This window comes from Sphaerisporangium sp. NPDC005288, assembly GCF_040607475.1.
GTDB classification, from domain to species: domain Bacteria; phylum Actinomycetota; class Actinomycetes; order Streptosporangiales; family Streptosporangiaceae; genus Sphaerisporangium; species Sphaerisporangium rhizosphaerae.
On record NZ_JBEXGT010000036.1, the window covers coordinates 1 to 57,671 of the forward strand.

48 protein-coding genes are annotated in these 57,671 nt (G+C 71.0%); 14 read left to right on the forward strand and 34 right to left on the reverse strand.

The window, feature by feature from the left end; translation table 11 throughout:
• Positions 1-161: 161 nt before the first annotated feature.
• Together ABZU32_RS28955 and ABZU32_RS28960 are read right to left on the reverse strand one after the other, a co-directional pair.
• Positions 162-365: a zinc ribbon domain-containing protein gene (locus ABZU32_RS28955; protein WP_354850608.1), complete on the reverse strand. Its 204-nt coding sequence runs from the start codon at positions 363-365 to the stop codon at positions 162-164.
• Between the two features lie 298 nt (positions 366-663).
• A complete protein-coding gene (locus ABZU32_RS28960) occupies positions 664-1,173 on the reverse strand; it encodes an HNH endonuclease (protein ID WP_354850605.1) in 510 nt (169 codons plus the stop codon).
• Between the two features lie 369 nt (positions 1,174-1,542).
• On the opposite strand from ABZU32_RS28960, the gene ABZU32_RS28965 reads away from it, so the two are divergent.
• Positions 1,543-3,615 (forward strand): prolyl oligopeptidase family serine peptidase, encoded by a 2,073-nt coding sequence (locus ABZU32_RS28965; RefSeq protein ID WP_354926921.1) that lies wholly within the window; start codon positions 1,543-1,545, stop codon positions 3,613-3,615.
• A gap of 158 nt (positions 3,616-3,773) precedes the next feature.
• Here ABZU32_RS28965 and purU read toward each other — a convergent pair whose 3' ends face one another.
• The gene (gene purU / locus ABZU32_RS28970; RefSeq protein WP_354850747.1) at positions 3,774-4,619 is read right to left on the reverse strand and encodes a formyltetrahydrofolate deformylase; all 846 of its coding nucleotides are present in this window, start codon (positions 4,617-4,619) and stop codon (positions 3,774-3,776) included.
• Positions 4,620-4,877: 258 nt separating this feature from the next.
• Here purU and ABZU32_RS28975 point away from each other — a divergent pair, with 258 nt between their 5' ends.
• The 3 genes from ABZU32_RS28975 (at position 4,878) to ABZU32_RS28985 (ending at position 6,075) form a co-directional block, all read left to right on the forward strand.
• Entirely contained in the window at positions 4,878-5,042 is a 165-nt protein-coding gene (locus ABZU32_RS28975) for a hypothetical protein (protein WP_354850600.1), read from the forward strand.
• Between the two features lie 107 nt (positions 5,043-5,149).
• Positions 5,150-5,602, forward strand: coding sequence for a hypothetical protein (locus ABZU32_RS28980; protein WP_354926923.1), 453 nt, complete (start codon positions 5,150-5,152; stop codon positions 5,600-5,602).
• Positions 5,603-5,613: 11 nt separating this feature from the next.
• Positions 5,614-6,075: an NUDIX domain-containing protein gene (locus ABZU32_RS28985; RefSeq protein WP_354926925.1), complete on the forward strand. Its 462-nt coding sequence runs from the start codon at positions 5,614-5,616 to the stop codon at positions 6,073-6,075.
• Positions 6,076-6,090: 15 nt separating this feature from the next.
• Here the strand turns inward: ABZU32_RS28985 and ABZU32_RS28990 are convergent, their stop codons facing one another.
• The 3 genes from ABZU32_RS28990 to ABZU32_RS29000 all read right to left on the reverse strand — a co-directional run bounded on the left by ABZU32_RS28990 (position 6,091) and on the right by ABZU32_RS29000 (position 10,185).
• Complete coding sequence (locus ABZU32_RS28990; protein ID WP_354926927.1) at positions 6,091-8,067, reverse strand: tetratricopeptide repeat protein; 1,977 nt, start codon at positions 8,065-8,067, stop codon at positions 6,091-6,093.
• 241 nt (positions 8,068-8,308) lie between these two features.
• The gene (locus ABZU32_RS28995) at positions 8,309-8,806 is read right to left on the reverse strand and encodes a GNAT family N-acetyltransferase (RefSeq protein ID WP_354850590.1); all 498 of its coding nucleotides are present in this window, start codon (positions 8,804-8,806) and stop codon (positions 8,309-8,311) included.
• A complete protein-coding gene (locus ABZU32_RS29000) occupies positions 8,803-10,185 on the reverse strand; it encodes an XRE family transcriptional regulator (protein ID WP_354926929.1) in 1,383 nt (460 codons plus the stop codon). The genes ABZU32_RS28995 and ABZU32_RS29000 overlap by 4 nt, the downstream gene beginning before the upstream one ends.
• A gap of 511 nt (positions 10,186-10,696) precedes the next feature.
• Here ABZU32_RS29000 and ABZU32_RS29005 point away from each other — a divergent pair.
• The 4 genes from ABZU32_RS29005 to ABZU32_RS29020 all read left to right on the forward strand — a co-directional run bounded on the left by ABZU32_RS29005 (position 10,697) and on the right by ABZU32_RS29020 (position 14,439).
• A complete protein-coding gene (locus ABZU32_RS29005; RefSeq protein WP_354850584.1) occupies positions 10,697-10,966 on the forward strand; it encodes a hypothetical protein in 270 nt (89 codons plus the stop codon).
• A 507-nt stretch (positions 10,967-11,473) separates the two neighbouring features.
• Positions 11,474-12,463, forward strand: coding sequence for a mechanosensitive ion channel family protein (locus ABZU32_RS29010; RefSeq protein WP_354850744.1), 990 nt, complete (start codon positions 11,474-11,476; stop codon positions 12,461-12,463).
• A gap of 14 nt (positions 12,464-12,477) precedes the next feature.
• Positions 12,478-12,867: a globin gene (locus ABZU32_RS29015; protein ID WP_354926931.1), complete on the forward strand. Its 390-nt coding sequence runs from the start codon at positions 12,478-12,480 to the stop codon at positions 12,865-12,867.
• 30 nt (positions 12,868-12,897) lie between these two features.
• Positions 12,898-14,439: a glycoside hydrolase family 13 protein gene (locus ABZU32_RS29020; RefSeq protein WP_354926933.1), complete on the forward strand. Its 1,542-nt coding sequence runs from the start codon at positions 12,898-12,900 to the stop codon at positions 14,437-14,439.
• Between the two features lie 313 nt (positions 14,440-14,752).
• On the opposite strand, the gene aspS is transcribed toward ABZU32_RS29020, so the two are convergent.
• The 3 genes from aspS to ABZU32_RS29035 form a co-directional block, all read right to left on the reverse strand.
• Positions 14,753-16,057, reverse strand: coding sequence for an aspartate--tRNA(Asn) ligase (gene aspS, locus ABZU32_RS29025; RefSeq protein WP_354926935.1), 1,305 nt, complete (start codon positions 16,055-16,057; stop codon positions 14,753-14,755).
• Between the two features lie 414 nt (positions 16,058-16,471).
• Positions 16,472-16,957 (reverse strand): Clp protease N-terminal domain-containing protein, encoded by a 486-nt coding sequence (locus tag ABZU32_RS29030; RefSeq protein ID WP_354926937.1) that lies wholly within the window; start codon positions 16,955-16,957, stop codon positions 16,472-16,474.
• Between the two features lie 9 nt (positions 16,958-16,966).
• Positions 16,967-17,170 carry a hypothetical protein gene (locus ABZU32_RS29035; protein ID WP_354850570.1) on the reverse strand — a complete coding sequence of 68 codons (204 nt, stop codon included), beginning with the start codon at positions 17,168-17,170 and terminating at the stop codon, positions 16,967-16,969.
• Positions 17,171-17,221: 51 nt separating this feature from the next.
• On the opposite strand from ABZU32_RS29035, the gene ABZU32_RS29040 reads away from it, so the two are divergent.
• Entirely contained in the window at positions 17,222-18,673 is a 1,452-nt protein-coding gene (locus tag ABZU32_RS29040) for an FAD-dependent monooxygenase (RefSeq protein WP_354926939.1), read from the forward strand.
• Between the two features lie 217 nt (positions 18,674-18,890).
• On the opposite strand, the gene ettA is transcribed toward ABZU32_RS29040, so the two are convergent.
• From ettA to ABZU32_RS29125, 17 genes are all read right to left on the reverse strand, one after another.
• A complete protein-coding gene (ettA, locus tag ABZU32_RS29045) occupies positions 18,891-20,555 on the reverse strand; it encodes an energy-dependent translational throttle protein EttA (protein ID WP_354926941.1) in 1,665 nt (554 codons plus the stop codon).
• Between the two features lie 153 nt (positions 20,556-20,708).
• On the reverse strand, positions 20,709-22,013 hold the full coding sequence (locus ABZU32_RS29050) for a GGDEF domain-containing protein (protein WP_354927059.1): 1,305 nt from the start codon (positions 22,011-22,013) through the stop codon (positions 20,709-20,711).
• Positions 22,014-22,757: 744 nt separating this feature from the next.
• Positions 22,758-23,471: a single-stranded DNA-binding protein gene (gene ssb, locus ABZU32_RS29055; RefSeq protein WP_354926943.1), complete on the reverse strand. Its 714-nt coding sequence runs from the start codon at positions 23,469-23,471 to the stop codon at positions 22,758-22,760.
• Positions 23,472-23,876: 405 nt separating this feature from the next.
• Positions 23,877-25,457, reverse strand: a complete 1,581-nt coding sequence (locus ABZU32_RS29060) for a GTP-binding protein (protein ID WP_354926945.1) — start codon at positions 25,455-25,457, stop codon at positions 23,877-23,879.
• A 62-nt stretch (positions 25,458-25,519) separates the two neighbouring features.
• A complete protein-coding gene (locus ABZU32_RS29065) occupies positions 25,520-28,492 on the reverse strand; it encodes a hypothetical protein (protein ID WP_354926947.1) in 2,973 nt (990 codons plus the stop codon).
• Positions 28,489-29,724, reverse strand: a complete 1,236-nt coding sequence (cobA, locus tag ABZU32_RS29070; protein WP_354926949.1) for a uroporphyrinogen-III C-methyltransferase — start codon at positions 29,722-29,724, stop codon at positions 28,489-28,491. The genes ABZU32_RS29065 and cobA overlap by 4 nt, the downstream gene beginning before the upstream one ends.
• A 55-nt stretch (positions 29,725-29,779) precedes the next feature.
• On the reverse strand, positions 29,780-30,805 hold the full coding sequence (gene speB / locus ABZU32_RS29075; protein ID WP_354926951.1) for an agmatinase: 1,026 nt from the start codon (positions 30,803-30,805) through the stop codon (positions 29,780-29,782).
• A 249-nt stretch (positions 30,806-31,054) separates the two neighbouring features.
• On the reverse strand, positions 31,055-32,185 hold the full coding sequence (cobT, locus tag ABZU32_RS29080; RefSeq protein WP_354926953.1) for a nicotinate-nucleotide--dimethylbenzimidazole phosphoribosyltransferase: 1,131 nt from the start codon (positions 32,183-32,185) through the stop codon (positions 31,055-31,057).
• A gap of 378 nt (positions 32,186-32,563) precedes the next feature.
• Positions 32,564-34,000 carry a sirohydrochlorin chelatase gene (locus ABZU32_RS29085; protein WP_354926955.1) on the reverse strand — a complete coding sequence of 479 codons (1,437 nt, stop codon included), beginning with the start codon at positions 33,998-34,000 and terminating at the stop codon, positions 32,564-32,566.
• A 245-nt stretch (positions 34,001-34,245) separates the two neighbouring features.
• Positions 34,246-35,355, reverse strand: a complete 1,110-nt coding sequence (locus tag ABZU32_RS29090; RefSeq protein ID WP_354850540.1) for a GNAT family N-acetyltransferase — start codon at positions 35,353-35,355, stop codon at positions 34,246-34,248.
• Between the two features lie 257 nt (positions 35,356-35,612).
• Positions 35,613-36,785 (reverse strand): ABC transporter permease, encoded by a 1,173-nt coding sequence (locus ABZU32_RS29095; RefSeq protein WP_354926957.1) that lies wholly within the window; start codon positions 36,783-36,785, stop codon positions 35,613-35,615.
• Positions 36,782-37,696, reverse strand: coding sequence for an ATP-binding cassette domain-containing protein (locus ABZU32_RS29100; protein ID WP_354926959.1), 915 nt, complete (start codon positions 37,694-37,696; stop codon positions 36,782-36,784). The genes ABZU32_RS29095 and ABZU32_RS29100 overlap by 4 nt, the downstream gene beginning before the upstream one ends.
• A complete protein-coding gene (locus tag ABZU32_RS29105) occupies positions 37,689-38,006 on the reverse strand; it encodes a transcriptional regulator (protein WP_354850531.1) in 318 nt (105 codons plus the stop codon). The genes ABZU32_RS29100 and ABZU32_RS29105 overlap by 8 nt, the downstream gene beginning before the upstream one ends.
• Positions 38,003-38,476, reverse strand: coding sequence for a hypothetical protein (locus ABZU32_RS29110; protein WP_354926961.1), 474 nt, complete (start codon positions 38,474-38,476; stop codon positions 38,003-38,005). Before ABZU32_RS29110 ends, ABZU32_RS29105 begins: the two co-directional genes overlap by 4 nt.
• 133 nt (positions 38,477-38,609) lie before the next feature.
• The gene (locus ABZU32_RS29115; protein WP_354926963.1) at positions 38,610-39,227 is read right to left on the reverse strand and encodes a lactate utilization protein C; all 618 of its coding nucleotides are present in this window, start codon (positions 39,225-39,227) and stop codon (positions 38,610-38,612) included.
• A gap of 96 nt (positions 39,228-39,323) precedes the next feature.
• Positions 39,324-40,745 carry a lactate utilization protein B gene (locus ABZU32_RS29120; RefSeq protein WP_354850524.1) on the reverse strand — a complete coding sequence of 474 codons (1,422 nt, stop codon included), beginning with the start codon at positions 40,743-40,745 and terminating at the stop codon, positions 39,324-39,326.
• 145 nt (positions 40,746-40,890) lie between these two features.
• Positions 40,891-41,667, reverse strand: coding sequence for a (Fe-S)-binding protein (locus tag ABZU32_RS29125; protein ID WP_354926965.1), 777 nt, complete (start codon positions 41,665-41,667; stop codon positions 40,891-40,893).
• Between the two features lie 108 nt (positions 41,668-41,775).
• Here ABZU32_RS29125 and ABZU32_RS29130 point away from each other — a divergent pair, with 108 nt between their 5' ends.
• The 3 genes from ABZU32_RS29130 (at position 41,776) to ABZU32_RS29140 (ending at position 44,136) form a co-directional block, all read left to right on the forward strand.
• Entirely contained in the window at positions 41,776-42,468 is a 693-nt protein-coding gene (locus ABZU32_RS29130; protein ID WP_354926967.1) for an FCD domain-containing protein, read from the forward strand.
• 140 nt (positions 42,469-42,608) lie between these two features.
• Positions 42,609-43,196, forward strand: a complete 588-nt coding sequence (locus tag ABZU32_RS29135; RefSeq protein WP_354926969.1) for a helix-turn-helix domain-containing protein — start codon at positions 42,609-42,611, stop codon at positions 43,194-43,196.
• Positions 43,180-44,136 (forward strand): MBL fold metallo-hydrolase, encoded by a 957-nt coding sequence (locus ABZU32_RS29140; RefSeq protein WP_354926971.1) that lies wholly within the window; start codon positions 43,180-43,182, stop codon positions 44,134-44,136. Before ABZU32_RS29135 ends, ABZU32_RS29140 begins: the two co-directional genes overlap by 17 nt.
• Before the next feature lie 126 nt (positions 44,137-44,262).
• Here ABZU32_RS29140 and ABZU32_RS29145 read toward each other — a convergent pair whose 3' ends face one another.
• Together ABZU32_RS29145 and ABZU32_RS29150 are read right to left on the reverse strand one after the other, a co-directional pair.
• Positions 44,263-44,760, reverse strand: coding sequence for a pyridoxamine 5'-phosphate oxidase family protein (locus ABZU32_RS29145; protein ID WP_354926973.1), 498 nt, complete (start codon positions 44,758-44,760; stop codon positions 44,263-44,265).
• Positions 44,761-44,773: 13 nt separating this feature from the next.
• A complete protein-coding gene (locus ABZU32_RS29150; RefSeq protein WP_354926975.1) occupies positions 44,774-45,274 on the reverse strand; it encodes a cysteine dioxygenase family protein in 501 nt (166 codons plus the stop codon).
• A 105-nt stretch (positions 45,275-45,379) separates the two neighbouring features.
• Here ABZU32_RS29150 and ABZU32_RS29155 point away from each other — a divergent pair, with 105 nt between their 5' ends.
• Positions 45,380-46,270, forward strand: a complete 891-nt coding sequence (locus ABZU32_RS29155) for a LysR family transcriptional regulator (RefSeq protein WP_354926977.1) — start codon at positions 45,380-45,382, stop codon at positions 46,268-46,270.
• A gap of 96 nt (positions 46,271-46,366) precedes the next feature.
• Positions 46,367-47,386, forward strand: coding sequence for an LLM class F420-dependent oxidoreductase (locus tag ABZU32_RS29160; RefSeq protein ID WP_354926979.1), 1,020 nt, complete (start codon positions 46,367-46,369; stop codon positions 47,384-47,386).
• Positions 47,387-47,495: 109 nt separating this feature from the next.
• On the opposite strand, the gene ABZU32_RS29165 is transcribed toward ABZU32_RS29160, so the two are convergent.
• From ABZU32_RS29165 to ABZU32_RS29190, 6 genes are all read right to left on the reverse strand, one after another.
• Positions 47,496-51,029 (reverse strand): ThuA domain-containing protein, encoded by a 3,534-nt coding sequence (locus tag ABZU32_RS29165; protein ID WP_354926981.1) that lies wholly within the window; start codon positions 51,027-51,029, stop codon positions 47,496-47,498.
• Between the two features lie 79 nt (positions 51,030-51,108).
• Positions 51,109-51,942, reverse strand: coding sequence for a sugar phosphate isomerase/epimerase family protein (locus ABZU32_RS29170; RefSeq protein ID WP_354926983.1), 834 nt, complete (start codon positions 51,940-51,942; stop codon positions 51,109-51,111).
• On the reverse strand, positions 51,939-53,096 hold the full coding sequence (locus ABZU32_RS29175; RefSeq protein ID WP_354927061.1) for a substrate-binding domain-containing protein: 1,158 nt from the start codon (positions 53,094-53,096) through the stop codon (positions 51,939-51,941). The genes ABZU32_RS29170 and ABZU32_RS29175 overlap by 4 nt, the downstream gene beginning before the upstream one ends.
• An 86-nt stretch (positions 53,097-53,182) precedes the next feature.
• Entirely contained in the window at positions 53,183-54,112 is a 930-nt protein-coding gene (locus ABZU32_RS29180) for an ABC transporter permease (protein WP_354926985.1), read from the reverse strand.
• Positions 54,109-55,110, reverse strand: a complete 1,002-nt coding sequence (locus tag ABZU32_RS29185; RefSeq protein WP_354926987.1) for an ABC transporter permease — start codon at positions 55,108-55,110, stop codon at positions 54,109-54,111. Before ABZU32_RS29185 ends, ABZU32_RS29180 begins: the two co-directional genes overlap by 4 nt.
• Entirely contained in the window at positions 55,107-56,531 is a 1,425-nt protein-coding gene (locus tag ABZU32_RS29190) for a sugar ABC transporter ATP-binding protein (protein ID WP_354927063.1), read from the reverse strand. Before ABZU32_RS29190 ends, ABZU32_RS29185 begins: the two co-directional genes overlap by 4 nt.
• Positions 56,532-57,671 lie beyond the last annotated feature (1,140 nt).

Consider the following 57,671-nt stretch of genomic DNA (forward strand, 5'->3'; position numbering starts at 1 on the left):
GCCCCCGCGGCCCCGGGGCCCGGTGCTCGTCCGCACACCCCCCCGGGGCCGACCCGGACACCCGCCCGGGGGTCCCCCCCGGGGCCCACCCCGCGACCGCCATCGTGATCAGTCAAGCGCGCTCGGCCGCGCGCCCTGGCGACCGGCGGGCGGGGTGGGGGTCAGCCGCAGCAGCCGCCCCCGCAGCAACCGCCGCCGCTGGGGCGGGGGGCCGCGGCGCCGCCGGTGACGGCGACCGTGGACAGCAGCTTCACCGTGTCGTCGTGGCCCTGCGGGCAGACGGCGGCGTCCGCCGAGGCGGACATGGGGCGGGACAGCTCGAAGGTCGATCCGCAGGCGCGGCAGCGATAGTCGTAACGCGGCATGGCTCAAGGGTACGACGGCCACCCGCCCGGCGGGCAGAGACCTCCTTTCGCACCGGTCAGGCAGGAGACACCCCTCGTGAAGCGGGGAACACTCCCCCGGTCAGGCGGAAGATGCCTCCCGCCCGTCCGGCGGCGAGATGCCTCCTGTCGCCGGTCAGGCTGACATGACCCCTCTTACCGCCACGACGACCAGGGCACCTCCGCCGGCCGGGCGGGGTTCCCGCTGGTCAGGCGGGCATGACCCTGTTCCCGCCGGGAGGAACGGGGCACCTCCCGGCGGCCGGGCGGGTTCCGCTGGTCAGGCGGCGGTCTCGGTGAGGTAGGGGGCCCACTGGGGGTCGCCGTCGAGTTGGGCGCCGATGAGCCGCCAGTGGACGCCGTGCGGCACCACCGGGGCCACGCGCAACGTCCAGCCGATCTCCTCCAGGAGCCGGTCGGCCTTGCGGTGGTTGCACGACATGCAGGAGGCGACGCAGTTCTCCCAGGTGTGCAGCCCGCCGCGGGAGCGGGGCAGCACGTGGTCGATGGTCTCCGCCCGCAGGCCGCAGTAGGCGCACCGGTAGTCGTCCCTGCGCATGAGCGCGGCCCGGGTCAGCGGGATGCGGGACCGATAAGGAATGCGGACATATCGCCGAAGCCGGATGACCGATGGGACGTCGACCGTGCGCGAGGCCGACCGGAGCACGGCGCCCCGGCCGTCGCGGTGGACGACGTCCGCCTTCTCCCTGATCACGAGCACGACGGCCCGATGCAGGTTGAGGGTGGTGAGCGGTTCGAACGTGGCGTTCAGCAGCAGGACCTGGCGCATCAGCGGGCCTTCCCCGCCGTCAGCGCCTCCATCGGTTGGGATGTGCCACGGCACACCCCGGCTTGCGGCCCGTCGTCTTGGGCTCCGGATGCTTCCGTCACGTGCACCTCCGCCGGACGGCCCAGCGGATGGGTTCCACGGCACCGCCCTTAAGCAAGTGTGGCCTCTCGGTCGACTCTCCCGCCACCCCAATTAACGGTCGTGTCTTCCAGACCCCGCCTCCCGGTTTATGTCCGGTTCACCCCGCTAAGCAAACCTATTGGGGAAAGATCACTCCAGATCAGGCCAACATCCGCTCTGTCCGCCACCAGCGCAACGGAGCGGAAATGTTGGCCCACGTCGGGTAACGGGGTGCCATAGGCTCGCTCCATGACGCGAACGCCGTACCCGAAGGCACGCCGTGACGACGTGGTCGACGATTACCACGGCACGCCCGTGCCCGACCCATATCGTTGGCTGGAAGACTCCGAGCAGCCTGAGGTCAAAGAGTGGCTCGACGCACAAGGCGACCTGTTCGGCGAGGCGATGGCCGCGTCACCCGGGCGGGTCGCCTTCCGCGACCGCCTGACCGACCTGGTGCGCTCGGGCACCGTGGGCGCGCCGGTGTGGCGGGGTGAGCGCGGCTTCTTCATGCGCCGCACCCCCGAGCAGGAGCACGCCGTGCTCTACACGGCCGACCCCGGCGGGCACGAGCGCGTTCTGCTCGACCCCATGGCGCTGGACCCCTCCGGGTTGACCACCGTCGACTCCTGGCAGCCGGACAAGGAGGGCCGGCGGCTGGCGTACCAGATCTCCGTGGGCGGGGACGAGGAGTCGCGGCTGCACGTCGTCGACGTGGTCTCCGGCGAGCGCGTCGACGGGCCGATCGACCGGTGCCGCTACTCCCCCATCGCCTGGCTGCCCGGCGGCGAGGCGTTCTACTACGTGCGCAGGCTCGCGCCCGGCGACGTGCCCGAGGGCGAGGAGCAGTTCCACCGGCGCGTCTACCTGCATCGCCTTGGCACGCCGACCGAGCAGGACGTCATGGTCCTCGGCGAAGGGCTGGAGAAGACCAACTACTACGGCGTGGCGGTCTCCAAGGACGGCCGCTGGCTGACCATCTCGGCCTCCCGGGGCACCGCTCCCCGCAACGACCTGTGGACGGCCGACCTGTCGGCGTCCTCGATCGAGGCGCCGGAGCTGACCGTCGTGCAGCAGGACGTGGACGCGCAGACCAGCCTGCTGTACGGCCGCGACGGGCGCCTGTACGTCTTCACCGACCGCGACGCCCCCCGCTCGCGCGTCTGCGTGACCGAGCCGGGCGAGGCCGGGTACGAGAACTGGCGCGATCTCATCCCCGAGGATCCCGAGGCGGTGATGTCCGACTTCGCGATCTTGGATGACCTGGACCATCCGGTGATGCTCGTCGGCTGGACGCGGCACGCCATCAGCGAGATCACGGTGCACGACCTGGCCACCGGCGCCAAGGTCGGTCAGGTGCCGACGCCCGGCCTCGGCACGATCGGCGGCCTGCACGAGCGGCCCGAGGGCGGCCACGAGGCGTGGTTCGCCTACACCGACCACACCACCCCGACGTGCGTCCTGCGCTACGACGCCCGCACGCGCGAGACGACCCTGTGGGCGGCCTCGCCCGGCGCCGTGGAGATCCCGCAGGTCGACACCGAGGAGGTCGTCTACCGCTCGGCCGACGGCACCGAGGTCCACATGATCGTGGTCTCCAAGCCCGGCGACGGTCCCCGGCCGACCATCCTGTACGGCTACGGCGGGTTCGGCCTGCCGATGACCCCGGGCTTCTCCATCTCGACCCTGGCGTGGGTGGAGGCCGGCGGCGTCTACGCGGTCGCCCAGTTGCGCGGCGGCGGGGAGCAGGGCGAGCAGTGGCACCGCGACGGCATGCTCGGCCACAAGCAGAACGTCTTCGACGACCTGCACGCGGCCGCCGAGCACCTGATCGCCACGGGGGTCACCACCGCCGATCAGCTCGCGATCTCCGGCGGGTCCAACGGCGGCCTGCTGGTCGGCGCCGCGCTGACCCAGCGGCCCGAGCTGTACGCGGCGGTGGCGTGCGCGGCGCCGCTGCTGGACATGGTGCGGTACGAGAAGTTCGGCCTCGGGGCCACGTGGAACGTCGAGTACGGCACGGCCGACGACCCCGAGCAGTTCGGCTGGCTGTGGGGCTACTCCCCCTACCACCACGTCCGCGAGGGGGTGCGCTACCCGGCGACGCTGTTCATGGTCTTCGGCTCCGACACCCGCGTCCATCCGCTGCACGCCTGGAAGATGTGCGCCGCGCTCCAGCACGCCCAGGGAGCCGACGAGCGGCCCGTCCTGCTGCGCAACGAGAACGAGGTCGGGCACGGGGCGCGCGCGGTCAGCCGGTCGGTGGAGCTCATGGCCGATCAGCTCGCCTTCCTCGCCGAGCACACCGGCCTGACCGGCTGAGGTTCTCTCGCGGGACCGCTGAGGCGGGCCGCCGGACGCTCCGGCAGGCCCGCCCGTCCCCCCGTCACAGCCTTGCCCCCTTCACCTTCACCGCCTTGGCCGCCTTGGCGCCGGACCTTCGCCCGCCGGCGGCTCGCCCGGTGCGGGACGGCGCCCGGTCAGCGGGGGAAGACGATGGTCTTGTGCCCGTCGAGCAGAACGCGCTGCTGGGCGTGCCAGCGCACGGCCCGGGCCAGCGCCAGGCACTCCACGTCGCGCCCCATGGCGGCCAGGTCCTCCGGCGAGTGGGTGTGGTTGACCCGCGCGACCTCCTGCTCGATGATCGGGCCCTCGTCCAGGTCGGCCGTCACGTAGTGCGCTGTGGCGCCGATGAGCTTCACGCCCCGCGCGTGGGCCTGGTGGTAGGGCTTGGCGCCCTTGAACGACGGCAGGAACGAGTGGTGGATGTTGATCACCTTCCCCGAGAGCTTGGCGCACAGGTCTTCGGAGAGCACCTGCATGTAGCGGGCCAGCACGACCAGTTCGGCACGGTAGTGCTCGACGAGGGTGAGGACCTCGGCCTCCTGGCGGGGCTTGGTCTCGGCGGTCACCGGCAGGTGGTGGTAGTCGATGCCGTACGACTGGGTGAGCGGGCGCAGGTCGGGATGGTTGGACACGACCGCGACGATCTCGATGTCGAGCAGCCCTGAGCGCACCCGGTAGAGCAGGTCGTTCAGGCAGTGGCCGAGCTTGCTCACCATGACCAGCACGCGCGGCTTGACGGCCAGGTCGTGCAGGCGGAAGTCCATGGCCAGGTCGGGCGCGAGCTCGGCGAAGGCCGCGCGCAGGTCGTCCTCGGGCAGCGAGGAGGTGAACTGGACGCGCATGAAGAAGCGCGCGGCGCCCTGGTCGCCGAACTGCTGGCTCTCGGTGATGTTGCATCCGCGCGCCGCCAGCAGCCCGGAGACGGCCGCGACCACCCCCGGCCGGTCGGGGCAGGACAGGGTCAGGACATACTCGGAGATCACCGGGCACCCACCTCTTCGCTCACGTTGAGGCAGATTACCGCTCCGGGGCGTCGTTGCCCCGGCGACTTCCTGAAGCTTTCCCCGCGACTTGCCCGACGGGCGCGGCGGACGCCGCCGGCCCGCGCGCAGCGGGCCGGACCGATCCCCCGGGTATTAGGGACGTCAAACTCTCTTACGGTCACCCAGCTATAAGGTGGCGTAATCCGACGCGGGCGGTTGCCCGCCGTTGACCTGGGGCTTCATACCCTTTATGACGTGAAATGGGTCGACAGCAGGGGATTTGAGGTCGAGGCGCTGGTGGTGGGCAACCAGCCCTGCCTCCGCGTGAGCAGGGGGCGCCAGTACGTGGCCTACTACCCCGACGTCGCGGAACTGTCCCGGCACCTGGACCTGACCGACCTTGTCGTCACCGCCGAATGATCGCGGCCTGACCCCCCACCGGGCGCCGCCCCGGCGGCGGTGCTGCCGCCGGCCCTCACCGGCGAAGGCGTACAGTGGCGCCCGAAGGAGCGGGAAGGAGCCGGCGGGTGCTGAAGTGGGATGAGTTGTCAGCTGGGGAGAAGCGCGCGGCCGTCGCCCTGGCGGCCATGCTGCCCGGTTACATCAACGCCGTGTTCGTCGCCGAGCATCTGGCCGAGGCCATCGCCTGGCAGCGCGGTGAACTGACCGACGAGCAGCTCATGAAACGCACCGGCTGGACGTTCAACGCCACGCCCGAGCAGTACGCCGACATGGCGATGCGGTCGGCCGAGCGCGCCGGGGTGGACCCGGTGGAGTGGCTCGACGCGATGAAGGGCGCCTACGAGGAGCAGCGCGCCATCGCCGCCGAACTGCAGCGGCAGAGCGCCAGGAAGAGCGCCGACCGGCCCGACGAGTTCTGGGACATCATCAAGGCCAACACCTGGCCGGACGACCTCAACGGCCCCGACGACCTCGCCGGGCCGGACGATCTGCAGGGACCCAAGGACGGCCGGTCCTAGGCGCCGGCCCGATGCAGATCAGCGATCGCCCCGCCGCCCGCGTCCTCTGCCTGGACGGATCCGGCCGCGTGCTGCTGCTGCGCTGGCGTGACCCGGTCGCCGGCGTGATGTTCTGGGAGCCGCCCGGCGGCGGCATCGACCCCGGCGAGACCCCGCTGGAGGCCGCCCGCCGCGAGCTGACCGAGGAGACGGGTCTGCCCGGTGACGCCGTGGCCGACACGTGGGTCCCCGTGGAGCGCGACTACCACTGGCTGGGCGTCCGCTATGTGAAGGTGGAGCGGTTCTACCTGGCGCGCTTCGCCGCCACCACGCCGGAGGTCGTCCCCGCCATGCTGACGGGCGAGGAACGCGACCTCCTCCTCGGGCACGCCTGGTTCGCCCCGGCGGATCTGGCCGCCCCGCCCGACCTGGTCGAGCCCCCGTCCCTGGCCGAGGTGATCACCCTGCTGACCGGCGCGGCCGGCCGGGAGTGACCGCGCCGGCCGGGGTCAGGCCTCGCTGAGGGCCTTCAGGACGTCGGGGTCGTGCGGGTCGAGGTCGCGGGCGCGCCGCAGGTCGTCCACCGCATCCTCCCGCCTGCCGAGCTCCCTGAGCGCGACGGCACGGTTGTAGTAGAGCGCGGCGTCCTCCCCCAGCTCTATGGCCGTGGTCAGGTCGGCCACGGCGCCTTCGTCGTCCCCCGTCTCGTGCCGCAGCACCGCCCGGTTCGCCCAGGCGGAGGCGAGCCCGGGGGCGCCCGAGAGGGCCCGGTCGAAGGCCGCCATGGCCTCATCGTGCCGTCCCACCGCCGCCTCCAACTGCCCGAGGACGCACGACAGGTGCGGGTTGCCCGGGTCCAGGGCCAGCCCTGCCGTCACGTCGGCGCGCGCCTGCTCCTCCAGGCCGAGCTGGACGAGCAGCCCGGCCCGGTTGATGCGGGCGTCCAGGTAGCCGGGGTCGAGCTCCAGAACATGGTCCAGGTCGGCCCGCGCCCCGTCGAGGTCTCCCGTGGCGACGCGGAGCTGGGCGCGGTTGTAGTACCCCTCGGGCAGCGGCGGACTGAGCGCGATCGCCTCCTCGTAGTCGGCCAGCGCCGCCTCCGGGCGGCCCATCCGGTAGAGCAGGTTGCCGCGGTCGAGGTGGTGGTCGGGGTAGGCGGGGTCGATCGCGACCGCGGCGTCCATCTCGGCCAGCGCCTCCACCGGCCGTCCCAGCATGCCGAGGAGCTGCGCCCGGTTGGCGCGCAGGACCATGCGGTGGATCGGGTGCCGTCCCGGCGGCAGGTCGCTCTCGGCCAGCTCGATGGCCTCCTCCACCAGGGCCAGCGACCTGTCGGTGTGGCCGCCGCGCATCTCGATCAGCGCCTTGCCGTTGAGGTCGAAGCCCAGCTTGAACGCCCGCACGGCCCGGTCGGGCAGCAGGCCGGAGATGGCGATGGCCTGGTTGATCCAGCCCCGCGCCCGGCCGAGGTCGCGCCGGGCCGGGTCGGGATGGCGCGCGTCGAGCATGGCCGTGCCGTACGCCACCGCCGAGTGCACCTCCGCGTCCACGCTCTGGCGGCGAGCCTCCTCGTACAGCTCGCGCGCCCGGTCCCTGCGCCCGAGGCCCGCCTGGGCGGTCGCCGTACCCTGCAGCAGTTCCCACCATCGCCGCGTCTCGGGCCCGGCGAGCCGCAGGCCGCGCTCGCCGAGGTCGGCGGCCGCCTCCAGGAACCCCTCGCGCATGCAGTGCTCGTGCGCCGCCCACAGTGCTTTGACGCCGGCGCCGCGCGGGTCGCCGCCGTGTTCGCGGTGGTAGGGGATGGCGCCCAGGGTCCAGGATGGCCGGCCGGTGGCGGCGAGCTCGTCGGCCCGCCGGTCGTGCATGCGGGCGCGCTCGGCCTCGGGCAGCGCCCGGTACGCCGCGAGCGCCCGCGGGTCGTCGAGCACGCCGTCCGAGGCGACGTAACCGGCCGCGGAGCCCTCCGGGCCCGCCGATGCGGATATTTCCGCGTTTATGTCATGACCATAGAAAAATTCCGGCGGAGGTTTACTGGAAAGCACGACAATTGTCAATCGACCGGGGTCCGAACGGCGCATAAGCGTGGCGATGAGTTCGCGGTCGGTGCCGTCCGCATCGTCCACGTTGTCAACGGCGATGACGGGCGGCGCCACCCCGCCGTCCCGTACGAATTCGGCGATTCCGTTCGCAATGCGCAGGCTGCGGCGGGGCGCCGGGACCAGGATGCGCTCCTCGGCGGACAGGCGCGCGTCGAGGGGCTCCCGGCGGGCGACCACCCGATCACGAAGATCGGGCGCCGCCGCCCGGATCTCGGCCCCGTGCCGCGCCACCGCGTCGGAGCAGTGCTCCAACGCGGGCGGCAGCAGCCGGGCGAGCAGGGATCCGCCGAAGGTATAGGGGCCGCACAGGCGGCGATGGGCGTCGAACACCGGAACCCGGCGGGCGTCCATGCCCAGGCCGGCCTGTGCGCCGAGGGCATGGAGCACGCCGCGGCGGTCCCTGGAGCGTCCTCCGTGGATCCAGAGGTGGTGACCGGTGCGGCCGGTCACCCCTTGTGGATCGCGCTGGCGGATCCGGTCAGGTGGACCATACCCGGCTTGCGAACGACGATCTTCTTCATTGGGTGTCCTCCTCGGCTCCCAGGTGCAAAGAACCCATTATCAGGAGGAAAATCGCCAATTTGCAAGCATTGAACATGATTTGTACTAGATAAGTGAATACATGTCGCTAATGAGTTAGTTGGGTGGACGGGCGGGCGGCGAGCGTCTTCTCGCCGTAAACAACCACGAGGCCTCCCCTGTCCTCTCTGCGCACTTCACGCCACCCGTACTTGCGGTACAGCTCGAGCGCCGCGCCCTGCAGCAGGGTCGTGTCGCCGCGGAGCGTGCGGTAGCCCAGCCGGACGGCGGCCTCCTCCAGCGCCTCCAGCATCAGCGTGCCGAACCCGCGCCGCTGGTGGTCGGGATGGACGCGCAGCCGGCACATCTCGGCGGACCGCTCGTCGACGCGTCGCAGCCCGCCCATGGCCACGACCCCGGCGCCTTCGACCTCCCCCACCAGGAACTCGCCGCGGTCGGCCAGGTAGACCTGGTTGATCCGCGGCATGTCGTCCTCGTAGTACACCCCGTCCCCCTCGGTGATGCCCACCTGTGCCAGACAGGTGCGATGGAGCTCCCAGACGGCTTCCCGATCGGACCAGCGATACCGCCTGAGCGAAAGCGTCATACATCGACCTCCGAGGTCGCGGAAGTGGAAGGCGGCGGCGAGGCGAGGATGTCCTTGAAGGTCTGCAGCCCGGCGATGTCACCGCATCTGGCGTGGATGTTGCGCGCGAGCTCGGTGGCACGGCGCAGGATGATGTCGGTGCGAAAGCTCTCGCCGACCTGCCGCACGGCCTCCATGCCCATGCGCAGCGCCTCGTCGCCGTCCCCCTCGAGCAGCCGGCAGTGCGCCTGGTCGAACCGGATCAACGTCTGGTCGAGCAGATCCCCCTCGTACTTCTCCAGCGCCTGCTCCAGGATCAGGTCGGCCTCGATGGTCTGCCCAAGACGCGTCAGCGCGTCGCCCTGGTGGAAGTAGAGCTGGCGCTCGGTGTAGCCGAACACCGTGTCCTCCTGCTGGGCCGGCGTCATCTGGGCGAAGGCCGCCCGGGCCCGCGACAGCGCCCGCTTGGCCTGGTCGACGACGTCCTTCTTGCCCCCGGAGTTCGCCAGCATCGACAGCGCCCGGGCCTCCACGACCGGGGCCATGGCCTTGGCCGCGCACGGCGTCTGCCCGGCCAGGTCGCGGCTCTTCTTGGCCAGGTTGAGCGCCTCGCGGGGGTCCCCCAGGAACAGGGGGACCAGCGCCTCGCGAGCGGTGACCCAGGCGCGCAGCGCGCGGTCGCCGGTCTCGTCGGCGGCCATGCGCGAGGTGCGGAAGAACGACCGGGCCATCCGCTGGTCGCCGAGATCGATCATGATGATGCCGGCCAGGCCGGACAGCCGGGCGGCGAGGGCGCACAGGCGCTCCTGAAGGTCGATGGGCTGGTGGCGCTCCATCGCCTGGCGCACGGTGCTGAACTCCAGCAGCACGTCGCACAGTTGCCGCATCGGCGGCGTGTTCATGTACTGCCGGCCGAAGGAGGTCGCCGCCTCCTCCCAGTGGTCGAGCATGGCCGGCGACACGGTGGTCGACACGAGGGTCTCGTCCATCCGGCGGCGAATGCCGTCGGCGGCGCCGAGCACCGGAGCGCTCAACGTTCCGGCGGCACCCGCGCCGCTCGCGATGATCTGCAGCAGCGTCCTGCGTAACACGTTCTCGTCCTCCTCACCCCCGTCCGACGAGGGATCGCTGAGCGGCTTGATCCACAGCTCGCGCGATTCGGGGGGACTGTCGGATTCGGCCTCCTGCTGACCGCCACGTACGACGCCCGGCATCCGGTGGCCGTGGCCACAGATGCACGGGCCCTCGTATCCGAGGGCGACCGGCTCCACCCGGTAGACCGAGCACAGGTAATGGAGGTACTCCGGACCGGGGCGCTTCAGCCCGCTCTCGTAGGCGCTCAGAAGCGTCTCTCCGATGCCGGGCAGGGCTTTCCCGTCACGTTCGAACAAGGCGCGCACCTGTTCGATGACGTCGGCCAGAGCGATGCCATGGGCGAGACGGTGAGATTTGATTCGACTTGTCCCGAAATGCGGAGCACACTCATCGAAAATCTCCTCGGCGATTCGGGCCGTAGTGCGCCCCACCGCCAGGCCGCGCGCCCGGGTTCGCCGCGCTAACTCCGTTTCCTTGTGCTGTCTGCCGGACATCCCGGCCCCTCTCTCGTGGCCAGTCGCCATCCTGGTCACCGACCCCGACCGGTCCCATCTGCGCGGACGCGGCCTCTTGCCGGTCAACCGCGTCTAACGAGAATGATGGACCAGTAATGACAGGACCTGAAAGGACGCTCGAACCTGCTGGCATAGAATCGTCCCCCGCCGGGGACGTTCTTTCAACCCACTTGAAATATCCCCTTACCCACGACGCCACCGAGCTTCGTTGACCCATCGGGCACGGGTGAGTCAGATTTGGCCAACCAGCCTCGATTCACCGGCTGTGATCGCCGCGAATCGGTCTAGAGGAAGGCTCGAAGTGGACGACAGCTTCCAACACCTGGAACGCCTGGCCGACGAGCTCGACGCTCGGGGGCTGCTCGCCCGGGTGGTGCACACACAGTCGGGGCGGGCGTTCGTCCGCGTGATCAACCCCAACGCCACCAGCCTCGCCGAGAACGTCACCTGCCGGCCGCAGGCGACCCCCGCCTACTACTGGTGGTCGTGGGGAGAGCGCATGCACCAGGTCGACGATCCGGCAGGAGCGGCCACCAAGGTCGCCCGCGTACTGGCCGCGGTGAGCGAGTAGGACACGTGACGGACGCGGTGCAGCGCAGTCACCGCCGTCCGCCGTGGACACCGCGGCTCTTCGGGGTCGGCGGGGTGCCCGGTGCGGAGCGTCCGGCGTCCGTGGAGACACGGCCGCACGGACGCTGGGCATCCCGTCGGCTCCACCTCCCTGGCACGTGCCAGAACCATCGCCCGGCGGCGCCACGCGGCGCGCGCCGGCATCCCAGAGCAGCCATCGGGTCCGAGCCTCCATCCTGGCCCGATGGTGATCGGGGATCTCCCCGATCGGAAACGGAGCGGGGCGCGCTTCCGGGTGCGTGCCCCGTCCCGGGCCGCTCGTCACCGGGGTGCCCGGGCCCGCCCTCCGCGGCCCCGGGTCCGGGCACTCCCGTCTTCCCCGGCGTCACGTGACGGCGGCCGGGCCGGTCGGCGGAGTCAGTCGGTTCAAGTACCGTTCCGTCTAGGTCGAGGACCGATAATTGTCTCCGCCGACCGACCCGATCCGAGAGGTGCCCACCGCGTGTCCATGCTCGCCGTCGACCCCACCGCCCCACCGGCGTCCGACCTGTCTGTTCTGGCCGATATGGGCAAGCAGGTGGCGGGCACCTGTGTCAGCGCCGGCGGGGACGACGTGACGTGCACGTTCCTGCTCAACTGGCTGTCGCCCGGGTGGGCCTCCCCCCTCGCGTGGCTGATCAGCGTCGTCCTCATCGCGGTGTCCGCGCTGGTCGCGCGGGCGATCCTGCACCGGCTGATCGACCGGGTCATCCGGCGCGCGGCCGACGGCGTGCTGCCCGAGCGCCTGCGCCTGAGGGGCGGCACGAGCGTGGACGGCGCCGCGGCCCTGCTCACCGAGCGCCGCCGCCAGCGGGCCGAGACCCTCGGCTCCGTGCTGCGCAGCCTCATCTCCGTGATCGTCTTCGGCACCGCCGCGATGATGATCCTCGGACGGTTCGGCCTCAACCTCACCCCCATCCTCACCAGCGTGGGCATCCTCGGCGTCGCCGTCGGCTTCGGCGCGCAGGAGCTGGTCAAGGACTTCATCGCCGGCATGTTCATGCTGATGGAAGACCAGTACGGCGTCGGCGACATGATCGACACCGGCACGGCCGTCGGCACCGTCGAGGCCGTGACCCTGCGCATCACCCGCCTGCGGGACGCCGACGGGCGCGTCTGGTACGTCCGCAACGGCACGATCAACCGCATCGGCAACGAGTCCCAGGGCTGGTCGCGCGCCCTCGTCGACGTCCCGGTGGCCTACGACGCCGACATCGCCGCCATCCGCGACCTGCTCAAGAACGTCGCCGAGGAGGTCTGGGCCGACCCCGCCTTCCGTGACTCGGCGATCGTCGAGGAACCCGAGGTGTACGGCCTCGAGCAGATCTCCGACAAGGCGATGATCTTCAGGATCACCGTCAAGACGGTTCCCGCCCACCAGGCCGAGGTGGCGCGCGAGCTGCGCATGCGCGTCAAGTGGGCGCTCGACCGCGCGGGCATCACCCTCGCCGGGGTCTGAGTAGGCTGGAAGGCGTGTCCGCTACCCCTGCCGAGTCCATGTCCTTCTACGACGCCGTGGGCGGCTCAGAGGCCTTCGAGCGCCTCGTGCACCGCTTCTACCAGGGCGTGAAGGACGATCCGCTGCTGCGCCCCCTCTACCCCGAGGAAGACCTCACCGGGGCCGAGGAGCGGCTTCGCATGTTCCTCGTCCAATATTGGGGCGGCCCCACCACCTACGGCGAGCAGCGCGGGCACCCGCGGCTGCGCATGCGGCACGCCCCGTTCGTGATCGGCGAGCCCGAGCGCGACGCGTGGCTGCGGCACATGCGCGACGCCGTGGACTCCCTCGAACTGCCCGACGACCTCTCCGCCAAGCTCTGGACCTACCTGCAGTACGCGGCCCACAGCCTCGTGAACGCATAAGTGGCCGCCTCGGGGGGCAGCCAAGGACGTGTGAAGAACTCCCCTTGGTGGCGTGATGCCGTCGTTTACGAGATCTACGTTCGCAGCTTCGCCGACGCCTCGGGAGACGGCGTCGGCGACCTCCAGGGGATCCGTTCCCGCCTGCCCTACCTCGCGGAACTCGGCGTGGACGCGATCTGGCTGACTCCCTTCCAGCCTTCTCCCATGGCCGACGGCGGGTACGACGTGGCCGACTACCGGGGCGTCGACCCGCTGTTCGGCACGCTGGCCGACTTCGACGCCCTGGTCGCCGACGCCCACGCCCACGGCCTGCGGCTCATCGTCGACGTGGTGCCGAACCACAGCTCCTCCGCCCACCCGTGGTTCCAGGCCGCGCTGGCCTCCCCGCCCGGCAGCCCCGAGCGCGACCGCTACATCTTCCGTGACGGCGACGCGCCGCCCAACAACTGGACATCGGTGTTCAGCGGGCCGGCGTGGACCCGCCTGCCCGACGGGCAGTGGTACCTCCACCTGTTCGCTCCCGAGCAGCCCGACTTCAACTGGCGCAACCCCGCCGTCCACGAGGAGTTCCTGGACATCCTGCGGTTCTGGCTCGACCGGGGCGTGGACGGGTTCCGCATCGACGTGGCGATGGGCCTGTACAAGGACGCCGACCTGGCCGACGTGCCGCCCTCGGAGGAGGGGTTCCAGTCGCGTTCGCCCATCTGGAGCCAGCCCGAGGTGCACGAGGTGTACCGCGAGTGGCGCAAGGTGCTCGACTCCTACCCCGGCGACCGCGCCGCCGTCGGCGAGGTGTGGACCGACACCGCCGAGGACCTCGCGCTCTATGTCCGGCCCGACGAGCTGCACCAGAGCTTCAACTTCGCCTGGCTCGAGGCCCCCTGGTCGGCCACCGCCTTCCGGAAGATCATCGACGACACGCTGGCCGCCGTCACCGCGCCCACCTGGGTGCTGTCCAACCACGACGTGGTGCGCCACATCACCCGTTACGGCGAGGGCTCGCTGGACCCCTCGGCCGGCCTCGCCCGCGGGCGTGCCGCTCTGCTCGCCATGCTCGCCCTGCCCGGGTCGGCGTATCTGTACCAAGGGGAGGAACTGGGCCTCCCGGAGGTGAAGGACCTTCCTCCGGAGTCGCGCCAGGACCCGATCTTCGCCCGCTCCAAGGGCGAGCTGCTCGGCCGGGACGGCTGCCGGGTGCCGATCCCGTGGTCCGGCGACGCGCAGCCGTACGGGTTCTCACCCGGCGGCGCCGGCCCGTGGCTGCCCCAGCCGGCCTCATGGGCGGCTCTCACCGCCGAGCGCCAGGCCGGCGACCCCGCCTCCACGCTGGCGTTCTACCGCCGCGTCCTTGAGCTGCGCCGGTCGCTGCGGGGCACGCTGCCCGACGCCATCGCCTGGCTGGAGGCTCCCGGCGACGCGCTCATGTTCACGCGGGGCGAGCTGATCTGCGCCATCAACTGCGGCGAGGAGGCCGTCCCCCTGCCGCCGCACCGGGAGGTCCTGGTGTCCAGCGGCAACGGCGAGGGGACCTCCCTGCCCCCCAACACCGCCGTGTGGCTCCGCTCCGCCTGAACCGAGGGGAGGCCGGGGGCGGCATCAGACCCTCTCGGAGGTAAGCACGTCCACCTGGGTGGTAAAGAATCCAACCCAGGCAGGACGACCGGCCGGTGTGTGCCACCGGGGAGGAGATATCTCCACCACAGTACGACGAAACCGCACCACACCCCGGCCGAGTGCTACAGATCTCCACCCACCGCCCGCCCCCGGTTCACCCCACCCCCACCCGGTGGAACGATTCCCACCCCGGTCTCGCTCACCCCGCCTCCTTCACCCGGCCTCGCTCACCCGGCGTTCGCTCACTCGGCGTTCGCTCACCGGGCGTCGCTCACGGAGCGAGCCGGTGCAGGTCACGGGGGAACAGCGCGACCTGGCGGACGTTCGGCACGTCGAGCAGGCGTGCCATGAACCGTTCGAGCCCGAATGCGAAGCCACCGTGTGGCGGCATGCCGTAGCGCATCGCGTCGAGGTAGCCCGAGTATGCCGACAGGTCGGTCTCGCCGCGCGCGGTCAGCGCTCGCACGTAGTCGGCGTACCGGTGCATCCGCTGGCCCCCGCTGACCAACTCCAGGCCACGGAAGATCAGATCGATCGCGCGCGAGTAGCCGGGACGAGCCGGGTCCGGATGGGTGTAGAACGCGCGATGCGCGGTCGGGTAGCCCTCGACGAACACGAAGTCCGAGCCATGCTCGCGCAAGGCCCACTCGCCGATCCACCGCTCGTGCGCGGGCGCGAGGTCGGGCTCGCCGGTCACGTCCTCGCCGGTCGCCCTGCTGATCATCTCCAGTACGTCGGCGAAGTGCACCACCACGGGTTCGTCCGTCAGCGCGGGCATGGTGACGCCGAGAAGCTCAAGTGAGGCGCCGGCCGATGCCTGGATGCCGGCCAGCATGCCCCCGACCGTCGCATGGCACGCGGCGATGACGTCACGGTGGTCTTCCACGAAGCCCATCTCGGCATCGAGAGAGGTGTAGGAAGCCAGGTGGCGGGCGGTGTCGCTCGGCTCGGCGCGGAAGACCGGTCCGACCTCGTAGACCCGCTCCAGGACGCCGACCATCATCTGCTTGTAGAGCTGAGGGGACTGCGCCAGGTACGCCGGACGGCCGAAGTAGTCGAGCTCGAAGACGTTGGCGCCGCTCTCGGTGGCCGCGCCCACGATCTTCGGGGTGTGGATCTCGACGAACGACATCGCTTCGAGCGCCGTGCGGAAGCCGCCGACCGCGGCCGCACTGATGCGGTGGACGGCGGCGAGCTTCGGGTGGCGCAGCGCGACCGGCGCGTGGTCCAGCATCGTCGGCAGGCTCGCGCGCAGGTCGGGCCGGTAGAGGTCGAACGGAGCCGGCTCGGCCGGGTCGGTCAATGCCTCGATCACCGGCGAAGTGATCTCCACTCCGCCTGGAGCGGACGGCTCGACGGTGACCGTGCCCACGACGGCGACCGTCGTCTCTTCCGGCAGGGTCTCAAGCAGAGCGCGGGCGGCCTTCTCGGACACGACGATCTGGGTCAGGCCGGCGGCGTCGCGCAGAATCAGGAAAGCGACCGACTTCAGCAGCCGGCGACGATGTATCCAGCCCGCGATGCGTACGGTCTCACCGACGTGTGCGGACAGCTGGGTGGACAGGATGCGTTGCATGGTGGTGGCCTCCTCTGGTCGCAACGCGTCCCCTGAGAGGCGTGGGCGAGCGGGATCCTCGCGGTACCACCACACCTTCACCACGCCGTCGTGCGGCGTGGCCTCTGCAAACCCGTGACGTGGGCGATTCGGCGGGACTCTACTAGACGCGAAGGTCGTTCTTCCCCGCAGCTCAGGAGGGTCTTCACGCCCCGGCCGGAGTCCGCCTTCGCAGCTGCCGGCGGCTCTCTCCGACTCCGGTGATCGAGGTGCTACTCGGCTCCGTCGTCGCTGTTGGACGCCATCTTACGCAGATCTGCGTTCGTCGATGAGAAGCGACAGCGTCCGCCAACGAGTTCGGCCGGCACATGGTGACCGATTCGCACCGAGATGATGGTGAGAGATGGCAGCGTGCCATGCCTTGCTGGACGTCGGTCAGCGTCCCTGGCGGTCGTCGGATGTGAGCTGCTCTCGTATGACCGTGCGGTTCACGCCCAGGTGGTCGAGCAGCTCGGCCACCGGGTCTGGTCTCTGCTGGCCGAGCAGCGCGAGGAGGAGCTGGTCGGGCCCTTCGGTGTTCCGGTTCTTGCGTGTCGTGGCCTTGATCGCCTGGTGGACGGCGGCTCTGGCGCTGGTGCTGAGCGCTGTCGCCGGGACCGGGGGATGCCTACGTGGCCGGGTCTGCGGTGTCTGTCCCACGTCCAGCCCGATCGCGCGCAGCGCGGCGGCATCCAGTTCGGCCACGGCCGCGCGGGCGGTGGCGAGATCGACACCGAGCGCCCGAGCGCCTGCGCACCCGGGAGTGCCCAGCAGCCCGAGCAGCAGATGCTCGGTGCCGACCCGCCGGTCGCCGCGCTGCCTGGCCTCCTCGGCCGCCGCCTTCACGGCGGCGGCGAACGCGCTTCTCGCCGTCCCTGGCATCGCCGGTCCTCACTTCCCGTATTTGGCGTGTACGGACTGCCGTGACATGCCGAGCGCATCGCCGATCTGTTCCCAGGTCCACCCTTGCTCTCTGGCCAGCGTGACCGAGACGGCCTCGACCTGCTCGGCCAGCCGGTGCAGCGCACCCACGGCGCGCAGCCCCAGAGCGGGGTCGTTCGACCTGATGCGGCTCGACAGTTCTTCCAGCTCCACCCTGTCAGGCTAGATTGACACTGGTCACTTTGTCAATCTAGCCTGACAGGCATGGACGAAGTAGTGATCGTAGGAGCGGGCCCCGTCGGGCTCATGCTGGCCTGCGAACTGAGCCTCACCGGGGTCCGCCCGGTCGTGCTGGACAAACGCACCGAACCCGGCGACCTGCCCAAGGCCAACGGGCTCGGGGGACAGATCATCGAGTTGCTGGACCACCGAGGGCTGCTGGAGAGACTGAGCGCCGGCAGCCCGTTCGTCGGCGTCCCTCCCGGTTTCGCGTTCGGATCGGTCCCGCTGCGTCTCGCCGGCGTGGAGGGCATCCCGCTCCGCATGCTGATGATCCAGCAGCCCCGGCTGGAACGACTGCTGGGTGAGCGCGCGGCCGAGCTGGGCGTGCAGATCCGCTGGGGCCACGAGCTGACCTCACTCACCCAGGACGAGACCGCGGTGACACTCCATGGGCCGGGCTTCGAAAGGCTCGCCCGCTACGTGGTGGGCTGCGACGGCGGCAACAGCCGCGTCCGCGAGCTGGCGGAGATCGGCTTCCCCGGCACCGTCGACGAGGAGGTGCTGTGGCTCGGGCATTTCACCACCGACACGATGACCGGCGTCTTCGACGACCCCGAGGTGGCCGGGCTGCGACCGGGCTGGAACCGCACGGGCAACGGACGCCTGCTTCTCACCTCGCTCCAGCCGGGCATCCACATCGTCGGCGTGCGGGAGAAGGGTGTGCGTCCGGCGGGCCCCGTCACGCTCACCGAGTTCCGGGGGGCCGTGGACAGAGTGCTCGGCAGGGACCTGCCGCTGGGCGAGCCCGTCTGGCTGTCGAGCACGGTCGCGCAGGCCCGGCTGGCCGAAAGGTACCGAGCAGGCCGGGTCTTCCTGGCCGGCGACGCCGCCCATCTGTTCCCCGCAGGCGGTTCGGCACTCAACGTCGGGATGACGGACGCGATCAACCTCGGCTGGAAAGTGTCGGCCCGGCTCGGCGGCCGAGCGGGGGACGGCCTGCTCGACACCTACGAGTCCGAGCGCCGCCCTGCCGCCGAACGCGCTCTCCTACAGACGCGCGCCCAGGCGGCACTCGACCGCCTGACGGGCGAGGAGGGAGAGGCCTTGCGGACGCTGCTCGCCGAGATCTTCGCCTACGAACAGCCGGTGCGCCACCTCGCCGAGTTGCTGCAGGGCTCCGACCTGTCGTACGAGAGGGCCGAACACCCTCTGGTCGGCCGCCTGGTCCCCGACCTTCGGCTGACCACGGACAGCGGCGAGCGCCGGGTGGCCGAGCTCATGCACGCAGGACGCCCCGTCCTGCTCGACCTGGGCGCGAACGTCACGCTCGACCAGGGCGGGGACGAATGGATCACCGTGGTCAGGGCCCGGTGCGACGATCCGCCCGCCGACGCCCTGCTGATTCGCCCCGACGGCCACGTGGCCTGGGCCGGCACCGACCAGCTCACGGAAGCGATCAGACAGTGGTTCGGGCCCACAGCCGCTCATGAATGACGTTCATTCCGCAGACGCTGCCGCGACTCCTCCGGGGCAAGGAAACGCCACCCCGGTCCGCGACCGGATCGCGGACCGGGGTGGCGATGCCGCCCGCTCGCCTACGGACTCAGCCGCGGACCGTCGGTCCTCGCCTGTCCTGCGCTGACCGTCAAGCGCAGGGCGAGCGAGGCCGCGGTGCGCGACCTGCGCTCCCAGCCCCGTCAGGCGTGGGGTGTCAGTCGCGGGTGAGCTTGCGGTAGGTGACGCGGTGCGGACGGGCCGCGTCGGCACCCAGCCGCTCGATCTTGTTCTTCTCGTAGTCGGCGTAGTTGCCCTCGAACCAGAACCAGTTCGAGCCGCCCTCCCACGCGAGGATGTGCGTCGCGGTGCGGTCGAGGAACCACCGGTCGTGCGAGGTGATCACCGCGCAGCCCGGGAACTCGAGCAGGGCGTTCTCCAGGCTGGACAGCGTCTCGGTGTCGAGGTCGTTGGTCGGCTCGTCCAGCAGCAGCACGTTGCCGCCCTGCTTGAGGGTGAGCGCCAGGTTCAGACGGTTGCGCTCGCCACCGGACAGGATGCCCGCGGGCTTCTGCTGGTCGGGGCCCTTGAACCCGAAGGCGGCGATGTAGGCGCGGGAGGGCATCTCGACGTGACCGACCTTGATGTGGTCGAGCCCGTCGGAGACGACCTGCCAGACGTTCTTGGTCGGCTCGATGTTGCCGCGCCCCTGGTCCACGTAGGAGATCTTGACGGTGTCGCCGATCAGGATGTCGCCGTTGTCGGGCTTCTCAGCCTGCATGATCATGCGGAACATCGTCGTCTTACCGACGCCGTTCGGGCCGATGATGCCGACGATGCCGTTGCGCGGCAGGTCGAACGACAGATCCTCCATGAGGAGCCGGTCGCCGAAGCCCTTGGTGAGGCCGGTCGCCCGGATGACCGTGGTGCCCAGGCGCGGGCCCGGCGGGATCTGGATCTCTTCGAAGTCGAGCTTGCGGTACTTGTCGGCCTCGGCGGCCATCTCCTCGTACCGCTGCAGACGCGCCCGGCTCTTGGTCTGCCGAGCCCTGGCGTTGGAGCGCACCCACTGGAGCTCCTCCTCCAGGCGCTTCTTGCGCTTGACGTCCTTCTGGCCCTCGACCTTCAACCTGGCGGCCTTCTGCTCGAGGTAGGTCGAGTAGTTGCCCTCGTACGGATAGCAACGGCCTCGGTCGAGCTCGAGAATCCACGTCGCCACGTTGTCCAGGAAGTACCGGTCGTGGGTGACGGCCAGGACGGTGCCGGGATACTTCTCCAGGTGCTGCTCCAGCCACTGGACGCTCTCGGCGTCGAGGTGGTTGGTGGGCTCGTCGAGCAGCAGCAGGTCGGGCTGCTCGAGCAGCAGCTTGCAGAGGGCGACGCGGCGGCGCTCGCCACCGGACAGCTTGGTGACCTCGGCGTCCGGCGGGGGGCAGCGGAGGGCGTCCATCGCCTGCTCGAGCTGGCTGTCGACATCCCACCCGTTGCGGTGGTCCAGCGCCTCCTGCAGCTTGCCCATCTCGTCGAGCAGCTCGTCGCTGTAGTCCGTCGCCATGAGCTCGGCGATCTCTTCGAACCGGGCGCGCATGGCGAGCGTCTCGGCGACGCCCTCCTGGACGTTGCCCAGAACGGTCTTGGACTCGTTCAGCGGCGGCTCCTGCTGCAGCATGCCGACGGTGAAGCCGGGCATCAGCCGGGCATCGCCGTTGGACGGCTGCTCGATGCCGGCCATCATCTTCAGCAGCGTGGACTTACCAGTGCCATTGGGGCCCAGCACACCAATCTTGGCTCCGGGCAGGAAATGCAGCGTGACGTCATCAAGGATGACCTTGTCGCCGTGCGCCTTGCGGACACGCTGCATCGTATAGATGTACTCGGGCATGCTCCTAAGAGTAGGGGATTCCGCCATCGGAGTTGTCCCCTCACGACCACCCACCACCCCCGACCACGAGCCCATCCCCCAGCAGGCCGCCACCCACACGCGATATCGCCATAGTGTCGTCGTCCGGCATGGGATGGACGCGATGAGCCATGCTCAGGCGATACCGCCGTCGGTGTTCTCGGCTCGGGCGTGGGGTGGGGGCTCGGGCGCGACGGGGAGGCAGATGCGGTCGCGGCCGAGCTCTTTCGCCCGGTAGAGGGCCAGATCGGCGGCGGCGAGCAGCTCGATCAGATCGTCGCCGTGCAGGGTCATGATGGCCACCCCCGCGGACACCGTCACCGAGATCATCGTGTCCTCGACGGGGATGGCCATGCGGCCGACACGTGACCGCAGGCGCTCGGCCACCCTTCGCGCCTCAGCGACGTCGGCACGCGGGAGCAGCACGACGAACTCTTCGCCGCCGAACCGCCCGACCACGTCATAGTCGCGGAGCTGGCTGCGCAGGGCCGTGGCGACGCCCGCGAGGACCTGGTCGCCCACCAGGTGGCCATAGGTGTCATTGACCCGTTTGAAGTAGTCGATGTCGACGATCAGCAGCGCCAGCGTCTCCCCTGTGCGCCGCGCCCGGACGATCTCGGTGTCGGCCTCCCGCTGCCAGGCCGTCGCGTTGAGCAGACCGGTCTTGGCGTCCGTACGGGCCGCGGCCTTGAGCTGGGCGTGGAGCAGGCTGCGTTGCAGCAGCACCACGGGCGGAAGGGTGAGCACCAGCAGGACCACGCTCAGCCCGCACGCGATGGCGACCAGCACCCCTAGGCACAGCTCCACGACGTCGAGCAGCACACGCTCGCGATCCCACAGCACGTCGCGCCAGCGGGTGTCCGGATCGAACATGTGAAGCGCGATGGCGATCAAGGCGGTGTTGAGCACGGTGAACAGCGCAGCGCACCCCACCGCGATCGCCAGCGGCCCGCTCGACCCGAGCGCGCCGCCCTTACCGCTCGGCACAAGGGAATGGAAGATCACCGACGCCGCGCCGGCCGCGAGACCGATGGCGGCCGCGCTGAACACCCGCCGGTACAGCACGGTCGCCCGGACGCGTATCTGCAACAGGAACTGCAGCGGCAGCGGCGCGAGGACCGCGTAGACCGGTGGCAGCAGTAATGCGACGGGCAGCCACCAGGCCGAGAGCAGGTCACGAGACACACCCGCCGGCATGCCGAGGCGACGGGTCGCCTCGATGCAGATCGCCCCACACGCCATCAACGCGAGGAAGGTCAGCATTTCGGACCAGCGGAACTCGGTGGAGGCCGCGAGATAGGCCGCCACCCCGAAGGCAAGGCCCACGGTGCCGCACAGATAGACGACCAGAACGGCTGGCTGCGCCAGCAGCGGCCATCGGTCGGCTAGCGAAAGCATGCCGCCGCGTGGCTCGACCGAGAGTTCACCGGACGTCATCACATCCCCCAACGCTCACTTCCATCCGGACCGGTTCGTTGCCTCGACTCTACGTCTCACGATGTGTAACACAATAGTCGCGCAGTGTGCGGCCCGCGATGGGAACCGCTACGTTGAGCACTGCGGCCGACACAGCCGGTTGGCCCGATGCGCCCGCTCCCCATCGAGCGGCCCATGCACGAAAGGAACAGCCATGGCGCGAGGCATCATCTGGACCTGACCAACCGCCAGGCCGTACAGCCCCATCCGGCACAGACACACGGTGACCCGACCCGACGCAATACTCATGAAACCCCAGACACCTCCCTCACCACGGTCAGCCAGAGGCTCACCCAAACCTCATGCACCTGCGTCACCAGGGCCCACCGAAGGCAGCGTCCACCCATACCCCAGACACCTCCCTCACCCGGGCAGACCAGAGGCTCACCGGAACCCCAAGGCACCTGCGTTACCACGTCCCGCCCCAGAGGGACCGTGCACCCGAACCCGGACACCTGCCTCACTACCGCCTCGACCAGAGGTGCCGTTCGGTTCGCCTGACGCCAGAGACCTCACCGTGGGCCCGGCCAGGGGCAGCCCGCACGCGAATGCGAGGGGACACGGGCCTCGTGGTCGCCCGAGGGGCCGGGGATCTCGCTTATGTGGACCCCCGACTGCGGCCCTAGCTCGGGCCCTCGCCGCTGCTGCGGTGGACAGGCGGCTGCGGGCGTCGGTTCGCCGGGTGCTTCGGATGGGCGGACTCATGGTTCACGCTGCTAGACGGTCGGTGGGGTCGGGGGTGGCCAAGGGCATGTCGTCGCCGGTCGCGCATTGCTCGCCCACCGTGTCCATCGGGTCGGCGAAGGCGGGAGCATGGGCGCCCGGCAAGGGGTCGGCGGCGTTGCCCGTATGGCCGGACTCGCCGGCCCTCTGCTCGCCTGCCATGGAGTCGACGCTTCTCAATCGGACCCCTCGGCCATCTGTAGCGGCCCGGCTCGCGGCCCCGATGAGCTCCCAGTCGCGGGTGGTGTCCGCGAACTGTCCCCGTGTCACCTCGTCGAACGCGGGGGCGGCGGGCCCCCGCTGCGGTCTTTCGAAGGTGCTCACCCCGCGTCGCAGGTCATGGCCGACGGAGGTGGCCTCGACCTCGGCGACGAACCGGCGCTCGCCGTCACGCTCATAGGAGCGGATGCGCAGCCGACCGTGGACGACGATCGGCTGGCCCAGCTTGATGGACTGGGCGACGTTCTCCGCGAGCGTCCGATAACACCGCACGGAATAGAAGCTGGTCTCGCCGTCATGCCATGTCTGGGAAGATCTGTCGAACACGCGCCGCGTTGAGGCCAGACGCAGCGACGTGACGCGGGTGCCGTCGTTGAAGTTGAACTGGCGGGGGTCGGCGGTGACGTTACCGACCAACGTGATGTAGGTGTCGTTCATCGTGCCTCCCATGGCGGACCGGCGGACCGTCTCCGCCGACATGGGAGCCAGTCTGGCCCGGCCCGTCACTCTCCATGATTGCCGAACTGCATTCTGTGGATAGGACGCCGCGCCGCACGCGCACCTGTGGAGAACCGCGAAGGCGCAGGCCAGACCACCACAGCGGCCGGATTCGTGCCGCAGAAAGCAGACACAACACCACGATCAGCGCGTCAGGGCGCCTGCCTCACCGCTTCATCTCTTCAGATCGCGATGCCATGAGGATGCCCACGCACGGTCCGCAGTGCCATGGTCCGCCTGCCGTCGGCGCCGCTCAGGGCCCGTTCTCTGAAGGGAGATGGCCCGGCGGCGCGGGAGGGGACGATTCAGCGGCAGGGCAGGCGAAGGGGTGACTCAGCGGCGGGACGGCTCAGCGGCGGGCGGAGGGGTGGCTCGGCGACCGATGGCTCAGCGGCGGGCGGAGGTCAGGGCGGCGAAGAATTCGTTGTAGCGGCGCAGTTCCTGTTCCACCGGCTGGACGACCATCCGCTTGGAGACGGCCGAGATGCGGCGGCGCATCTCGCGTTCGAGTTGCTCGCGTTCGTTGCCGGCCCCGAGGACCACGAAGTTACGGCTCGCGATCGCCGAGAACAGGCCCACCCCCAGCACGCTGACGATCATAAGCCCGAGCCATGGCAGCGTGGTCACATCGCCCAGCAGCTCGGCCGGCGCTCGGCCGATCTTGAAGACGCCGTACAGCAGGACGGCCCCCGCCCAGCCGACGCCGGCGACGAACAGCACGACCAGCAGGTACTGCCAGATCTTCAGCAGCCACCACCAGCGAGGCACGCGGTCGAGGCTCGGGGCGATCTCGGCGAGCTCGCCGGACAGGACCTCCGGCAGCTTGCCGAGTTGAGACCGGGCGGCATCCCGGACGCCGTTGCGCCATGCCTCGGGCATTCCGGAGCTCAGGCCGTCGGCGAGGGCCTGGACGGCGTTCTCCACCTCGGCGGGCTGGGCGCTCACCGAGGCCGCGGTCACGGCTTTGATCTCGTCGCGCAGGTTGCCCAGACGCAGGCTGTTCAGCGGGTCGGGGCGCAGCCGCGCGGCCCAGCGCGCATAGGGCCAGCCGACCCAGTCGATGGAGCGCACGCCGTAGACGTTCTCCAGAGCCTCGCCGACGGCCGGGACGCCGACGGCGTCGCAGAGGGCGTCGGTGAGCCCCTCCTGCCGGGCGAGGTCCACGGTGGGCTGCACCGCCAGGGCCTCAGGGGCGGGCATGACCTTGGCGAGCTTGCCCATGAGGCGGTTGAGGTCGGCCTCCAGGCGCTGGACGGCGGCCCGCCGCTGGGCGACGGACTCGGCGAGCACGCTCTTGAGGCTGTTCACTCCCCTGCCTGTGGTCGCCGAGGTGGGCACGATGCGCGGATGCTGCACGCCTTCGCGCTTCAGCAGGTCCGACAGGTCGACGACGCACTCGGCGAGCTCCTCGGGCGCCAGCCGGTCGGCCTGGTTGAGCGCGAACACGGTGACCGCCTCGTGCCCCGCCAGCTCGGAGACGTACTTGGTGTGCGTGGCCGCGTCGGCGTACTTCTGCGGGTCGAGCACCCACACGATCAGGTCGGCGACCTGGATCAGCCGGTCGGCCTCGTGGTCGGTGATCGCCCGGATGGAGTCGTGGTCGGGCAGGTCGAGCAGGATCAGCCCGTGGAGCTGGCTCTCTCCCCGGTCGAGGGCGCTCGCGCGGGCGAACCGGTGGCGCCACTGCACCTGCAGCCAGTCGAGCAGCGGCCCCGCCCCGTCCAGGCCCCACACGCAGGCGTGCGTGCGCGCGGTCGTCGGGCGGCGCACCCCCGTCGGGGACAGTTCGAGCCCGGAGATGCGGTTGAAGAGCGAGGACTTGCCGCTTCCGGTCCCTCCCGCGAGGGCGACGACGGTGTGCTCGCCGGACAGCTTGAGCCGGTCGCCGGCGCGCAGCAGCAACTGGCCGGACTCGGCGATCAGAGCCGGATCGACCCTGCCGGGACCGAGCTCCACGATCTTCGCCAAGGCGGAGAGCCGGTACGCCAGATCGCTTCGCGTATCGGTCGTCCCCGGACGAACGCTGACACTCATCGGGCGACCTCAAGGTTGTACGTTGCCTGGTAGAGCCGCTTGGCCGCGGCCTCGTCGGGGATCCCCGCCTCGTCGAGCACCTGCACGTATCTGAACGTCTCCTCGTCGAAGAGGACGCTGATGCGGGCTCGCAGGTCGCTGCGCGCCTTGGTCCCGATGTTGCGCAGCGCCTCGGCGCCGAGCACGCCGCGCAGCAGCCGCTCGGGGAGGGTGCCGGTGCCGGAGACCGCGGCGACCTCCGAGCTCCCGTAGCCGAGCAGGCCCATCATGAAGACCATCGAGAGCGCCTCCTCGTCGAAGGCGACCAGCTTGGCGACCGTGCGCTTGGTCACCCCGCCGGAGCGGATCAGCCCGATGACGTGCTCCTGCCAGGCCCCGATGGTACGGCCGACCCGGCGGGCGAACTCGTCGGACGGCCGGCCGAGTCCCGGAGTCTCGGCCAGACGGTCGCCGGCGCCGTCGCGCTGACGCCACCTCGCGATGACCTCCTCGGCCGCCCGCTGCCCCGAGGAGACGATCACCGCCTCGAGCCCGGAGCGGAGCGCCGAACGGAAGGCGTGCAGGCGGGCGGGGGCCTGCTGGGCGGTCTTGGTGGCCAGGCGGCCGGGACGGCGCAGGTGCAAGGTCTTCATCAGGTCGCCCGAGCCCGCGAAGTCCTGCCAGCGGGCCAGGACCTCACCGCGCAGCAGCGAGCCGTTGCTCATCGCGTCGTCGATCTCGGCGAGCGCGCCCATGTACGCGGCGTCCACGTCGGTCCGCAGCTCGGCCCGGAGGGCGACCTGGGCCTCCATGTGCCGCGCCAGTGCGGGCACGCGACCGCGGAAGCTGTTCAGGACCCCTTCGAGGGTCGCCCGGACGGCCTGATCGCGGCGCTGGTCGTCGACCGACAGCTCGGTGAGCCACATGCGCAGGTCGGCGACCTCCTCCTCGGGAAGGCGGCCGGCGGTGACGGCGACCTCGTTGACCACAAACCGGTCGATCTCGCCGAGGCCGTACTCCTGGAGCATCCGGGCGAAATGCTTGTCGATCACGTCCCGGGACTTCGGCGGGACCCGGGACAGCACGATCGCCATACGCGCGCCGCGCTCCTTGGCCAGCCGTAACAGGTTCCACGCGGGCGCGTCGGCGTACCGGGTGGCGGTCGTGACGAAGATCCACAGGTCGGCGGCGTCCATCATCCGCTGCGCCACCTCGTGGTGGGTCTCCACCACCGAGTCGATGTCGGGGGTGTCGAGCAGCGCCGTCGCGGGGGGCAGCCGCTCGCTCGTGGCCAGCACGAGGCTGTCCAGCCCGCTGCCGGGCGCCGGGCGGTCGAGACGGACCAGGCCGCCGAGCACGTCACCCTTCGCGAACCACTCGCCGTCGTCGGGGTGGCAGACCAGGACGGGCGTCCCGGTGGTGGGACGGCGCACGCCCGTCGCGCTGACCTTGGCCGCGGCCAGGGTGTTCACCAGCGTGGACTTGCCCGCCCCGGTGGACCCGGCGACGGCGATGAGCGCCGGCGCGGTGCTCATGTGCACCCGGGGGATGACGTAGTCCTTGATCTGGGCGAGGATCTCGGCCTGCGCCTTGCGGGCCTCCTCGACGCCGGGGACCTCCAGGCCGAGCCGGACCCCGCTGACGGCGTCACGCAGCCCGGCGAGCGCCGCCGTCAGCGCCCGCGAGACGGGCTTGGGCAGCGCCACCTCGCGCACGCGGTTGTACGGATCGTGCTGCGCGTCCGGGCCTGGGTCCGCTTCTGGGTGATCCGCCGAGCCTGTGAAGGGCTCGGGCTGGGCGGTGGGCGCGGGGACAGAGGAGGCGTCCGCGTGGGACTCCCAGACCGAACGGGCTTCGGCGGTCGCCGCCGAGCGTGCGGGCTGGAACAGGCTGCCCGCGGTCGGGTCGGACGTGGGCGCCGCCTCCGGAACGTCGGTGGCGGCGTCATCGCCGGCCGGCGTCACGCGGGCGTGCCAGATGTCCTCAACCGGCTGAAAGCCTCCGGCGTCGTCCGCCACGCCCCCAACGCCCGCTACGCCCCCGGCGTTTTCTGCATCCTCGGCGGTTTCCAGGCCCTCGGCGTCCTCTGCGTCCTCGTGGTTCCAGAGGGCTTCGGCGTTCCCGAGGTCGTCATTTCCAGAGGCGTCATTTCCAGGGGCGCCGTTTCCAGGGGCGCCGTTTCCAGGGGCGCCGGAGTCGTCGTTCCCGAGGTCGCCGAGGCCATCGACGGGCTCGGCGCCATCGCCTTCACCTTCGCCTTCGCCGGCGTTGTTGGCATTGTCGGCTTCGTCGGCGTTCTGGACGGCCGCCGCGTTGTCGGCGCCTTCGACATCGTCGAGGTTCCGAACGTTCCCGGCATCATCGGCGCCGGCGGCCGCGTCGTCGACCGGGCCGGAGGCATGGGGAGCGTCGACGTCGTCCGCGGCGCCGGCGCTCTCGACATCTCCGAAAATCTCGACGTTGCCCGAGGTCTCAACGTTGCCGCTGTCCTCGCTGTTGCCCGAGGTCTGGACGTCATCCCGGTTGTCGGCATCCTCGGCGTCGCCGGTGTCGTCCGGGGTCTGGACGTCCTCGACGCCCGGGACGTCGCCGGCGTGCACAGGGTCCTGGACGTCGGCGGTGGCCGCCGTCGGGTCATCCGCGTCGACGGTCGAGGGGGCGAGGTCGGCGGCAGGACCGCCGGAGGAGTCCTCAGAGGAGGAAGCGTCGGCGGACTCGCTGTCGGCGGATTCCGCGTCGACGGACTCCGCCTCGACGGAATCGGTGTCGACGGAATCGGCGGCGACCGACTCGGCGGAAGCGGACTCGGCGGGCGCGGCGGCGTCGGCGGGCGCGGCGGCGGCCGGGCCGTCGTCATCGCCCCGGATCGCCTGGAACGTTACCGTCCGCTCCTCCGGGGCCTCGGGGGAATCCTTGCCCTCGATCACCGTTTCACCCGACTGCTCGGTGTGTACATCGGCCCGCTCGGTCTTCCTCGCAGCCGATTTCACGGAACCCGCTCCGCTCGAACCATCTCGATCTCCTGGCCGACCTTGACGACGTCACCGACGACCACGATCGCCGGCGGCCGCGTCCCAGCGGCGATCACTCGCTCCGCCACCGTGGAAAGGTCGGCATAAAGAGCTCGCTGGGTCGGAAGAGTACCGTCCTGTACGACCATTACGGGGGTTTCCGGCGAACGTCCCTCGCGTAGCAGGGTGTCAGCGATCATGGCTATTCGTTCAACAGCCATCAGAAGTACCAGGGTTCCCCGTGATCTCGCCAGTCCTGCCCAGTCAACAGTTGATCTCGGATCGTCGGGCGCGACGTGGACGGAGATGACGTGGAACTCCTGGCTCACTCCCCGGTGGGTCACCGGGACGCCGGCGGCGGCGGGAACGGCCACCGCGCTGGTGACGCCGGGGACCACGATGACGGGGATGCCGGCCCGCGCACAGGCCAGGGCCTCCTCGCCGCCGCGGCCGAAGACGTACGGGTCGCCGCCCTTGAGCCGGACGACGAACCGGCCCTTCCTGGCGTGCTCGACCAGCAGCTCGTTGATCTTCTCCTGCGCGAGGTAGCGACCGTAGGGGATCTTGGCCGCGTCGATGAGCTCGACGTCGGGCGCGAGCTCGTCCAGCACCGATCGGGGTGCGAGCCGGTCGGCGATGACCACGTCCGCCTGGGCCAGCAACTGGCGCCCGCGCACGGTGATCAAGCCGGGGTCTCCGGGGCCCCCGCCGACCAGAGCGACACCGACGGGCTTGGTGCGGTCGCGGCGCGCGTCCACCGTGCCGTCGCGCAGAGCGTCGACCACGGCGTCCCGGATGCCCGCCGCGCGGCGAGGGTCGCCTCCGGCGGTGATCGCGACGCTGATCTCGTCCACGCGTCCGCTCGCGGGCGTCCAGGCGGCGGAGGCGTCGCGGTCGTCGGCGCGTACGCACCAGATGTGCTTGGCCTCGGCCTCGGCGGCGATCGCCGCGTTGACCGACCGCTCGTCGGTGCACGCCTGGACGAGCCAGGCCCCGTCGCAGTCGCCGACCTGGTACGGGCGGCGCTCCCAGGCCACCAGGCCGTCGGCGATGAGGTCGTCGAGCGCGGGCGTCACGCTCGGGGACACCAGGGTGACCGACGCGCCGGCCTGGAGCAGAGTGGGCACCCTGCGCTGGGCCACGCGCCCGCCGCCGACGACGAGCACGCGCCTGCCGTTGAGACGTAGACCGAGCAGGTAGGGCGACGACATGGGACGGTGTTCCCTTTCCCGGGAAGAGGCAAAACCCGTTGTCCGTGAGGTAAACCTACAGGCCCGCCGCCGCGGGAGGCACGGCTCGCCTGCCTTCCAGGAGCGGCTTTCGCGGATCCCAGGGCTCGCCTCCCGCGGCCGTCTCGCGCCTGCGCGCGATGGCCGACAGCGCCTCCAGGATGACCCGGTTGCCGAGGTAGGCGGTGATGTCCGCGTGGTCGTACGGCGGGGACACCTCGACGACGTCGATGCCGACCACCGGCAGCTCGTAACAGATGCGGCGGACGGCGTCGAGGAGCTGGCGGGAGGACAGACCGCCGGGCTCGGGAGTGCCGGTGCCCGGCGCGTGCCCGGGGTCGCACACATCGATGTCCACCGAGAGGAACACCCCGTCGCACTCGTCGGTGGCGATGGCGAACGCCTCGGTCAGGCACTCGGTGAGCCCGCGCTCCACGATCTCGGTCATCTCGTAGGAGCGCATGCGCTGCTGGGCCATCCAGTCGAGCGTGTCGGGGCCGGGCCAGTATCCGCGCAGCCCGATCTGCAGGAACCTGTCGCCGCGGATCGCCTCGGACTCGATGAGGCGCCGCATCGGCTGGCCGTGCCCGTAGAGGTTGCCGAACTCGACGTCGCCGGTGTCCGCGTGCGCGTCGAAGTGGATCATGGAGACCCGGCCGTACCCGTGGTGGCGGGCGACGCCGCGCGCGTCCGGAAGGGCCACGGTGTGGTCGCCGCCGAGGATCAGCGGGACGGCTCCGGAGGCGGAGATCGTGTGGACGGCCTCCTCGATGTTGCGGATGGAGGTCTCGATGTCGCCCGAGAAGCATTCGACGTCGCCGGCGTCCAGGACCTTGAGGTCCTGCAGGGGATCCACGCGGAGAGCGAGGCTCGGACGCGATCCGTCGTGGGGCAGGTAGCACGCCTGCCGCAGGGCCATCGGGCCGAACCGGGCGCCGGGGCGGTTGCTGGTGCCGCCGTCGAAGGGCGCCCCGACGATCACGACGTCCGCTCCCTCGAAGCTCGCCGGATCGCCGAGGTCGCAGCGCTCCACGCCGAGGAAGGTGATGTCGGGTCCGAACATCGGGCCGTAACGCATCGTGGTCCAATCACGCCTGACAGCAGAACGTCACCATTTAACCGCATTGTCGGCAAAATTCCCCTGCTAGCCGACTCTCCCGGAATGGCGCCGAAGCCGGCGCCGCACACCACCCGATATAGGGCCGTCCGGCGTTCGATCAGCGTCCACGGCTTCGGGCGCGCGTCCGCGTCCGTCAGAGGTCCCAGACGCGGACGTCGCTTCTCTGATCCCGAGGTGGGCGTTCCTTCCCGGTCATGGGGACGTGGGCCGGGTGTCCTTGTCGGTCACGCCGGCGGAGTCGAAGGTCGCGACCTCGTGCATGACGCGGACCGCCGAGCCGACCAGCGGGTAGGCGAGCAGCGCGCCGGTGCCCTCGCCCAGACGGAGCTCCAGGTCGACCAGCGCTCGGAGGCCGAGATGGTCGAGCGCGAGCCCATGACCGGGCTCGGCCGAGCGATGGCCCGCCACGCAGTAGTCGATGGCGTGCGGGGACAGCGCGGCGGCGACCAGGGCCGACGACCCGGCGATCACCCCGTCCAGGATGACGGGGACGCGGGCCGCGGCGGAGGCGAGGATGAACCCGGCCAGGGCGGCGTGCTCCAACCCACCGACCGCGGCCAACGTGCGCAGCGCCTCCGGAACGCCTTCGGACACGCCCGGGGAGGCCGCTGACGCCGGGGGTGCGGAAAGGTTGTTGATCTCAAGGGCGCGGCGGATGACGGCGATCTTGAGCTCGAGGGTCGTGTCGTCGACGCCCGTGCCCCTTCCCGTGGCCAGCGCGGGGTCGTGTCCGGTGAAGGCGCAGATGAGCGCGGCCGAGGCCGTGGTGTTGGCGATGCCCATGTCGCCGGTGATCAGACAGGCCGCGCCCGCGTCGATCAGGTCGACCGCGACGGCGATGCCCGCTTCCAGTGCCGCGACGGCCTGGTCGGGGGTCATGGCCGGGCCCTGCGACAGATCGGCGGTGCCGTAGGCGACCTTGCGGGAGACCAGGCCGGGGGCCTCCGGCAGGTCGGCCGCGACTCCGACGTCCACCACGGTCACCGACGCGCCGGCCTGGGCCGCGAAGGCGTTGGCCACCGCACCACCCGCGAGGAAGTTCGCCACCATCTGGGCGGTGACCTCCTGCGGCCAGGGGGTGACCCCCTGGGCGTGCACGCCGTGGTCACCGGCGAAGATCGCCAGGGCGGCGGGAGCCGGGAGCGGGGGCGGGCAGGCCCCCGCGACGCCGGCGAGGCGTACGGCGACGTCCTCCAGGGCTCCGAGCGCTCCGCGGGGCTTGGTCAGGCGGTCCTGATGGGCTCGCGCCAGGTCCATCGCCTCGGTGTCGGCGGGCCTGATCGCCGCCAGGGTGCGTGCCAGGGGGCCATCGTGCACGATCACACCAGTCCTTCCGCCGGGGGGCCTGGCGGCCGGACCACTTCGCCGCCAGGGGTGCGCGGAGGAAGCCTCGCGGAGGAAGCCTCGCGAACGACCATCCGCGCCGAAGAAGTCTCGCGCATGCGCCCCCCGACCCCGCCATCCGGGGCCCCGGCCGGCCCGACCACGAAAGGTCACCGGGTTCCCGCCGCAAGCGGCGCCGGATTCGCCGACCCCCCTCTCGCCGACCCGGCGCCGGGAAGAGGCCAACACAGGTAGGAGCGCCTGGTCAGGCAAATCGCGGGTCGGGTTGAGGACCAGGGGTGGGGCGGCGAGGTCGAAGCGCGGGCGGCGAGCGGCTTGGGGGAACCGTACCTGCCCGCGCGGGAAGCCGTGGGAGGGCTACACGAGGCCTTCGGCGAGGGTGGGCTGGTCGCGGTTCAGGCGGCGGACGGGGGGTTCGTCTCCGCCCAGCACGCCGTCTCCCCGTAGCAGGGCGTCTTCGCGCAGGACGTCGTCGCCTCGCAGGACGTCGTCGCCTTGCAGGACGGGGGCGGTCGGGTCTTCGAGGATCTCGGGGGCCGGGAGGGAGTCCAGTTCTTCCAAGGACAGAGGCTCGTCGGCGGGGTCGAGGACGGCTTCGACGGGATCGGTGAACGCCCGGAGCTTCCCTTCGACCGCGCCGAAGGCAGCGGTGTCCGCGCCGAAAGCGGCGGTGCTCGCCTCGAAGGCGGCGGTGTTCGCCTCGAAGGCGGCGGTGTCCGCCTCGAAGGCGGCGGTGTTCGCCTCGAAGGCGGCGGTGTCCGCCTCGAAGGCGGTGTCCGCCTCGAAGGCGGTGTCCGCCTCGAAGGCGGTGTCCGCCTCGAAGAGGGTGTTCGCCTCGAAGGCGGTGTTCGCCTCGAAGAGGGTGTCCGCGTCGAAAGCGGCACTGTCCGCGTCGAAGGGGACGTCCGGGGCGAAGGCGGCGGTGTCCGCGTCGAAGGGGGTGCGCAGGGCGAAGGGGGTGCCGTTCTGCTGGCTCGGCCATGGGGAGGCGGCGTGGAGGGCTTGTTCGTATCTGTCGATGATCAGGTCGGCCAGGCCCTCGCAGTCGCCGATCACCTCGGCGCAGCGCACGTCGAGGTCGATGTGCCCGGCGGCGTAGGCCAGCGCCTCCGCCCAGATGCGTTCGAGGACACCGCCGGCGAACAGCAGGTAGGGAAGCACGACGACCCGCTTGGCGCCCAGGCGGCGGCAGCGTTCGATGCCCTGCGCGACCGACGGCGGGGCGTCGGAGACGTACGCGGTCTCGACGGTCAGCAGGTCGGCGGCGTGGGTCTCCCAGAACAGGCGGGACACGCGGTGGACCTCGGCGTTGGCGGCGGTGTCCGGTGATCCGTGCCCCACCAGCACCACGGCGGTCTCGGCAGGGGAGATCGGCTCCCAGGCCGCCTCGCCGTGCTCGTCCCCCACGGTGACGGAGGCGAGCCGGGGCATCTCGGCGAGCGCGTCCGCGAGCCGCTCGGCCATCAGGCCCAGCACCTGGGGTGAGGCGTCGAGCGGGCGGGCGAGGTCGCAGCTGAGGGTGGGGTGCATGACCTGCGCTCGAGCGATCTCGGCGGGAATGTCACCGTTGTCGCCGAGGGCGAGCGGGACGGTCACGAGGCGGTGGTGTCCGCGGGCGAGGAGAGAGGCCACGGAGTCGTTCAGCGACGGCCGGCCCTTGGCCACGAAGCCGCCGGACACGTCCGCGGCGACCTGGTCCAGACGGCACCGCAGTCGGTGGACGAAACGGCCGAACTCTGCCGCGCCCGTGTCATCGTGGGCGCCGTGCCCTATGAGCAGAAGCGGCGGCTTCATATGGATCTCCGATCCTTTGACCTGCGGTTTTCTGGTCGGGTCGCGAGGATATCTGAATCTGTCAACGCTTGGACATGCCTTTGCTCACCTTTTGGGCGAACCCAGACCTTCCGTTCATGGTCGTCCGGCCCGCGGGCCTTACGTACCCTGGAGATGCCTTCCTATCGTCACAGCGCGTGATTCGCCGACCTCAGCGGGTACTCGGACGTCCGGGTGCGGCCGGGAGGGCGCATCGAACGGTCTCGTCAGACGGTCTCGCCCTTGAGCAGGCTGAACAGGACCGCGTCGGATATGCCGCCGGAGATGGGCAGCGCCCCGCGCAGGACGCCCTCCTCGGTGAAGCCGGCCTTGCGGGCCACGGCCTGGCTGGCCACGTTTCCGATGGCGACCAGCAGCGTGACCCGGTGGAAGCCGCGCATCATCAGAAACGTGCTGACGGCGCGCGTCGCCTCGCAGGCGATGCCCTGGCGGCGCGCCCACGGCGAGATCCAGTAGCCCACCTCGACGTCGCCGCGTTCCCAGTCGGCCCGCTGGATGCCGGCGGACCCGGCCAGGCGACCGCCGGCCTTCGACTCGATGGCGAACTGCACGCCGTTCACCGAGTCCACGTGGGCGAACCTGGTGCACCATTCGTAGGCCCTCTGCAGGTCGTATCCCGCGGCCCAGGGCATCCAGCGGTTGATCTCGGGGTCGCCGTCGACGGCCTCGAAGACGTCCTTGGCGTCGGTGCCGGTGAACGGGCGCAGGATGAGCCGCTCGCTCTCGAGGCGCACGCCCGTCCCGAAGCCCCGGCCGTTCATCGTGGGCGGGCCCATCGCCAGGTCGCGGGCGAGCAGCCCGAACACGACCAGGTCGTGCGGGCCGTCGTCCTCGTAGCCCGCGCCGCGCAGCAGCCCCTCACGGGTGAATCCGGACTTCTCGGCGACGCGCAGGGAGGCGGTGTTGTCCAGGTTGGCGCGCAGCTCGACGCGGCGCAGGCCGCCCTTGGTGAGCGCCCACTCGGTCAGGCCGCTGACGGCCTCGGGGGCGTACCCCCGGCCACGGTGCAAGGGGTGGACTCCGTACCCGACCTCGGCCGTCCCGGCGCCCCAGACGGTCTTGAACAGGCTGATGGCGCCGACGACCGTGCCCTCGGCGACCATGGCCAGGTGGATGCCCTGGCCGGAGCGCCACAGCTCGTGCACGCCGTACGAGAGCCACTGCGGCACGCCGGACGGATGGCCGGGCACGCCCGGCGGGAGGAACTGCGCACCCGACTCGAGGATGGCGCGCACCCGGTCGGCGTCCCGTGGGCCGAAGGGCCGCAGGAGCAGCCGCCGGGTGGTGATCGTCAGGTGCTGATCGAAGCCGGTCAATCTTCATCCCCCTTGTGCGGACACATCAGCTCATCGCACAAGGGGGGGTGTCCGCAACTTGGCGGGCCCGGGTGAACCGGTACGGTGCGCCGGTTCGGCCGGGACCACGTGGTCTCCCGTCACACCGGTCCCAGCGGACGCGCACGCCGGGCGCCGTCCGCGGAGGCCGCAGGAGTTCACGGCCGTCCACGGAAGCCGCGGTGGTCAAAGAGCCGTCCGAGGAAGCCGCGCGGAGGCCGCGCGGAGGCCGCGAGGGTTCAGGAGTGGCGGCGCAGCACCTCGCTCCACCGCACCCGGGTGCCCGTGCGCAGCACCGCCCGCTGGTAGACCCGCCCGCCGGCGTACAGCACGGCGGCCACCGCGGCCACCATCAGGCCCATGGCCAGGGCGGTCTCCCACACCGGCACCCGCACGACGGTGGAGCGCACCGGCATGAGCATCGAGGAGAACGGCGGGACGATGGACAGCACCCGCGCCAGCGTGCTGTCGGGCGACTGGCCCACGAAGAACCCGACCAGATAGGAGGCCGTCATGAGCATCGTGGCCGGGCTCAGAACGCCGCTCAGCTCCTCCTGCCGCGACACCAGCGAGGCGATCGCGGCGAACATCGCCGCGTAGAAGGCGTAGCCGAGCAGGAACCACACGACCACGCCGGCCACCACCCCGTAGGTGCCGTCGGGCAGGTGGGGCACCGCGCCGGAGATCTGCGCGGCGGCGAGCCCGACGGCGGCGATGACGACCAGCTGGGACAGCCCGAGCACGCCGAGGCCGATGACCTTCCCGGCCAGCAACTGCCATGGCCGTACCAGCGTCAGCAGGATCTCGACGATGCGGCTGCCCTTCTCCTCCACGACGCCCATCGCGACCCAGGTGCAGATCTGGAGGAGCAGCATGAACAGGACGACGACGATGGTCAACGCGATCACCATCCGGACGGTGGCGTCCTCGCCGCTGCCGTTCAGCGTGACCCTCGACATGACGGTCACCTGCTGGGCCTGGGCGACCTTCGCCGGGTCCAGGCCCGCCGAGGCGAGGTTCTGTTCCGTGGTGACCATGCGGTGGGCGGTGTCGAGCAGGACCGAGAGTCCGGTGCCCAGGACGGTCTTGGAGATCACGGAGGTGTTGTCCACGATCGCCGCCTCGACGTCGCCCGCGGCGACGGCCGCGCGGGCCGCCGCCTCGTCGGCGTAGCGCGTGACCTTGATGGACCGGTCGGCGTCCTGCGCCGCCTGGGCGCTGAGCGCGGCCTGCAGCCGGTCGGCCCGCGCGCCTGCGAGCCCGATGGCGTGGTCGTCCGCGCCGCCGAACAGCTTGGGGAGCATGGCGAGCACGGCGACCAGCACGGCGGTGACGAGCAGGCCGTAGCGGTATCCCTTGGTGCGGCCGCGCACGGCGATCTCACGGCGGGCGACCAGGACGATGGGGTTCACGCGACCACCTCGCGGAAGATGTCGGCCAGGCCGGGCTCCTGCCAGCCGAAGTGCTGGACCCGGCCGGCCCGCGTGGCCAGCCGCAGCGCCTCCTGGTCGTCGGTCGGGACGAGGATCACCTCGTCGTAGCGCTCGTGCTCCTCGGCCGCCGCGAGCGGGGAACGGTCGGTCCTGGCGACGATCTCCCCGGGCAGCCGGTCGGCCCAGCCGGCCTCGGCGCCGGTCACGACGATGCGCAGGCGCTTGCGCGACTCCCGTGCGCGCAGCTCGGCGACGGTGCCCACCGCGACCATGCGGCCGGCCTTGATGATGCCGACCGAGTCGCAGAGCCGTTCGACCAGGTCGAGCTGGTGGCTGGAGAAGACGACCGGCACCCCGGCGGCGGCGCGCTCGGCGAGCACCCCGGCCAGCGCGTCGACGGCGATCGGGTCCAGGCCGGAGAACGGCTCGTCCAGGACGAGCATTTCGGGATCGTGGATGAGCGCGGCGGCGAGCTGGACGCGCTGCTGGTTGCCCAGGGACAGGCTGTCGACGTCGTCGCCGCGCCGCCCGGCCAGGCCCAGCCGCTCGATGAGGGCGTCGGCGGAGCGGCGGGCGTCCGGCGCGGCCATGCCGCTGAGCCGGCCGAAGTACTCGACCTGCTCGGCCACCCGCATCTTGGCGTACAGCCCGCGTTCTTCGGGCATGTAGCCGAACCTGCGGCGGGTGTCGTGGCCGACGGGCGCGCCGTTCCAGCGCACCCGCCCGGCGTCGGCGCCGAGCACCCCCATCACGATGCGCATGGTGGTCGTCTTGCCGGCCCCGTTGGCGCCGACGAAGCCGAACATCTCGCCGGGGCGAACGGTCAGGCTCACGCCGTCGAGCGCGACGGTGTCGCCGTAGCGCTTCTCGAGCCCTTCCACCTCAAGCATGGGGGGATCCCTTCATGATCTTCTCGAGCACCGAGACGTACTCGCGGAAGGCCTCGCGTCCCCGGGGGGTGAGCGAGAGCCAGGTGCCGGGCTTCTTGCTGATGAAGGCCTTCTCGACCTTGACGTAGCCGGCCTCTTCGAGGGTCAGCATGTGCTTGGACAGCAGCGAGTCGCTGACCTCGATGGTGTCGCGCAGGAACCGGAACTCCACGTTGTCCGCGGCGGCCAGCGCCGCCATGATCGACAGGCGGACCGGCGTGTGGATGAGCTGGTCCAGGTCGTGGCGGGGGTGGGCGCCGCTCTCGGTCACCTGGCGCCGTCCCAGGGACGCAGGCGCCAGGCGGCGTACAGCACGGGGACGGCGGCGGCGACCGCGGCGGCGAGGCCCGCGGCCACCCACCAACCGGAGGGCCGCTCGGGCATGACGTAGTACCCGAACAGCGCCACGCCGACCATGACGGCCACCCAGACGAGGGCCACCCGCGAGTGCAGGCGGGAGTGGCCGTAGACGCCGAGGCTGTAGGCGTAGACGAAGGACAGCGCGGTCATCGCCAGCCAGGCGATGCCGGCGATCCGCGGGATGGGCGACGAGGCGAAGAACATCGCCGGCCAGTACAGCAGCGCCGCGACGCCCCAGACGAGGTAGAGCCACCCCATCGCGGCGGCGGACCGTCCGACGCTCCTGCGCACGCGGCCGATCTGCGCGAGCGCCTCGCCCGCGCTCATGTCCGTGTCGGAGCCCGTGTGCGTGCCTGCACCCTGGTCGTCACCGGCGTTCATGCCCTCATCCCCCTTTCCTGTACTCAACAAGTTAGCAAGCACTCAACTCCCATTCAAGTACTTCACTGGACGTTGAGAACAACGAACCCCGGCACGGCGCGCGGCAGCCGTACCGGGGCGGACGAGGTGGACGTCAGAGGACGATGATCACCTCGAGCGTGCGGGGGCCGTGCACCCCCTCGACGCGGTTCAGCTCGATGTCGCTGGTCGCCGACGGGCCGCTGATCCACGTCATCGGCCGCGACGCGTCCAGGCGTGCGACCGCCTCGGGGACGCCGGGCACGATCTGCCCGGCGCGCACGACGCACAGGTGGTAGTCGGGCACCAGGGTGAGGGCTCTGCGTCCCTGGCCGGGGCCCGCGTCCAGGATGATCGTGCCGGTCTCGGCGATGGCGGCCGCGCAGCCGGTGACCACGCCGTCCGCCGCGTCCAGCTCGGCGGCGGACGGCGGCGGGACGTCGCCCAGTCGTTCGACGCCGGCCGGCAACGCGCCCAGCCACTCCTCGGGCAGCCCGCCGGGGACGACCACGCGGCGCGCGCCCCGGCGGGCCAGCGCGTCCGCGACCGTGGCCGCCACCTGGCCGGCGGGGACGGCGTGCACGGTCGCCCGGTAGTCGCGGACCCGTTCGGCGAACAGTTCGACGTCGCCCGGCTCATCCCGGGAAGGACGGTAACCGCGCGTCACCTCCACCGGCGGCGCGCCGGCGACGGCCGAGCGGATGCGCGCCAAGATGGCCTCGCGCGAGCTCATCGGCCCTCCACGCGGACGCGCGCCACGATCATCTCTCCGCACGAGCTCATCGGCCCACCTCGCGGACGCGCACCGAGACCACTTCTCCCTGCGAGCTCATCGGTCCTCCTCCTGCGTGCGCCGCCACCAGTCGCGGAACGACTCGCGCGGCACGGGCGGCACGTCCCGGGTGGCGGTCCAGGCCGCGCCGGGGCCCGGCAGGTGCGTCTTGGGCACCAGCCCGCGAAGGCGGGTGGCCAGCCGTTGGGCGCTCCGCAGCCGCACGGGCTTGTCCAGCACCCAGCCGGCGGCCGCCAGCCCGGCCCGCTCGGCCGGGGCGTGCGGAGCCTTGGCCCGCAGGTGGACCAGCACCTCGGGGATGTCGATGGCCACCGGGCACACGTCGTAGCACGCCCCGCACAGACTGGAGGCGTACGGCAGCGAGGCGTCCAACTCGGAGGTCATGCCGCGAAGCTGCGGGGTGAGGATGGCCCCGATCGGCCCCGGGTAGACCGAGCCGTACGCGTGGCCGCCGACCCGCTCGTACACCGGGCAGACGTTCAGGCAGGCCGAGCAGCGGATGCAGCGCAGTGCCTGGCGCCCGATCTCGTCGGCCAGGACGTCGGTGCGGCCGTTGTCCAGCAGCACCAGATGGAACTCCTGGCCCTCCGCGGCGCCGGTCCACATGGAGGTGTAGGGGTTCATGCGCTCCCCCGTGGAGCTGCGCGGCAGAAGCTGCAGGAACACCTCCAGGTCGCGCCAGGTCGGCAGGACCTTCTCGATGCCCACCACGCTGATCAGGGTCCGCGGCAGGGTCAGGCACATGCGGCCGTTGCCCTCCGACTCCAGCACGACGAGCGTGCCGGTCTCGGCGATCAAGAAGTTGGCGCCCGAGACGCCGACCTTGGTGGACAGGAAGCGCTCGCGCAGGTGCAGGCGGGCGGCGTCGGCGAGCGTGCCGGGCTCGTCCCCCAGGCCTTCGGGGGCGGGACGGCCCCACTCCCCCATGTGCGCGAGGAAGATCTCGCGGATCTCCGAGCGGTTGCGGTGGATGGCCGGCACCAGGATGTGCGAGGGCCAGTCGTCGCCGAGCTGGACGATGAGCTCGGCCAGGTCGGTCTCGTAGGCGGTGATGCCTTCGCGTTCCAGGGCCTCGTTGAGGTCGATCTCCTGCGTCGCCATGGACTTGACCTTCATGACCCGCGTCTCGCCGGTGGCCTTGATCAGGCCGGTGACGATGCGGTCGGCCTCGGCGGCGTCCGACGCCCAGTGGACGTGGCCGCCCGCCTTGACGACGGCCTCCTCGGCCTGGACCAGGTAGCGGTCGAGGTTGCGCAGTACGTCGTCCTTGATGGCGCGCCCGGCCTCGCGCAGTTCGTGCCAGTCGGGCAGCTCCGACACCACCGCGCCGCGCCTGGCCCGGATGGTGTGGGTGGCCTTGCGCAGGTTGAACCGCAGCTGGGAGTCCGCCAGCGCCTTCTCGGCGTTGCGCGGGAAGGAGGGCATCCCGAGAAAGGTGCCCTGCCCGGGGCCGCTCATCGCGTGTCTCCTTCACAGGTGTGGAAGCACGGGGCTCCTTCGCGGGCGGACAGGACCGCTTCGCGAGCGGACGGGGCTCCCTCGCGGACGGACAGAACCGTTTCGCGTGCGGACAGGGCTCCCTCGCGGGCGGACAGGGGCCGCCTCACCGCTCGGCCTCGGTGCTCGCGAGGATCTCCGCCAGGTGCATGACCCGGACGCCGGAGCGCTGGCGGTTCAGCGTGCCGCCGATGTGCATCAGGCAGGAGTTGTCGGCCGCGCAGAGCACCTCGGCGCCGGTGGTCATGACGTTGGCCACCTTGTCGGCGCACATGGCCGAGGAGACGGCGGCGTTCTTGACCGCGAAGGTGCCTCCGAACCCGCAGCACTCCTCGGCCCCCGGCAGCGGGACCAGTTCGAGGCCCCGGACGTTGCGCAGCAGGGCGGCGGGGCGGTCGCCGACGCGCAGGCCGCGCAGCGAGTGGCACGTCGGGTGGTAGGTCACCCGGTGCGGGAAATAGGCGCCGACGTCGGTGACGCCGAGCACGTCCACCAGGAACTCCGACAGGTCGTGCACCTTGGGCGCCGTCTCGGCCACCGCCCGCGCGAACGGCGAGCGCCCCGCGTGGGCGCTCGCGAACGCCGCCGGCCGCGTGGCGCCCATGCCCGCCGCCAGCTTCGGGTACTGCTCGCGCACCATGGCGGCGCACGACCCCGAGGGCGTCACCACGGCGTCGTATCCGGCGAAGACGTCCAGGAAGTGCCGGGCCAGCCGGACGCCCTCGTCCCGGTAGCCGGTGTTGGCGTGCATCTGGCCGCAGCACGTCTGGGCCTCGGGGAACTCCACCTCGCATCCGAGGCGGCGCAGCAGCGTCACGACCGCCTTGCCGGTGTCCGGGAAGAGCGTGTCGTTGACACACGTGATGAACAGTGCGACCCGCATCGCGGCCTTTCCTCAAGACGCTCCGGACCTACCCGGAACGAACGCGCCGGTGGACGCCCCTGGAACCGAGTATGGTCAGACCATACTCCAGGCGAGAGGGACGGTCACGTGGCGGACGGCACGCGACGCACGCGCGCGTTCGAGGAGGTGCTCCTCCAGGTCGAACGGCGCATCGCCGACGACGGCCTCAAGGTGGGAGACCGCCTGCCAGGCGAGCGGCAACTGGCCGAGCAGCTCCAGGTCAGCCGGTCCTCGGTCCGCGAGGCGATTCGCGTCCTCGAGACGCTGGGGGTGGTGTCCTCGCAGGTGGGCCGCGGCCCGGACGCGGGGGCGGTGCTCACCTCCCGGCCCGACAGCGCGCTGACCGACCTGCTGCGCCTGAGCCTCGGCCTGTCCAGCCTCTCGCTGCGCGAGGTCATCGACACCCGCCTGATGATCGAACGCTGGTCCGCCGAACACGCCGCGCGCGCCGCCCCCCTGCCGGAGCCCGCCGAGGCGCTGATGGAGGCGATGCTGGCCATGGAGGCCGCCGCGAGCGCCGAGGACTTCGTGCGACACGACATCGCCTTCCACGTGGCCATCGCCGAGGCGTCGGGCAACCGGCTCATCGCCGCGGTGATGCGCGCGCTGCGCGGGGCGATGCGCAAGTACGCGATCGAAGCGGTCGACCGGCTCGGCGACACGCGCGTGCTGCGCGAGGACCACCGCCGCATCTACGACGCCATCGTCTCCGGCGACACCGCCACCGCGGTCGACGCCGTGACCGCCCACCTGGCCCACGCCTACCCCGAGCTCTTCTAGGACTTCCGCCGGCCGTCCGGCTCCCGAAGCACCGGAGCACCGGAGCACCGGAGCACCGGCATGGAACTACGCAGGACGTGAACACGACAAAAGCCAAAGAAGTGTTTGACATCCGCCGATGCCAAAGTATTGTTTGACATATGCAGATCAGCGATCCGAAGGCGATCAGGGCCCTGGCCCACCCGCTCCGCCTCGACCTGCTCGAACTGCTCGCCACGATCGGCCCGGCCACGGCCGCCCGGTGCGGGCGCGTCCTCGGCTCCTCCCAGGCGAACTGCTCCTTCCACCTGCGCCAGCTCGCCAAATACGGCTTCGTGGAAGACGCCGGCCCAGGGCGCGACCGGCGCGAGCGGCAGTGGCGGGTCCCCGACCGGCGGCCGGCGCTGCGCATCGCGGCCGGCGGCGACGCCGTCGTCACGCGGCAGCTCCAGCGGGTCGTGGTCGAGCGCGAGACGCAGGCGATCCTCGACCACATCGACCGCGGGGGCGGCGACGAGCAGGCATGGGACCACAAGGCGGGCATGGTGACCGCGGTGGCCGTCCTGTCCGCCGACGAGGCCGCCGAACTCAAGGAGAGGTGGAAGGCGCTCCTCGAGCCCTACACGACGAGGACCGCGAGCGGCTCTCACCAGCTCGAACCCGGGCAGCGTCATGTCCGGTACTTCATGGCGGCGACGCCGATGCCAGATTTCGACTCACGGGACGACGATGATGAATCCGACGACTGACGGCCTGATCGACTTCGTGAGCGCCGCCCCTGCCACCGGCTCCCTGGACGTCGCGTGGAGCCACGGCGCGCCCCCTGGAAGGCCCGCCCGCGATCCGCTGATCCAGGTCCACCACTACGACGAGCACACCGTCATCATGCGCCAGAGCAAGTCGGTGAATTACGAGGCCCCGTTCCTCTACCTGCTGTTCGGCAACGACCGGGCCCTGCTGCTCGACACCGGCGCCACCGCCGACCCCGGCCTGTTCCCGCTGCGCGAGACGGTCGACCGGCTCATCGCCGCCTGGCTCGAACACCACCCGCGCGAGGAGTACGAACTGATCGTCGCGCACACCCACGGGCACGGCGACCACGTGGCCGCCGACCCGCAGTTCGCCGGCCGCCCCACGACCACCGTGGTGGCGCGGGAAGTGGAGGCCGTGCGGGCGTTCTTCGGATTCGGCGAGGGCTGGCCCGCCGAGACCGTCGCCTTCGACCTGGGCGGCCGGGTCCTTTCGATCCTGGGCTCGCCGGGCCACCACAAGGCGGCGATCACCGTCTACGATCCCTGGACCGCGATCCTGCTCACGGGCGACACCGTCCTGCCCGGCAGGCTGTACGCCTTCGACTTCCCCGCCTACCTCGCGACGCTCGATCGCCTGGTCGCCTTCGCCGAGACCCACCCCGTGGCCCACGTGCTCGGCTGCCACGTCGAGATGACGAGCCATCCAGGCCGCGACTACCCGCTCGGCGCCGCCTACCAGCCCGACGAGCGCGCCCCCGAGATGACCGTGGCCCACCTGGCGGCCATCCGCGACGCGGCGGCGTCCGTCGCGGGCGAGCGAGGAGTCCACCGGTTCGACGACTTCCTCATCTACAACCAGCCCCGCCGGAGCGACATGCTCAAGCTCATGGCCCGCGGGCTGGCGCACAAGGCCCGCGCCGCGCTCTCGCGGCGGTGAAGCCCCCGCCGTGAGCCGGCCGCTCGCGCCACCACCGCCCCTCGCTGACCCGTCCCCGGCAGGCTCGCCACCACCTCACCAGTCCTTCGTGGGCCGGTCGCCGCGTTCGGGGGCGCGTGTGCGTGTTCAGCTGAGCCGGCGTTCCTTCTGCCGCTGCATGAGCTCCTCGATGGCGGTGGGCAGGGTCGTCTCGAAGTCGATCAGTTTGGCCCAGGTCGGCTTCACCACGACCCGGACCATGCCGAGGTAGAGCGACTTCACGCCTTCCTCCCACTCGGCCCGTTGCTCGGGCGTCATCTCATAGGTGCCGTTCCACTGGAGGTACTCCTCCGGGATGCCGTCGACGGCGTCCAGCTCCGCCCGGCCGCGGATGAGCAGGACCTTCGGCGGGTGCGACTCGGTGTCGATCGTCAGCGCGACCGCAGGGTTGCGGCGCAACGCCGGGAGTTTCCGCGCGTTCGTCGCGGTGCACATGACGATCTCCGCGCCGTTCCAGGTGATCCCGATCGGGATCGACCGGGGCGTCCCGTCGAGCGCGATGAAGGCCAGCCTGGCCAGGTCGCGGGCCAGCAGTTCCTGGCTGAGCGGGCGGTTCAGCACCTCGTCGATGGCGTGCTGGTCCATGGTCGGAGCTCCTCTAGTTGTAGTAGCGGCGGGCGCTGGACCCGACGCGGGTGATGTCGGTGCCGTAGATGTGCAGGCTGATGGCGATCTCGTCGCCGGCGTTGCGGATGCGGTGGATGTCGCCGGGCGGTGCGAAGCCGCTGACCTCGCCGGGCGGGTTGTCCCGCGTGCCGATGGGGTTGAGCGCTTCGTCGAACAGTTCCTCGTGCTCGATGCCGGACAGCACGCCCACGACGCACCAGGTGATGTGGTCGTGGATCCGGGTGGTCTGCCCGGGGCGCCAGACCAGGCCGAGGATGGAGAACGCCCCGTCGGGCTCGGCGTGCAGCAGGTGGCCCGCGACCCGGTCGGGCCGGCCGAGACGCTGATCGGGCGTCAGGACCTCGGGGCCGGGCAGATGCGCCCGAAGCCGATCGGCGACCAGGTCCGCGGTGTCCGTCCAGCCGGTCCGCACGTCGGTCGCCTGGCGCACGGCCGTGACGAGATCGGTGAGCGTCGTGAGTGGGCGTGTCATCGCCGCGTCCTCCTCGCAGAGCGGGTTCGTCCCCCTCAGCGTCCCGCGCGGCTACTCATTCGTCTAATGACAAGGATTGAGCGAACTCATGCGTAATCTTTATGCATGCTGGATATCCTGCGGTTACGGGTGCTCGCGGCGATCGCCGCGCACGGTTCGGTCACCAAGGCCGCCAAGCACCTGAACTACTCCCAGCCCGCCGTCAGCCATCATCTGGCCAGGCTGGAGGCCGAGACCGGCGCCAGGCTCGTCCAGCGGGTCGGCCGGGGCATCCGGCTCACCCCGGAGGGCGAGCATCTGGCCCGCCGCGCCGCCGAGATCGTGGGCCGGGTCGACACCGCCGCCGCGGAACTGTCCGCGATGGTGGGCCTGCGCACCGGCCGGGTCCGGGTCGCCGGCTTCCAGTCGGCGCTCGCCGCGCTGGTGCCGCACGCCGCGGGCATCCTGCGCCGCGAGCACCCCGGCATCGAACTGCGCCTGATCGAGGCCCACCCGCGCGTGGCACTCGATCTGCTGCGAGCCGGGCAGGTCGACGTCGCGGTCGTCTTCCGCTACGACGACGCGACACCGGACGACATCCGCGCCACGCACCTCTTCGACGACCCGATGTACCTGCTCAGCCTCGAACCCGGCCAGACACTGGCGGGCAACCGCGACTCCGCCTGGATCGCGGGCTGCGAGAACTGCCGCCGCGAGTTTCTCCAAGCCTGCGGCAAGGCGGGCTTCGTCCCGCCCATCGCCTACACCAGCGACGACATCATCGTCCAGCAGGCACTGGTCGCCGCGGGCATGGGCGTGACCACCATGCCGGGGCTGGCACTGCGCACCCACCGCGCGCCCGGAATCGAGACCAGCGCACTTCGCGACTTCCGGCGGCACGTCTACCTGGCCACCTACGGCGACCCGCCGGACCCGCCGACGACCACCGCCTTGGTCGGCGCGCTGCACCACGCCGTCCGGCAGGTCCGGCCAGGCGAGCCGGCCCCGCCCACGTAAGGCCCCGCACTCGGCCCACCTCGGCCCCGCGGGCGGCCCTCGACCCTGTGGATAGAACGTGTTCTAATTGCGCCGGACGCACCTTGGAGGATGGGCATGAGCGGTGAGCTGAGGCTGGGGTTGAACCTGGGCTACTGGCAGCGGGACGCCGACGACGCCACCGAGGTCGTCCAGACGGCCGAGCGGCTCGGGTACGACTCGGTGTGGACCGCCGAGGCGTACGGGTCGGACGTGTTCACCCCGCTGGCCTGGTACGGCGCGCGCACCAGCACGATCAAGCTCGGCACGAGCGTGGCGCAGATGTCGGCGCGTGCCCCGGTCACCACGGCCATGACCGCCATGACGCTCGACCACCTCACCGGTGGCCGGCTGCTGCTCGGCATCGGGGCCTCCGGGCCGCAGGTGGTGGAGGGCTGGTACGGCGCCCCGTTCCCCAAGCCGCTCGCCCGCACCCGCGAGTACGTCGACATCATGCGCAAGGTGTGGCGCCGCGAGGAACCGGTCACGAGCGACGGCCCGCACTATCCGCTGCCCCACCCCGGCGGCGCCGGGCTCGGCAAGCCGCTGAAGTCGATCACCCACCCGCTGCGGGCCGAGATCCCGATCTACCTCGGCGCGGAGGGGCCGAAGAACGTCGCGCTGGCCGCGGAGATCACCGACGGCTGGCTGCCGCTGTTCACCTTTCCCGAGAAGATCGAGAGCATGTACGGCCCGTCGCTGGCCGCCGCACGGCCGGGGTTCGACGTCGCCGCGATGGTCTACGTCATGATCACCGATGACGTCCAGGCCGCCCTGGACGGGGTGAAGATGATGCTCACGCTGTACATCGGCGGCATGGGCGCCAAGGCGCGCAACTTCCACGCCGACATCGTCGGCCGCATGGGCTTCGCCGACGCCGCCCACAAGATCCAGGAGCTGTACCTGGCCGGGCGCAAGGACGAGGCCTTCCGCGCCATCCCCGACGAACTGGCCGACGGCATCTCCCTGGTCGGCCCGCCCGGCCGCATCCGCGAGCGTCTCGCGCCGTGGCGCGCGAGCCCGGTGACCACCCTGCTGGCCATGGGCCCCCGCGACGAGCCGACCCTGCGCACCGTCCGCGACCTCGTGCTCGGCTGATCAGGCGGCGGCGCGGCACCGGGGCGGCGAGCACGAGCCGCGCCACCCCGATCCCGCCGAGGGCTTGGGGAAGGCCCCGGCGCCCGCGGGACGGGCGCCGGGGGTCGGGTCAGTTGAGCTGGGTGAACCTCCACTGCTGGTTGGTGCCGCTGTTACAGGTCCACTGGACGAGTTGGACGTCGTTCGCCGTGGAGGCGTTGGGAACGTCCAGGCACTTGCCGCCGTTCGCCGAGATGACCCGGTAAACGTTCGTCCCGACGGATTCCAGGCGCCATCTCTGGTTGGCGGCGCCCGAGCATGCCGACTGCTGGACCAGGGCGCCGTCGGCGGTGGAGGCGCTCGCGACCTGCATGCACTTGCTGCTGTGCACGGCGGCCAGGGTGTAGGTCCCGCTTCCCGCGTCGGTCACCTTCCACTGCTGGTTGGTGCCTCCGCCGGCCGTCCACTGGATGACGGCGGCGCCGTCGGCGGTCGACTGTCCTCTGACGTCGGCGACCTTGCCGCTGTGCCCGGCGGTCAGCGTGTAGTTGCGCCCGCTCTGCGGGCCACCGGTGTTACTGCCGCCCTGGCCGACGCCCTGGCCGTTGAAGGTGATCGAGTCGAGGTCGTAGGCGTTCGCCGTCGGCGCCCGGAACACCAGGTAGTAGTTATGGGTGCCACCGGGGTTGGTGACCGTCGCCGCCGGCAGGGACTGGTAGTTGTTCGAGCCGCCGGTGCTCGGCACCGAACTGGAGGCGACGAGCGTCCCGGTCGGCGAGTCGGCGCGCAGCTCGATCGATCCGCCCGTGTTGGACGCCGCCGAGACGCGGAAGGACACCGAGTCGATACCGGACAGGTTCATCGGCGTGTAGGAGACCCAGTCGCCGCCCGAGATCTCGCCGACGCGCCTGCCGCCCTCGGCTCCGCTCTGGTCGACGACCTGGACGCCCGACGAGCCGGTGAAGAACTCCGCCTGCTTGTGCTTGGGCTGCAGCGTGATCCCGGTGCTGCCCTTCAGGCCGCTCTTGTCGGTGTACTCGGCCAGCAGCACGTAGTAGACGTTGGCGGCCTCGTCGTGCCCGGACGCGGTGGTCGTGATCGTCCCGGAGCAGCCGGTGACCTGGCCGGTGTCGTGGCTGTGCGTGTCGTGTCCGAGCGCGGGGATCACCGTCACCTTCGAGCAGTCGATGGTGCCGTCCTCGGGATCGGTGACGGTCACGTTGTAGTTGACGGTGTCACCGAAGTTGATGAACCCGCCGTCCGGCGGAGCGCTGAAGGCGACCGTGGGACGGGTGTTGCCCACCCCGATGGTCAGGGTGATGGTGCCGGTCTTCCCGCCGGAGTCCTTTACGGTCAGCCTGGCGGTGTAGGTGCCGTTGGAGCTGTAGGTGTGGGACGGGTTCGCGCTGGTGGAGGTCCCGCCGTCTCCGAAGTCCCAGGCGTAGGTGATCGCGTCGCCGTCCGGGTCGGACGAGCCGGCGGAGGAGAACGCGACGGTCAGCGGCGCGCTGCCGGTGTCCGGCGAGGCGCTCGCCTTGGCGACGGGAGAGCGGTTGCCGCCGGCGCCGCCGATGTAGTCGATCCGGTAGATGCCGTCGTCGGTGTTGCTGTGGCCGAAGCCGTTGCCCCAGTCGGCGTAGTACAGGGCGCCGTCCGGGCCGAACTTCATGTCGACCGGCGCGTGCAGGGAGAGCTGCGGGACGAAGGAGTTGATCTTCAACAGGTTGCCGGAGGAGTCCAGCCGCAGTTCCTTGACGAAGTTGCGGCTCCACTCGTAGAAGAACGGCGTCTTGTCGAAGTACTCCGGGAACTTGCGGTCGGAGGAGCTGTTCGGGTCGTAGTGGTAGAACGGGCCGCCCATCGGGGCCGCGCCGCCACAGCAGTTGATCTCGGGGAACTCCGCGGAGGCGTGGTAGTTGTACCAGATGGTGGCGGACTTGGCCGCGGGCAGGTTGGTCAGCCCGGTGTTGTTGGGCGAGTTGTTCACCGGCGCCGAGCAGTTGAACTTCGAGCCGGAGGTGTTGGTGGAGAAGTTGAAGTCGTTGAACGGGATGTTGTTGCCGACGCAGTAGGGCCAGCCGTAGTTGCCCGGCTCCTTGATCAGGTTCCACTCGACGGTGCCCTCGGGACCCCGGTTGGAGTTCGCCGACCCCGCGTCGGGACCGTAGTCGGCCGCCGAGATCCAGCCGGTGTCCTTGTCGACCGAGAAGCGGAACGCGTTGCGGAAGCCCATCGCGTAGATCTCGGGGCGCGTCTTGGCGGTCCCGGGCGCGAAGAGGTTGCCGCTCGGGACGGTGTAGGTGCCGTCGGACTCGGGGTGGATGCGCAGGATCTTGCCGCGCAGGTCGTTGGTGTTGGCCGCGGACCGCTGGGCGTCGTAGTGCTCGCGCCCGGACCGCTCGTCGATCGGGGCGTACCCGCTGGAGCCGTTGGGGTTGGTGTCGTCCCCGGGGGCGATGTAGAGGTTGCCGTTCGGGCCGAACGCCATGTAGCCGCCGGTGTGGCCGGGCTCGTCGACGTTGCGGTACGCGGGAACCTCGAGGATCTTCTTCTCGCTGGACAGGTCGAGCGTGGTGCCGTTGAGCGTGAACCGGGACACCCGGTTCACCTCGCCGCCGTTGCTGGGCGAGTAGTTGAGGTAGATCCAGCGGTTGGTGGCGAAGTTCGGGTCGAGCGCCAGGCCGATGCCGCCGTCCTCGCCGCCGTCGTACACCGACAGGGTGCCGATCGTGCGGGGGGATCCGCCGGGGGCGATCATGTTGACCTTGCCCGACCGGGAGATGTAGTAGAGCGTGCCGTCGGCGGCCACTTCCAGCTCCATGGGCTGGTCGGGCGCGCCGTCCAGGGTGACCTTCTGGAACCGGGTCGAGACCGTGCCGCCGCAGTCGCCGGGTTCGTAGCCCGCCGCCCACTTGACCCCGCCGAGCAGGTGCTGCTTGAACAACGTCTCGGAGTAGGAGGAGGCGTTGTGGCCCATCGCGGTGGCCCACACCCGGCCGCCCTCAGGGTTGTGACACCAGGAGATGGGGTGGTCGGCGCCCATCTTGTTCGCACCGGCGTCGTAGGTCGTCTCGTCGGCCGTGACCAGCACGTGGACGCTGCCGCGCATGTTCTTGTCGAAGTTGTACCACTCTTCGGTGCGCGTCCACCGGTCCGGCAGCCCCACGGTCGACGGGTGCACCTTGTCGGCGACCTTGGCCGTGCCCTGCACGATGGAGGAGTGCTGGGTCATGTGGGCGCCGCCCAGCACGACCTGGTCCCACCAGGGGAACTGCGACTCGATGTTCTGGTCGACGGCGTTGTGGATCGCGACGATGCCGTGGCCACTGCGCACGTACGCCTGCGCGGCCGCGCGCTGCGAATCGTTGTCCCAGACCATGCCGGAGGTCTGGAGCATGATCACCGCGTCGTAGTTGTTCAGGTTGGTCGTGTTGAAGACGCTGGAGTCTTCGCTGCGGTCGAGCTGGAAGTTGTTGGCGGCGGCGAGTTGCTGGAACATCGTGATGCCGGCGCTGATGGAGTCGTGCCGGTAGGCGCCGGACGCCGTCTTGCTGAACAGCAGCACCTTGTACAAGGGCGCTGCCGCGTTGGCCGCCGGCACCGCGCCGAACGGCAGCATCAGCAGCACGGCGGTCAGGATGAGGAGCAGGCGTGGTCTTCGCATTCGGGTTCTCCAGGGGACGGACGACGCCGGCTCTTCACCGGCGCCGCGGAGGGGGAGCGGGATTTCGATGTCGGGGGGGTCACCTCCAGAGGGTGCGCAGGAAGGACAGTCCCTCGGTGGCGAGGGCGTCCTGAGACGGGGCGAGCGGGCGCCAGATGGACGCGGCGGTGGCGATGGTCGTGTTGTCGGCGGTGAAGGACTCGATCACCAGCGGACCGGCGTAGCCCGCGTCGCGAACGGCGGCGGCGAAACCGGGCCAGTCGAAGTGGTCGGCGCCCGGGGCGCCGCGGTCGGTCCCGCACACCTGGATGTGCGCGATCCGGTCGCCGGCCAGCCGTACCGCCCGCGCCGGGTCCTTCTCCTCGATGTTCATGTGGTAGGTGTCCAGGGCGAGGCCGCAGTCGTCCGGGAGGGCTTCGAGGGCCTGCTCGACGGTGTTCAGCAGGCTGGTCTCGTACCGGTTGAGCGGTTCGACGCCGATCCGGACCCCGCACTCGCCCGCGTGGGCGAGCACGGGCTTGAGGTTCTCCCCGAGCTCGGCGTAGACGGCGCGGCGCTCGTCCGGGCTCATCGGCCAGACCCGGCCGACCGAGGCGTAGGCGGGCCCGCTCACCGCGGGCGCGCCCACGGCCACCGCGACGTCCACGCAGTGCCGCAGATAGTCCTGGGTCTCCCCGATGGTCCAGCTCGGCGCACTGACCAGTTCGCGCCCTATGGGCATCGTGAGCACGACCGACGCGCCCAGCCCGAGCTCGGCCAGCAGGTCCGCCGCCCTGCTGGGGTCCCATTCGCCCGGCCGCTCGACCGGCAGCTCGATGACGTCGAACCCCCACTCCGCGATGCGCGGCGCCAGGGCGGCCAAGGAGTCGTCGGTGAGCGGCGAGACCCACACCCAGGTGTTGACGCCGATCAAGGCTTGCCACCCCACTTCTCGGGGTAGCCGGGCAGGTCCTCGCAGCCGCACAGCGCGTAGTGCAGCGGCGGCATGCCGGGCTTGAGGTAGGTGGCGAGGTTCTCCTGGGTGACCGTCGGCTGGGGCAGATTCCACACCTTCGGCACCTGCTCGCCCTTGAGGATCTTGAGCGCGGCGATCACCGGGGTCCGCCACTGGTAGGTCGGGTAGGTCGGGGCGATCGCGGTCAGCTTCGCGTCGCTCCACTTCTGCAGGAAGTCCTCCTGGTCCTCGCCGTTGATCGGCGGCACGGGCTGCCCCGCGTCCTCGAAGGCCTCGACCGCCGCGACGGCGGTGGCGCCCGCGTCCATCCAGACGCCGTCGATCTTGCCGTGCCGCTGGATGTAGTCGCCGACGATGCTCTTGGTCTTGGCGGCGTCGCCGTCGGTGAACTCCACCCCGACGACGTCGAGGTCGCTCTTGTCGAAGGCGATCTTCGCCGCCGACCAGCGGGTCTCCAGGACGTCCACGCCGGGAAGGATGCGCAGGGCGAGGATCTTCCCGCCGGCGGGCACCTTGCCGACGAGGAACTCGGCGGCCTCGGCGCCGAAGGCGTAGCCGCCGATCGGCTTGATGAAGGTGACCGGGCAGTCGGTCTGCACTCCCCGGTCGAACACGATCACGGGCAGCTTCGGACACGCCCCGGCGACCGCGGGGGTCAGCGTCGCGGTGGTGTTCGGCGAGATGATCAGCGCGTCGCAGCCTTTGCCCTGCAGCTCGGCGATGTCGGAGATCTGTTTGTCGTCCTTGCCCTCGGCGTCGAGCATGGTGAACTTCTTGATCTCCTTGTGCAGGCCGACCTCCGCCTGCATGGTCTTCAACCCGACCTGCCGCCAGGGGTTGTTCACCGCGGCGTTGGAGAAGCACAGGTGATAGGGCCCGTCCTTCTTGTGTTCGGCGGTGTCGACGAGCTTGGAGTCGATGCTCTGCTCCCACGGTTTGCCGTCCGGGCCGGTCGGCTGCGCCGACCGCATCGCCATCTGGGCGTCGTAGTCGCCCTGCACGAAGAACTTCGACTGCTCTCCGGTGTTCGAGCCGGACGATGGCGCCGCCGAGGCCGCGGCCGTCGTCGGCGCGGCGGAGGTGGCGGGCCTGTCGGTGGTGCACGCGGTCATCGACGCCACCAGTCCGGCCAGCGCCACGCCGGCGAGCGTTCGCCGCGAGGAATATCGCAAGGTCGTTCCTTTCGATCGGTATCGGGTCAGGTCGCCGCGGCTCTTCTGCGCGGGAGGCTCACGGCTCCCAGCGCCACCGCGGCGATGATGATGACCCCCTGCACGGCCGGCTCCAGTGCCCCCGAGATGCCGTACAGATTGAGCAGGGTGAACAGCGCCTCCAGGGTGAAGGCGCCCGCCATCGCGGCGACCACGGAGCCGCGGCCGCCACCGAGGGCCACGCCGCCGAGCACCACCGCGGTGATGGCCTGGAATTCGAGACCGGCGCCGACCTGCGCGGAGACGCCGGCGAAGCCGCCGAGCAGGATCGCCGCGACCGCCGCGGAGAGCCCGGAGATCATGAACGCCACCGTCCGGACCCGCGCGACCCGGACACCGGACAGGGCCGCGGCCCGGTCGTTGTCGCCGGCCGCGACCAGCGTGCGGCCGAAGTCGGCGCGCATGGCCAGCATCGCCATGGCCCCGGCCACCACGAGGATCAGCACCGACCAGGGCACCGGGCCGAGGCTCCCGCGGCCGAGTTCGCGGAACTGCGAGGACAGGGCGCCGCGGGGCGCGCCGCCCGTCCACAGGAAGACGGCCCCGGACAGGATCAGCAGCATGCCGAGGGTGGCGATGAACGACGGCACCCGCAGCATCGTGGTGACGACCCCGTTGACCAGCCCGGCCAGCAGCCCCAGGCCGATCAGCAGGGCCAGCACGGGCCAGGTCGCCTCCGCCGAGCCGTCGATGAGCCGGGCGGCGATCACCACCTCGGCGGTGACCAGCGAGCCGACCGACAGGTCGTACTCGCCGGACACGATCACGAAGTACTGCCCGGCCGCGAGGATCACCAGCGGCGCGGCGCGCTTGACGAAGGCGAGGAAGGCGGGCGGCTCCAGGAAGTACGGGTTGATGACCGCGATGGCCACCAGCAGCCCGGCCAGCACGACGAAGATCGGCAGCGCTCGCCTCATGCCGTACGCCTCCCGCGCGCGTAGATCGCCAGGGCGGCCACCAGGACCACGCCGCGCACGACGTCCTTGGCGAAGGAGTTGATCTCCAGCTGGTTGAAGACGCTGTCGAGGACGGCGAGGAGCAGGACTCCGCCGACGGTGCCGGCGACCCCGCCGCGGCCACCGGCCAGCGCCGTCCCGCCGAGCACGACCGCGGCGATCGACTCCAGGTCGTAACCGCCGTCGGTGCCCACCGTCGGAGCGCCGGCCCCGAGCCGGGAGGCGAGCAGCAGCCCGGCGATCCCGGCGCAGAGCGAGCACAGCACGTGGGCGACGACCACGACCCGCCCGGTCCGCACGCCCGACAGCCGCGCGACCTCGGCGTCCCCGCCGACGGCGTAGATCCGGTGGCCCAGGCGCGTCCTGCTCAGCAGGAACCACGCCGACACCGCCACGGCGGCCCACAGCAGCGCCGACACCGGCAGCGGGCCGATGCGGTCGTACCCGAGATGCTGGAAGGAGGGCGGCACGCTCCCGGCCGGCCCGTCGTACCGCCAGTCCAGCACTCCTCTGATGATCAGCGCGACCCCGAGTGTGGCGATGAAGGGGTGCACCTTGAGCCGGGTGACCACCAGTCCGTTCACCAGCCCGACCGTCGCGCTCACCGCGAGCGCCGCGGCGACCGCGGGCACCACCCCGGCGTCCCCGCCTGCCATGATCTCGGCCGCCACCAGGGAGGTCAGGCTGATCAGGTAGGCCACCGACAGGTCCAGGCTTCCGGTCAGGATCGCCACGGTCTGCCCCACGGCGACGATTCCCAGCGCCGCCGACCGCTGCTGGATCCCGACGACGTTCTCAAGGCCCAGGAACCCGCCGCCGTCCAGTTCGAACAGCACCCAGCCCAGCGCGATGAGCAGGACCAGGGCCAGGTACACCGCGCGCGCGGGCCGATCGGCCGACATCCACCCGAGATGGGCCACGCGAGCGGGGACCCGCCGCGGTTTGACGTGCTCGGTCATGACGCGGCCGCCAGGCGCATGACGTCCTCCTCGGACGGGCCGGCCGGCAGCACACCGGTGACGCGGCCTTCGCGGAGCACCACGATGCGGTCGCTCATGCCGATGAGCTCGGGAAGCTCAGAGGAGATCATGAGGATCGCCATGCCACCGCGTGCCAGTTCGCGCATCAGGTCGTGGATGGCGGCCTTGGCTCCGACGTCGACGCCGCGGGTGGGTTCGTCGAACAGCAAGACGCGCGGCGCGACCGCCATCCACTTGGCCAGCACGACCTTCTGCTGGTTGCCTCCGGACAGCAACCGGACCTCCTGCGCGGGCCGGGGTGGTCTGAGCCCCACGCGCTCCAGCAACCGGTCCACTCCCTCCAGGCGCCGCCCGGTGGCCCGGGCGACCAGCAGGGCGTTGTCGCGCACCTGCTGGTCCAGGAGCAGCCCCTCGGCCTTGCGGTCCTCGGTGACCAGCCCGATTCCGGCCACGATGCCCTCGCGGGGCGTCCGGGGACGGCATGGGGTCATCTCGCCGGTGGTGAAGGGCTCGGCGCCGAACAGCGCCTTGGCCAGTTCGGTGCGGCCCGAGCCCTGCAGTCCGCCCAGCCCGACGATCTCGCCCGCCCGAAGGTCGAGGTCGATGCCGCGCAGTTTGGCGTTGCCGCCGCCGCGCACGCGCAGCACCACCTCCCCGGGCGGCTGCGCGGCCCGGGGCGGGAAATAGGAGTCCAGCTCCCGTCCGACCATCAGACCGACCAGCGCGGCGGGGGTCAGCGTGGACGCGGCGGCGGTGGTGACCCGGACGCCGTCCTTGAGCACCGTGATGCGGTCCGCGAGCTCGAAGATCTCGCGGAGCCGGTGCGAGATGTACAGGACCGCGATTCCGCGCCCGGTGAGCCGTCGCACCAGGGTGTAGAGCAACTCGACCTCGTGGTCGGCCAGGGCGGCGGTCGGCTCGTCCATCACCACGATGCGCGCGTTCAGCGACAGCGCCTTGGCGATCTCGACGACCTGCTGCTGCGCGACCGACAGCCGCCGGACGAGATCGCGCGGGCCGAACGACTCCTCACCGAGCGAGCGCAGCAGCTCACCGGTCGCCGACTCCATCGCGGCCCGGTCGACCAGCCCCCACCGGCCCGGTTCCCGGCCGAGGAACACGTTCTCGGCGACCGTCCGCTCCGGCAGCAGAGTGAACTCCTGATGGATGATCGCCACCCCGGACCGCTGCGCCTCGACCGGATGCCCGAACACCACGCGCCGGCCGTCGATCTCGATCGTCCCCTCGTCCGGGGTGTGCACCCCTGCGAGGATCTTCATGAGCGTGGACTTGCCGGCGCCGTTCTCCCCCACTACGGCGTGCACCTGTCCGGCGGCCGCTTCCAGGTCCACGTCCCGCAGGACCCGGACGCCCAGGAAGCTCTTGCCGATGCCGGTCATCTTCAGCACGCGACCCGCCCCGCGGGGCATGCGCCGACGCCGGCCGGGGCGGGAACGGCGGGCGGTGTCACGGCGGTGAGCCCGTCCATGACGAGTCTGCGTACCGCGTGTGGCGCGGCTTCGCGCATGGGCGCTCCTAACGAGGATGCGGGGGCGGGCGGATGACCAGGGCGGCGGCCGTGGTGGTGGCGGTCGGCCGGCGCCATCGCGGCGAAGGTCACTCGTCGCGGCGTGGAGGTCCTCCGGGCGGATCTTGTGCGGATGCGGGTATGGGTATGGGCCGCGGGTGCGGATGTGGGGTGTGGGTCGCGGGTGCGGGTGTGGCGTGGCCGACGTCCGGCGCGGTCCGCCGGACGATCCGGCAGGCGTCGCGCCGGAGCCCGCACGCACGGGTCGGGAGCCGCCGGTCCCGGCGGGCTCCACCTCTGGTGGTGCGGGGGCCCTACCTGGCTGCCACGCGGCCGGACGGGCGCACCCCTCCACCGGCTGCGATGAAGGCGGCGGACAGGGCACTCTGCGTCCGGCCCCGCAGGGTGGCCGGGGTCAGGTGTCCCGCGACCACCGTGCGCGACCGGGTGTCGCCGGTGCGTCCCTCCGGGGGTCGCCTCGTCCGCGAAGCTTGTTCCGATCGGTCACGTGCTTCTCCAGGTTGACATGGCCTCGCGAGGCATGACATGGGATGTCTCCGAAGCAGGCAATGGAAGTCGACGTGGCCGACCACGCTGTGAAGGAGCCATGAGGCGCCTCCACACCCGCCGAGATGTGGCCCAGCCGTACAAGTCCTCGAAGGTGTGTGACCCGAGGTCTTGGCTACCAATTACGTTCTGATCACCCCGGGCGCGTCAAGACCTTAGGCATGCCTATTTTCCGGGATCGGCGGTCCGGTCTCCGGCGCGGCCGGCGTCATTTCGTTGCTCACCAGCCCGAATGGCCGCGCCGCGCACCCTGGACGCCTGCTGTCTCGATCCCGCTCCGCGCGAAATGATTCATACACAAAAGGTGGGATGTCTCAGGCTCATCCAGGGTGCGGATCGTCCTCGCCACAGCGCCGACTCGCAAGGCGCATGAACGTTTCATTTCTCGTACGCTCCGAGGCGGGCGAGGGTCGCTGACGAGGTGCCGGTTGGCGCCTCAGGCAGG

Bases quoted from the DNA above. Each gene is read 5' to 3' on its own strand.
- cobA (WP_354926949.1), bottom strand. From the start codon at position 29,724: ATGTCGTCGCCCTACCTGCTCGGTCTACGTCTCAACGGCAGGCGCGTG.
- ABZU32_RS29085 (WP_354926955.1), bottom strand. From the start codon at position 34,000: ATGAAGCCGCCGCTTCTGCTCATAGGGCACGGCGCCCACGATGACACG.
- ABZU32_RS29145 (WP_354926973.1), bottom strand. From the start codon at position 44,760: ATGGACCAGCACGCCATCGACGAGGTGCTGAACCGCCCGCTCAGCCAG.
- ABZU32_RS29155 (WP_354926977.1), top strand. From the start codon at position 45,380: ATGCTGGATATCCTGCGGTTACGGGTGCTCGCGGCGATCGCCGCGCAC.
- ABZU32_RS29040 (WP_354926939.1), top strand. From the start codon at position 17,222: ATGGACGAAGTAGTGATCGTAGGAGCGGGCCCCGTCGGGCTCATGCTG.
- ABZU32_RS29180 (WP_354926985.1), bottom strand. From the start codon at position 54,112: ATGAGGCGAGCGCTGCCGATCTTCGTCGTGCTGGCCGGGCTGCTGGTG.
- aspS (WP_354926935.1), bottom strand. From the start codon at position 16,057: ATGCAACGCATCCTGTCCACCCAGCTGTCCGCACACGTCGGTGAGACC.
- ABZU32_RS29190 (WP_354927063.1), bottom strand. From the start codon at position 56,531: ATGACCGGCATCGGCAAGAGCTTCCTGGGCGTCCGGGTCCTGCGGGAC.
- ABZU32_RS29125 (WP_354926965.1), bottom strand. From the start codon at position 41,667: ATGCGGGTCGCACTGTTCATCACGTGTGTCAACGACACGCTCTTCCCG.
- ABZU32_RS29010 (WP_354850744.1), top strand. From the start codon at position 11,474: ATGCTCGCCGTCGACCCCACCGCCCCACCGGCGTCCGACCTGTCTGTT.
- ABZU32_RS28965 (WP_354926921.1), top strand. From the start codon at position 1,543: ATGACGCGAACGCCGTACCCGAAGGCACGCCGTGACGACGTGGTCGAC.
- ABZU32_RS29140 (WP_354926971.1), top strand. From the start codon at position 43,180: ATGAATCCGACGACTGACGGCCTGATCGACTTCGTGAGCGCCGCCCCT.
- ABZU32_RS29135 (WP_354926969.1), top strand. From the start codon at position 42,609: ATGCAGATCAGCGATCCGAAGGCGATCAGGGCCCTGGCCCACCCGCTC.
- ssb (WP_354926943.1), bottom strand. From the start codon at position 23,471: ATGTCGGCGGAGACGGTCCGCCGGTCCGCCATGGGAGGCACGATGAAC.
- ABZU32_RS29150 (WP_354926975.1), bottom strand. From the start codon at position 45,274: ATGACACGCCCACTCACGACGCTCACCGATCTCGTCACGGCCGTGCGC.
- ABZU32_RS29110 (WP_354926961.1), bottom strand. From the start codon at position 38,476: ATGAACGCCGGTGACGACCAGGGTGCAGGCACGCACACGGGCTCCGAC.
- ABZU32_RS29165 (WP_354926981.1), bottom strand. From the start codon at position 51,029: ATGCGAAGACCACGCCTGCTCCTCATCCTGACCGCCGTGCTGCTGATG.
- ABZU32_RS29175 (WP_354927061.1), bottom strand. From the start codon at position 53,096: ATGACCGCGTGCACCACCGACAGGCCCGCCACCTCCGCCGCGCCGACG.
- ettA (WP_354926941.1), bottom strand. From the start codon at position 20,555: ATGCCCGAGTACATCTATACGATGCAGCGTGTCCGCAAGGCGCACGGC.
- ABZU32_RS29100 (WP_354926959.1), bottom strand. From the start codon at position 37,696: ATGCTTGAGGTGGAAGGGCTCGAGAAGCGCTACGGCGACACCGTCGCG.
- ABZU32_RS29160 (WP_354926979.1), top strand. From the start codon at position 46,367: ATGAGCGGTGAGCTGAGGCTGGGGTTGAACCTGGGCTACTGGCAGCGG.
- speB (WP_354926951.1), bottom strand. From the start codon at position 30,805: ATGTTCGGACCCGACATCACCTTCCTCGGCGTGGAGCGCTGCGACCTC.
- ABZU32_RS28995 (WP_354850590.1), bottom strand. From the start codon at position 8,806: ATGACGCTTTCGCTCAGGCGGTATCGCTGGTCCGATCGGGAAGCCGTC.
- ABZU32_RS28955 (WP_354850608.1), bottom strand. From the start codon at position 365: ATGCCGCGTTACGACTATCGCTGCCGCGCCTGCGGATCGACCTTCGAG.
- ABZU32_RS29115 (WP_354926963.1), bottom strand. From the start codon at position 39,227: ATGAGCTCGCGCGAGGCCATCTTGGCGCGCATCCGCTCGGCCGTCGCC.
- ABZU32_RS29185 (WP_354926987.1), bottom strand. From the start codon at position 55,110: ATGACCGAGCACGTCAAACCGCGGCGGGTCCCCGCTCGCGTGGCCCAT.
- ABZU32_RS29120 (WP_354850524.1), bottom strand. From the start codon at position 40,745: ATGAGCGGCCCCGGGCAGGGCACCTTTCTCGGGATGCCCTCCTTCCCG.
- ABZU32_RS28985 (WP_354926925.1), top strand. From the start codon at position 5,614: ATGCAGATCAGCGATCGCCCCGCCGCCCGCGTCCTCTGCCTGGACGGA.
- ABZU32_RS28960 (WP_354850605.1), bottom strand. From the start codon at position 1,173: ATGCGCCAGGTCCTGCTGCTGAACGCCACGTTCGAACCGCTCACCACC.
- ABZU32_RS29030 (WP_354926937.1), bottom strand. From the start codon at position 16,957: ATGCCAGGGACGGCGAGAAGCGCGTTCGCCGCCGCCGTGAAGGCGGCG.